The sequence below is a fragment of the Sphingobium sp. B10D7B genome, assembly GCF_025961955.1.
In the GTDB taxonomy this organism is placed as follows: Bacteria; Pseudomonadota; Alphaproteobacteria; order Sphingomonadales; family Sphingomonadaceae; genus Sphingobium.
Map to the genome: position 1 here is coordinate 1810520 of NZ_JAOQOQ010000001.1, position 56709 is coordinate 1867228.

The 56709-nt window shown below is 64.2% G+C and carries 54 protein-coding genes (2 of these 54 only partly in view); 30 read left to right on the forward strand and 24 right to left on the reverse strand.

From position 1 onward, the window contains the following. The 3 genes in view from fdhF to fdhD are tightly spaced (at most 5 nt apart) and all read left to right on the forward strand, a layout consistent with a single transcriptional unit that may run on beyond the window. Positions 1 to 871 carry the 3' portion of a formate dehydrogenase subunit alpha gene (gene fdhF / locus M2331_RS08615; protein ID WP_181559899.1) on the forward strand. The gene continues 1985 nt to the left of window position 1, outside the view, so only the last 871 of its 2856 coding nucleotides appear in the window; its start codon lies off the left edge, out of view; it ends in the stop codon at positions 869 to 871. A gap of 5 nt (positions 872 to 876) precedes the next feature. Next, positions 877 to 1152, forward strand: coding sequence for a formate dehydrogenase subunit delta (locus M2331_RS08620; RefSeq protein WP_264573033.1), 276 nt, complete (start codon positions 877 to 879; stop codon positions 1150 to 1152). Then, positions 1118 to 1912, forward strand: a complete 795-nt coding sequence (fdhD, locus tag M2331_RS08625) for a formate dehydrogenase accessory sulfurtransferase FdhD (RefSeq protein WP_181559900.1) — start codon at positions 1118 to 1120, stop codon at positions 1910 to 1912. The genes M2331_RS08620 and fdhD overlap by 35 nt, the downstream gene beginning before the upstream one ends. Before the next feature lie 84 nt (positions 1913 to 1996). On the opposite strand, the gene M2331_RS08630 is transcribed toward fdhD, so the two are convergent. Beyond that, the gene (locus tag M2331_RS08630; protein WP_264585222.1) at positions 1997 to 3298 is read right to left on the reverse strand and encodes an MFS transporter; all 1302 of its coding nucleotides are present in this window, start codon (positions 3296 to 3298) and stop codon (positions 1997 to 1999) included. 97 nt (positions 3299 to 3395) lie between these two features. Then, positions 3396 to 3938, reverse strand: coding sequence for a MarR family winged helix-turn-helix transcriptional regulator (locus M2331_RS08635; RefSeq protein WP_181559902.1), 543 nt, complete (start codon positions 3936 to 3938; stop codon positions 3396 to 3398). A 67-nt stretch (positions 3939 to 4005) separates the two neighbouring features. On the opposite strand from M2331_RS08635, the gene M2331_RS08640 reads away from it, so the two are divergent. From M2331_RS08640 to M2331_RS08650, 3 genes are all read left to right on the forward strand, one after another. Continuing rightward, positions 4006 to 5484, forward strand: a complete 1479-nt coding sequence (locus M2331_RS08640; RefSeq protein WP_181559903.1) for a carotenoid oxygenase family protein — start codon at positions 4006 to 4008, stop codon at positions 5482 to 5484. A gap of 93 nt (positions 5485 to 5577) precedes the next feature. Next, positions 5578 to 6039 (forward strand): DUF3237 domain-containing protein, encoded by a 462-nt coding sequence (locus M2331_RS08645; RefSeq protein WP_181559904.1) that lies wholly within the window; start codon positions 5578 to 5580, stop codon positions 6037 to 6039. Between the two features lie 61 nt (positions 6040 to 6100). Further along, a complete protein-coding gene (locus tag M2331_RS08650; protein WP_181559905.1) occupies positions 6101 to 7099 on the forward strand; it encodes an LLM class flavin-dependent oxidoreductase in 999 nt (332 codons plus the stop codon). A gap of 52 nt (positions 7100 to 7151) precedes the next feature. On the opposite strand, the gene M2331_RS08655 is transcribed toward M2331_RS08650, so the two are convergent. The 5 genes from M2331_RS08655 to M2331_RS08675 all read right to left on the reverse strand — a co-directional run bounded on the left by M2331_RS08655 (position 7152) and on the right by M2331_RS08675 (position 14622). After that, the gene (locus tag M2331_RS08655) at positions 7152 to 8810 is read right to left on the reverse strand and encodes a GMC family oxidoreductase (protein ID WP_181559906.1); all 1659 of its coding nucleotides are present in this window, start codon (positions 8808 to 8810) and stop codon (positions 7152 to 7154) included. A gap of 121 nt (positions 8811 to 8931) precedes the next feature. After that, on the reverse strand, positions 8932 to 10545 hold the full coding sequence (locus M2331_RS08660; RefSeq protein ID WP_264592340.1) for an MFS transporter: 1614 nt from the start codon (positions 10543 to 10545) through the stop codon (positions 8932 to 8934). Next, the gene (locus tag M2331_RS08665; RefSeq protein ID WP_181559907.1) at positions 10542 to 11594 is read right to left on the reverse strand and encodes an amidohydrolase family protein; all 1053 of its coding nucleotides are present in this window, start codon (positions 11592 to 11594) and stop codon (positions 10542 to 10544) included. Before M2331_RS08665 ends, M2331_RS08660 begins: the two co-directional genes overlap by 4 nt. Positions 11595 to 11663: 69 nt before the next feature. Further along, positions 11664 to 13094 (reverse strand): NAD-dependent succinate-semialdehyde dehydrogenase, encoded by a 1431-nt coding sequence (locus tag M2331_RS08670; protein ID WP_181559908.1) that lies wholly within the window; start codon positions 13092 to 13094, stop codon positions 11664 to 11666. A 94-nt stretch (positions 13095 to 13188) separates the two neighbouring features. Next, positions 13189 to 14622: an MFS transporter gene (locus M2331_RS08675; protein WP_264573039.1), complete on the reverse strand. Its 1434-nt coding sequence runs from the start codon at positions 14620 to 14622 to the stop codon at positions 13189 to 13191. A 179-nt stretch (positions 14623 to 14801) separates the two neighbouring features. Here M2331_RS08675 and M2331_RS08680 point away from each other — a divergent pair, with 179 nt between their 5' ends. Further along, on the forward strand, positions 14802 to 15320 hold the full coding sequence (locus M2331_RS08680; RefSeq protein WP_181559909.1) for a nuclear transport factor 2 family protein: 519 nt from the start codon (positions 14802 to 14804) through the stop codon (positions 15318 to 15320). A 123-nt stretch (positions 15321 to 15443) separates the two neighbouring features. Here the strand turns inward: M2331_RS08680 and M2331_RS08685 are convergent, their stop codons facing one another. The 4 genes from M2331_RS08685 to eno form a co-directional block, all read right to left on the reverse strand. Further along, positions 15444 to 16838 (reverse strand): pyruvate dehydrogenase complex E1 component subunit beta, encoded by a 1395-nt coding sequence (locus tag M2331_RS08685; protein ID WP_181559910.1) that lies wholly within the window; start codon positions 16836 to 16838, stop codon positions 15444 to 15446. Then, on the reverse strand, positions 16838 to 17911 hold the full coding sequence (gene pdhA / locus M2331_RS08690; RefSeq protein ID WP_181559911.1) for a pyruvate dehydrogenase (acetyl-transferring) E1 component subunit alpha: 1074 nt from the start codon (positions 17909 to 17911) through the stop codon (positions 16838 to 16840). The genes M2331_RS08685 and pdhA overlap by 1 nt, the downstream gene beginning before the upstream one ends. Positions 17912 to 18030: 119 nt before the next feature. Beyond that, a complete protein-coding gene (locus M2331_RS08695) occupies positions 18031 to 18342 on the reverse strand; it encodes an FtsB family cell division protein (protein ID WP_181559912.1) in 312 nt (103 codons plus the stop codon). A 143-nt stretch (positions 18343 to 18485) separates the two neighbouring features. Then, the gene (gene eno, locus M2331_RS08700; protein ID WP_181559913.1) at positions 18486 to 19760 is read right to left on the reverse strand and encodes a phosphopyruvate hydratase; all 1275 of its coding nucleotides are present in this window, start codon (positions 19758 to 19760) and stop codon (positions 18486 to 18488) included. A 197-nt stretch (positions 19761 to 19957) separates the two neighbouring features. Between eno and M2331_RS08705 the strand changes: the two genes are divergently transcribed. The 5 genes from M2331_RS08705 to M2331_RS08725 all read left to right on the forward strand — a co-directional run bounded on the left by M2331_RS08705 (position 19958) and on the right by M2331_RS08725 (position 22012). Then, positions 19958 to 20461: a hypothetical protein gene (locus M2331_RS08705; RefSeq protein WP_181559914.1), complete on the forward strand. Its 504-nt coding sequence runs from the start codon at positions 19958 to 19960 to the stop codon at positions 20459 to 20461. A gap of 28 nt (positions 20462 to 20489) precedes the next feature. After that, positions 20490 to 20879, forward strand: a complete 390-nt coding sequence (locus M2331_RS08710; protein WP_181559915.1) for a phage holin family protein — start codon at positions 20490 to 20492, stop codon at positions 20877 to 20879. Beyond that, a complete protein-coding gene (locus M2331_RS08715) occupies positions 20876 to 21217 on the forward strand; it encodes a hypothetical protein (RefSeq protein ID WP_181559916.1) in 342 nt (113 codons plus the stop codon). Before M2331_RS08710 ends, M2331_RS08715 begins: the two co-directional genes overlap by 4 nt. 7 nt (positions 21218 to 21224) lie before the next feature. Continuing rightward, positions 21225 to 21671, forward strand: a complete 447-nt coding sequence (locus M2331_RS08720; RefSeq protein WP_181559917.1) for a DUF883 family protein — start codon at positions 21225 to 21227, stop codon at positions 21669 to 21671. A 104-nt stretch (positions 21672 to 21775) separates the two neighbouring features. Further along, positions 21776 to 22012, forward strand: coding sequence for a DUF4170 domain-containing protein (locus M2331_RS08725; RefSeq protein WP_181559918.1), 237 nt, complete (start codon positions 21776 to 21778; stop codon positions 22010 to 22012). Positions 22013 to 22057: 45 nt separating this feature from the next. Here M2331_RS08725 and M2331_RS08730 read toward each other — a convergent pair whose 3' ends face one another. From M2331_RS08730 to carA, 5 genes are all read right to left on the reverse strand, one after another. After that, positions 22058 to 22726, reverse strand: a complete 669-nt coding sequence (locus M2331_RS08730; RefSeq protein WP_181559919.1) for a rhomboid family intramembrane serine protease — start codon at positions 22724 to 22726, stop codon at positions 22058 to 22060. A 90-nt stretch (positions 22727 to 22816) separates the two neighbouring features. Beyond that, the gene (gene greA / locus M2331_RS08735) at positions 22817 to 23293 is read right to left on the reverse strand and encodes a transcription elongation factor GreA (RefSeq protein WP_181559920.1); all 477 of its coding nucleotides are present in this window, start codon (positions 23291 to 23293) and stop codon (positions 22817 to 22819) included. Positions 23294 to 23386: 93 nt separating this feature from the next. Next, positions 23387 to 26725 carry a carbamoyl-phosphate synthase large subunit gene (gene carB / locus M2331_RS08740; protein WP_181559921.1) on the reverse strand — a complete coding sequence of 1113 codons (3339 nt, stop codon included), beginning with the start codon at positions 26723 to 26725 and terminating at the stop codon, positions 23387 to 23389. Continuing rightward, the gene (locus M2331_RS08745; protein ID WP_181559922.1) at positions 26725 to 26994 is read right to left on the reverse strand and encodes a hypothetical protein; all 270 of its coding nucleotides are present in this window, start codon (positions 26992 to 26994) and stop codon (positions 26725 to 26727) included. Before M2331_RS08745 ends, carB begins: the two co-directional genes overlap by 1 nt. After that, complete coding sequence (gene carA, locus M2331_RS08750) at positions 26991 to 28148, reverse strand: glutamine-hydrolyzing carbamoyl-phosphate synthase small subunit (protein WP_181559923.1); 1158 nt, start codon at positions 28146 to 28148, stop codon at positions 26991 to 26993. Before carA ends, M2331_RS08745 begins: the two co-directional genes overlap by 4 nt. A 161-nt stretch (positions 28149 to 28309) precedes the next feature. On the opposite strand from carA, the gene M2331_RS08755 reads away from it, so the two are divergent. The 5 genes from M2331_RS08755 to M2331_RS08775 all read left to right on the forward strand — a co-directional run bounded on the left by M2331_RS08755 (position 28310) and on the right by M2331_RS08775 (position 34128). Then, positions 28310 to 28762, forward strand: coding sequence for a GatB/YqeY domain-containing protein (locus M2331_RS08755; RefSeq protein ID WP_181561436.1), 453 nt, complete (start codon positions 28310 to 28312; stop codon positions 28760 to 28762). Positions 28763 to 28829: 67 nt separating this feature from the next. Further along, entirely contained in the window at positions 28830 to 29237 is a 408-nt protein-coding gene (locus M2331_RS08760; RefSeq protein ID WP_181559924.1) for an endonuclease domain-containing protein, read from the forward strand. Continuing rightward, the gene (gene dnaG / locus M2331_RS08765; RefSeq protein ID WP_181559925.1) at positions 29234 to 31105 is read left to right on the forward strand and encodes a DNA primase; all 1872 of its coding nucleotides are present in this window, start codon (positions 29234 to 29236) and stop codon (positions 31103 to 31105) included. Before M2331_RS08760 ends, dnaG begins: the two co-directional genes overlap by 4 nt. Positions 31106 to 31152: 47 nt before the next feature. Continuing rightward, entirely contained in the window at positions 31153 to 33201 is a 2049-nt protein-coding gene (gene rpoD / locus M2331_RS08770; protein ID WP_181559926.1) for an RNA polymerase sigma factor RpoD, read from the forward strand. 246 nt (positions 33202 to 33447) lie between these two features. After that, positions 33448 to 34128 carry a DUF6975 family protein gene (locus M2331_RS08775; RefSeq protein WP_181559927.1) on the forward strand — a complete coding sequence of 227 codons (681 nt, stop codon included), beginning with the start codon at positions 33448 to 33450 and terminating at the stop codon, positions 34126 to 34128. 19 nt (positions 34129 to 34147) lie between these two features. Here M2331_RS08775 and M2331_RS08780 read toward each other — a convergent pair whose 3' ends face one another. Genes M2331_RS08780 through M2331_RS08790 form a run of 3 tightly spaced genes read right to left on the reverse strand, consistent with a single transcriptional unit; the run spans position 34148 to position 36791 of the window. Continuing rightward, positions 34148 to 35023: an EamA family transporter gene (locus tag M2331_RS08780; RefSeq protein WP_181559928.1), complete on the reverse strand. Its 876-nt coding sequence runs from the start codon at positions 35021 to 35023 to the stop codon at positions 34148 to 34150. 11 nt (positions 35024 to 35034) lie between these two features. Next, complete coding sequence (locus tag M2331_RS08785; RefSeq protein WP_181559929.1) at positions 35035 to 36240, reverse strand: exo-beta-N-acetylmuramidase NamZ domain-containing protein; 1206 nt, start codon at positions 36238 to 36240, stop codon at positions 35035 to 35037. Continuing rightward, entirely contained in the window at positions 36237 to 36791 is a 555-nt protein-coding gene (locus M2331_RS08790; protein WP_181559930.1) for a DOMON-like domain-containing protein, read from the reverse strand. The genes M2331_RS08785 and M2331_RS08790 overlap by 4 nt, the downstream gene beginning before the upstream one ends. Positions 36792 to 36854: 63 nt before the next feature. On the opposite strand from M2331_RS08790, the gene tyrS reads away from it, so the two are divergent. The 3 genes from tyrS to M2331_RS08805 all read left to right on the forward strand — a co-directional run bounded on the left by tyrS (position 36855) and on the right by M2331_RS08805 (position 38895). Further along, a complete protein-coding gene (tyrS, locus tag M2331_RS08795) occupies positions 36855 to 38084 on the forward strand; it encodes a tyrosine--tRNA ligase (RefSeq protein WP_181559931.1) in 1230 nt (409 codons plus the stop codon). A gap of 96 nt (positions 38085 to 38180) precedes the next feature. Then, on the forward strand, positions 38181 to 38507 hold the full coding sequence (locus M2331_RS08800; RefSeq protein ID WP_181559932.1) for a PilZ domain-containing protein: 327 nt from the start codon (positions 38181 to 38183) through the stop codon (positions 38505 to 38507). Between the two features lie 31 nt (positions 38508 to 38538). Then, positions 38539 to 38895, forward strand: coding sequence for a hypothetical protein (locus tag M2331_RS08805; RefSeq protein ID WP_181559933.1), 357 nt, complete (start codon positions 38539 to 38541; stop codon positions 38893 to 38895). A gap of 3 nt (positions 38896 to 38898) precedes the next feature. Here the strand turns inward: M2331_RS08805 and recG are convergent, their stop codons facing one another. Beyond that, positions 38899 to 40965: an ATP-dependent DNA helicase RecG gene (gene recG, locus M2331_RS08810; RefSeq protein WP_181559934.1), complete on the reverse strand. Its 2067-nt coding sequence runs from the start codon at positions 40963 to 40965 to the stop codon at positions 38899 to 38901. Between the two features lie 97 nt (positions 40966 to 41062). Between recG and M2331_RS08815 the strand changes: the two genes are divergently transcribed. The 3 genes from M2331_RS08815 (at position 41063) to M2331_RS08825 (ending at position 45841) form a co-directional block, all read left to right on the forward strand. Continuing rightward, entirely contained in the window at positions 41063 to 41329 is a 267-nt protein-coding gene (locus M2331_RS08815) for a succinate dehydrogenase assembly factor 2 (protein WP_181559935.1), read from the forward strand. Positions 41330 to 41518: 189 nt separating this feature from the next. Beyond that, positions 41519 to 44980 carry a transcription-repair coupling factor gene (gene mfd / locus M2331_RS08820; protein ID WP_181559936.1) on the forward strand — a complete coding sequence of 1154 codons (3462 nt, stop codon included), beginning with the start codon at positions 41519 to 41521 and terminating at the stop codon, positions 44978 to 44980. Positions 44981 to 45445: 465 nt separating this feature from the next. Continuing rightward, complete coding sequence (locus M2331_RS08825; protein WP_181559937.1) at positions 45446 to 45841, forward strand: hypothetical protein; 396 nt, start codon at positions 45446 to 45448, stop codon at positions 45839 to 45841. Positions 45842 to 45888: 47 nt separating this feature from the next. Here M2331_RS08825 and M2331_RS08830 read toward each other — a convergent pair whose 3' ends face one another. Beyond that, positions 45889 to 46377: a GFA family protein gene (locus M2331_RS08830; protein ID WP_181559938.1), complete on the reverse strand. Its 489-nt coding sequence runs from the start codon at positions 46375 to 46377 to the stop codon at positions 45889 to 45891. A gap of 194 nt (positions 46378 to 46571) precedes the next feature. Between M2331_RS08830 and M2331_RS08835 the strand changes: the two genes are divergently transcribed. Then, positions 46572 to 47468, forward strand: a complete 897-nt coding sequence (locus M2331_RS08835) for a bestrophin family protein (RefSeq protein ID WP_181559939.1) — start codon at positions 46572 to 46574, stop codon at positions 47466 to 47468. A gap of 125 nt (positions 47469 to 47593) precedes the next feature. After that, entirely contained in the window at positions 47594 to 48298 is a 705-nt protein-coding gene (lexA, locus tag M2331_RS08840) for a transcriptional repressor LexA (protein WP_181559940.1), read from the forward strand. A gap of 24 nt (positions 48299 to 48322) precedes the next feature. Here lexA and M2331_RS08845 read toward each other — a convergent pair whose 3' ends face one another. Beyond that, a complete protein-coding gene (locus M2331_RS08845) occupies positions 48323 to 50416 on the reverse strand; it encodes a ComEC/Rec2 family competence protein (RefSeq protein ID WP_264592341.1) in 2094 nt (697 codons plus the stop codon). Positions 50417 to 50508: 92 nt separating this feature from the next. On the opposite strand from M2331_RS08845, the gene gltX reads away from it, so the two are divergent. Together gltX and M2331_RS08855 are read left to right on the forward strand one after the other, a co-directional pair. Then, on the forward strand, positions 50509 to 51966 hold the full coding sequence (gene gltX, locus M2331_RS08850) for a glutamate--tRNA ligase (RefSeq protein ID WP_181559942.1): 1458 nt from the start codon (positions 50509 to 50511) through the stop codon (positions 51964 to 51966). An 18-nt stretch (positions 51967 to 51984) separates the two neighbouring features. Continuing rightward, on the forward strand, positions 51985 to 53271 hold the full coding sequence (locus M2331_RS08855; RefSeq protein ID WP_181559943.1) for a citrate synthase: 1287 nt from the start codon (positions 51985 to 51987) through the stop codon (positions 53269 to 53271). Positions 53272 to 53378: 107 nt separating this feature from the next. Here M2331_RS08855 and def read toward each other — a convergent pair whose 3' ends face one another. Beyond that, positions 53379 to 53909, reverse strand: coding sequence for a peptide deformylase (def, locus tag M2331_RS08860; protein ID WP_181559944.1), 531 nt, complete (start codon positions 53907 to 53909; stop codon positions 53379 to 53381). Positions 53910 to 54012: 103 nt separating this feature from the next. Next, entirely contained in the window at positions 54013 to 54609 is a 597-nt protein-coding gene (gene recR, locus M2331_RS08865; protein ID WP_181559945.1) for a recombination mediator RecR, read from the reverse strand. A 65-nt stretch (positions 54610 to 54674) separates the two neighbouring features. On the opposite strand from recR, the gene fmt reads away from it, so the two are divergent. The 3 genes from fmt to M2331_RS08880 all read left to right on the forward strand — a co-directional run. Continuing rightward, complete coding sequence (gene fmt / locus M2331_RS08870) at positions 54675 to 55583, forward strand: methionyl-tRNA formyltransferase (RefSeq protein WP_181561437.1); 909 nt, start codon at positions 54675 to 54677, stop codon at positions 55581 to 55583. Next, entirely contained in the window at positions 55580 to 56329 is a 750-nt protein-coding gene (gene truA, locus M2331_RS08875) for a tRNA pseudouridine(38-40) synthase TruA (RefSeq protein WP_181559946.1), read from the forward strand. The genes fmt and truA overlap by 4 nt, the downstream gene beginning before the upstream one ends. Positions 56330 to 56408: 79 nt before the next feature. Next, a protein-coding gene (locus M2331_RS08880; RefSeq protein ID WP_264573067.1) for a hemerythrin domain-containing protein crosses the window boundary here: on the forward strand, positions 56409 to 56709 show its 5' portion. 155 nt of this gene lie beyond the right edge of the window; 301 of the gene's 456 nt are visible here — the first part of the coding sequence; its start codon is at positions 56409 to 56411; its stop codon lies beyond the right edge, outside the window.

The window sequence follows — 56709 nt, forward strand, 5'->3', positions numbered from 1 at the left end:
GGAGTGCGTCATCGTGCAGGACCTGTTCCTGAACGAAACGGCGAACTACGCGCATATCTTCCTGCCCGGTTCGACCTTCCTTGAAAAGAACGGCACCTTCACCAATGCAGAGCGGCGCATCCAGCCGGTCCGCAAGGTCATGGAGCCCGCCAATGGCTATGCCGACTGGGAGATCACGCAGCTTCTCGCCAATGCCATGGATCTTGGCTGGAACTACGAGCACCCCAGCGAAATCCTCGCCGAAATCGCCCGTCTCACCCCGTCCTTCGCGGGCGTTTCCTGGGCGCGTCTGGAGCGCGAGGGATCGCTGCAGTGGCCGGTTAAGGACGAGACGCATGAAGGTTCGCCGATCATGCACGTCGAAGGCTTTGTGCGCGGCAAGGGCAAGTTCGTCGTCACGGATTATGTGCCGACCGACGAGAAGACCGGCCCGCGCTTCCCGCTGTTGCTCACCACCGGCCGCATCCTCAGCCAGTATAATGTCGGCGCGCAAACACGGCGCACCGGCAACACGGCCTGGCACCCTGAGGATCTCCTGGAAATCCATCCGACCGATGCCGAGAATCGCGGTCTCAAGGATGGCGACTGGGTAAAGCTCTCCAGCCGCACCGGCGAGACGACGCTGCGGGCGACGATCACCGAACGGGTTGCCCCGGGCGTGGTCTATACCACCTTCCATCACCCCGCCACGCAGGCCAATGTCGTGACCACCGAATATTCGGACTGGGCCACCAACTGCCCTGAGTACAAGGTGACAGCTGTCCAGATCACGCCCTCCAACGGCCCGACCGATTGGCAGGAGGATTATAACAGCTGGTCCGAGCGCTCGCGGCGGATCGTGGCCAGCCTGACGGCTGAAGCGGCGGAGTAAGCATCATGGAAGCCAGCCGCCTCATCTACATGGCGAACCAGATCGCGCGGAATTTCGAAGCGTTGGGCCACGATCAGGCGGCCCTCGCCACCGCCGACCATATCAAGATGTATTGGGATCCGCGGATGCTCGCGGGCATCAAGGCCGTCGACCCCGCCGACATGTCGCCGCTCGCCGCGCGCGCCATCGCCATGGTGGATGGGCCGGTGCCGCACATGACGCGGGCCACCGAATTCGCGAGCGCGGATGAGAACGATCCTGGCTACAACGACGCCGGCTGACCTCGTCGCCCTTCGACCGGATGGCTCCAGCCGTCCGGTCGCGCGCCCTTTTGCGCCGGAAGTGCCGGTCGCGCTGGAATATAACGGCCTTTCCTATGCCGTAATGATGGCCAGTCCGTTTGATCTGGACGACTTCATCACCGGCTTCGCACTGACTGAAGGTCTGGCTGCGCAACCGGGCGATGTCACTGGCATCGATATCGTCGAGACCGATCTCGGTTGGATCGCGCGTGCGACCATCACCTCGTTGGCGCTCGAAAAGCTTGAAGAGCGCGTGCGCACGCGCGTGGCCGAGTCGAGTTGCGGCCTGTGCGGCATCGATAATCTGGAGGCTGTTTCGCGTGCCCTCCCCCCGGTCGCCGCGCATGAGGCGCTTTCACCGGCGGCGATCTTCGCCGCGCTGGAGGGTCTGCGTGCGCATCAGCCCGGCAATCGCGCCACAGGCGGGATGCACGCCGCTGCCTTCGTGGCACCGGATGGGGCGATCCTGATGGCCCGCGAGGATGTCGGCCGGCACAATGCGCTGGACAAGCTCGTCGGCGCCATGGCCCGCGCAGGGCAGACGATGGACACCGGCTTTGTGCTTTCCACGGCGCGCTGCAGCTATGAGATCGTGGAGAAAACGGTCCGCGCCGGCGCCCACACCCTTGTGACCATCTCGGTCCCAACCAGCATGGCGGCAGCGCGGGCCGAGGCTGCGGGCCTCTCGCTCTATGCGCTGGCCCGGCCGGACGAAGTGCTCCGCGTCACGGCGGGCTGACCGTCTCGCCCCCCTGCCCTCGTCACATCAGTCAGTATCTGACGATCCGCCGCCCCGCACAGACGGGGGCGGCGGACCCATATCTCAGGCCTTGGCCTCAGCTTGCGCAATCGCATCGCCATCGCGCATCGGCAGCAACAGCAGCATGAAGATGGCGCATACCGAGCCAAGGCTCATGATGAGCGATACGGTGAGCAACTCGCCCTTGCCAAGCACGTCGAAGAGCAGCCCGGCGACGATGGGCGAGCCAGCCGCGCCAGCGCGCCCCACGCCGAGGACAAAGCCCGTACCCGTGGCCCGGGCATAAGCCGGGAAGCCCCGCGCGAAGGCGGCATAGAAGCCCACAATGGCCGCGTTGAGGAAGAACATCGACAGGAATGCCGCCACGCGCCATTCACCCAGCTCGCCATGCCCCATGCCGAACCATGCCACCGCAACCACGCCGGCAATCATCATGGCAATCGTCGGCCCCTTGATGTCCCATTTCTTGAGCAGGAAGCCGAACAGACCGCCGCCAATCGCACCGCCGATATTTGCCCATGTGAGCGTGCTGGCGGCATCCGCCTGCGAGAAGCCGGAATCCGCGACGATCTGCACTGCGAACTTGAGGATGTAGTAGAAGGTGAGCGTGTGGAACATGTAGCCGAAGGCCAACAGCCAGGTGACCTTGCGCAGGCCCGGCTTGGACAGGATGTCGGTGACCTTGGGCTGCGGTCCTTCCGTACGCAGCGGCGGCAGTGCCTCGATGGTCCGCTTGCGCAGCGCGCGGAGCGAGCGGTTGACCTTCTCGATCACGTTCGCGGGCCGGCGCGCGGCGTAGAATGCAGGCGTCTCCGGCACGAGGAAGAAGACAAGCGGGATCATGATCGCGGTCACCACGGCGCCGAACATGAACACCGCGCGCCAATCATATTCCACCAGTAGCCAGCTCTGCGCGGCAAAGCCGCCTACCACGCCGCCGATCGGGTAGCCGATGACGTAAAGCGCCATGGCGAGGCTGCGGGAGGATTTGCTGGTCGATTCCGCCGTCACGGCGTTGGTCGCCGCCAGCATCCCGCCGATGCCGAGGCCGGTGACGAAGCGCCATACCGTCAGGAGCGTCACGCCGGTCGCGGCATGGGCCAGATACATGCCGATCGCCATGACGACGAGGCAGATCAGCATCGTGTCCTTGCGGCCGATGCGGTCTGCGACACCACCGAGGATGACCGAGCCGAAGCCCATACCGACCAGCTCGGCCGAGAGGACGATGCCCAGCGCCGAGCGCGGGATGCCCCATTCCGCCGAAATGCCCGGCGCCGCAAAGGCGCTCGACAGCACGTCGAAACCGTCCAGCGCGTTCAGCAGGATCATCAAGACCACGACAATCCACTGCCGAACGGACATCGGCGACTCATTAATGATCTCAACAGGATCAGACGATGACATGGTTGGGCTTTCCTCTCCAGGCAGTGGACCGCATCGGCGACCTCACAGGCCGAATCTACTCGTGAATACGGCGCAATAACTCGATGAGCAACGTGGCTTCTTTCTTGGTGAAACGGGACTTGAGCCATTGCTCATGCTCGTCGATGCAGCGCCGCGCCTCGCTAAGGGCCGCCTGCCCGTCCGCGGTCAGCGTCAGCGTCTGCCGGCGCCGGTCCAGCGTGGACGCGCCCCGAACCAGCAGGCCGCGCGCTTCCAACCGATTGATGATCGCCATCGTCGTCGCCCGGTCCATTTGCAGGCGGCGGCCGATATCGGCCTGCGCGATGTGCGGATGGTCGCTGATCAGCCAGAGGACGGAAACCATCTTCTGGGTCAGGCCAAGCTCGGAAAAGGTCTCGGTGAAATGGCGGTAGGCCGCGCCATGGGCAAGGCGGATATGGAAGCCGATAATGTCGTCAATCGCACCGATATCGTCGTCGATCTGCGCGGGCGCAGGCGATGGCGTCGCACTTCCACCACCCTTGGCGGCCACAAGAGGACGTTGACGTGCGCGTGCTTCCAAAATCTTTACCCCCGAGAACCGGAACGGTTCGGCCATTGATTAAGCAATGGGAATTGCCCAATTGGTATGCATAGCATACAAACCTGCGCAAGAGGAGCAAGCTATGGCGCAATTCCCCAATACCCCCGCTTTCACAGGTTTCAACAGCCCGTCGCGCATCGAATGCGACATTCCGAATCTCGTGCATGAGGGCACGATTCCGCCCGAGCTGAATGGCGCCTTCTTCCGCGTGCAGCCGGACCCGCAATTCCCGCCCCGCCTGGGCGATGACATCAGCTTCAACGGCGATGGCATGATCACGCGCTTCCACATCCATGATGGCCAGTGCGACATCAAGCAGCGCTGGGCCAAGACCGCCAAGTGGAAGCTGGAGAACGAGGCCGGCAAGGCGCTCTTCGGCGCCTATCGCAATCCGCTGACGGACGATGAGTCCGTCAAGGGCGAGTATCGCTCGACCGCGAACACCAACGCCTTCGTGTTCGCCGGCAAGCTCTGGGCCATGAAGGAGGACAGCCCGTCCCTCGTCATGGAGCCGGACACGATGGAGACCATCGGGTTCGAGAAGTTCGGCGGCAAGATGACCGGACAGACCTTTACTGCGCACCCCAAGATCGACCCGCTCACCGGCAACATGGTCGCCATCGGTTATGCGGCGAGCGGCCTGTGCTCCGACGATGTGTGTCTGTATGAGGTCAGCCCTGAAGGCGAACTGGTCCGCGAACTGTGGTTCAAGGCGCCCTATTACTGCATGATGCACGACTTCGGCGTGACCAAGGATTATCTGGTCCTTCACATCGTGCCCTCGATCGGCAGCTGGGAGCGCCTGGAAAAGGGCCTGCCGCACTTCGGCTTCGACACCACCCTGCCCGTCTATCTCGGCATCATCCCGCGCCGTGATGATGTGAAGCAGGAAGACATCCGCTGGTTCAAGCGCGACAATTGCTTCGCGTCGCATGTGATGAACGCCTATCAGGAAGGCACCAAGGTCCATATCGACGTGCCGGAAGCGGCGAACAACATGTTCCCCTTCTTCCCGGACGTTCACGGCGCGCCATTCAACCCGCAGCAGGCGGCGAGCTACCTCACCCGGTGGACGGTCGACATGGCATCCAACAGCGACGAGTTCGACAGCGTCACTCGCCTCACGGAGACGTCGGGCGAATTCCCCCGCATTGATGACCGCGTCACCGGCCTGCCCTATCGCTATGGGTGGATGCTTGAGATGGACATGAAGCGTCCGGTCGAGCTCAAGGGCGGCAGCGCCGGCGGATTCCTGATGAATTGCCTGTTCCTGATCGACCACCAGACCGGCAAGGAGCAGCATTGGTGGTGCGGCCCCACCTCTTCGCTGCAGGAGCCTGCCTTCGTGCCGCGCTCCAAAGACGCGCCGGAAGGCGACGGCTGGATCGTGCAGGTCTGCAATCGCCTGGCCGACCATAAGAGCGACCTGCTAATCTTCGACGCGCTGGACATCGAGAAGGGACCGGTCGCCACGATTCATATCCCCTTCGCGCTGCGCTTTGGCCTGCACGGCAACTGGGCCAGCGCGGACCAGATCGGCCTCGAACGCGAAGCCGCCTGACCCTAGCAATCCTCCAGCCACAGCCCCGGCCCGCGCTCATGCGTGCGCGCCGGGGCTGCCGCCTCACACTTCAAGTCTCAAGGAAGCACGTTCATGATTCAGCCCGGCCTGGAATTCGTCTATGAAGCCGGCGGCGATCTCGGCGCGCCGGTGCCGCTCGGCAACACCGTCGATGGCACCCGCCGCATCATCCCCATCTTCGAGGGCGGCCGTGTCGAAGGGCCGCTGATCAAGGGCAAGCTGCTCGGCAATGCCGCCGACTTCCAGCTCACCCGGCCGGACGGCGTCACCGTCGCCGACGCCCTTTACGCGCTGCAGACCGATGACGGCGTCGTCATCCAGATCCGCAATCGTGGCCTGCGCCATGGCCCGCCCGATGTGATGGCGCGACTGGCGGCAGGCGATGAGGTCGATCCGGCGGATTATTATTTCCGCACCGTGCCGGAATTCATCGCGCCGGAAGGCAAATATGACTGGATGAACCGCAGCATCTTCGTCTGCTCGGGCGCGCGCTACAAGGCGGGCATCAAATTGTGGGTCTGGCGCGTCACCTGATCCCCAAGCGCCCCGCCCGCCACCGGTTGCGTAGCGGGGGTGCCGATCCCATCTTGGATCGATGACCAAACTCAGCTTCCTCGACCTCGTCAACGTTGTCGAAGGCGAGAGCGCCGGCGATGCGATCAAGCGCGTCGGCCCGCTCGCCGCCCATGCCGAAGCGCTCGGCTATCATCGCTACTGGATCGCCGAACATCACGGCATGGCCGGCGTGGCAGCAGCGGCCACCGCGCTCATCATCGCCGAGGCCGGGCGAGCGACCAAGACCATCCGCGTCGGCTCGGGCGGCATCATGCTGCCCAATCACTCGCCCTATATCATCGCCGAGCAGTTCGGCACGCTGGACGCGCTCTTCCCCGGCCGTGTCGATCTCGGCCTCGGGCGTGCGCCAGGCGCCGACGGGCGACTGGCCCGCGCCATCCGCCATGACACCCGGCAGGAGGCCGAGGAGTTTCCCCGCAGCGTGGTGGAACTGCGCGCCCACTTTACCGGTGAGCCGGACCTCGGCCTGCTGGCCGTGCCCGGGCGCGGTGCGCAGATCGACATGTGGATTCTGGGCTCCAGCCTGTTCGGCGCGCAGCTCGCGGCGGCACTCGGGATGCCCTACGCCTTCGCCTCACATTTCGCGCCCGATCTGCTGGATGAAGCGCTGACCATCTATCGCCGCGATTTCCGCCCGTCCGCCTCTCTGCGCGAACCCTATGCGGCGGCGGCGATGAGCGTCGTCGCTGCGGACACGGTGGCGGAGGCGGAATATGTCGCCAGCTCCATGATGCAGAACTTCGTGGCGCTGCGCACCGGCCGCCCCGGCAAGCTACCTCCGCCGTTGGAGAATTATGTCGCGAGCCTCGATCCGTCGCTCAGCGCAATGCTGGGGCATGTCATGCAATGCAGCGCCTTTGGCACCGCCGATGATGTCGCGCGCGGCCTGCGCCAGTTCGTTCAGCGGACACAGGTGGATGAGGTGATCGTCCACAGCCCCGCCTTCGATCCGCAGGCCCGCACCAAGTCGCTCGCGCTGATCGCGCAAGCCTTCCATGAAATGACCGAAGCCGCCTGACGCGCAGGCGGCTTCGTTTTCCGTTCAGCATTGATGCCGCACGCCGACCCGTTCAGGCCGGTGCCAGTTCCTTCGCGTCTTCCAGGATCATTTCCGATCCCTTCTCGCCGATCATGATCGTCGCGGCATTGGTGTTGCCGGAGACGATCTTGGGCATGATCGAGGCATCGACCACGCGCAGGCCCTGAACGCCGTGAACGCGCAGGCGCGCATCGACCACCGCCTTGGGATCGCTGCCCATGCGCGCCGTGCCGACCGCATGATACAGCGTGCCGCCGGCGACCTGCGCATAGAAGAACATCTGATCGTCCGTCTCACCGAACGGATCGGGGCCAGCCAGATATTTGGCGATTGCCGGCTGCTGCCAGATTTCGCGGATGATCTTGAGCTGCGTGACGGCCATCTGCTGGTCGATCGGGTCCTGCAGATAATTGGGCGTGATCTTGGGGGCCTGCGTGCCATCGGGCGAGCGAGCGTGGATGTGCCCGCGCGATTCCGGACGAAGCTGGCAGGGGTTGGAGGCCATGCCCGGCTCCTTCTCCAGCGCGAGCTGCTGCTTGGCGTTCAGCACTTCCAGATCCATGGACGCCGCCATGGTGTGAATCTGGATGTCCGGCGTCTCCAGCCCTTCGCGCGACCGCAGGAAGGTGCAACCATGCGCCACCGCGTAGGAAAGCAGGCCCTTACGGGTCATGCCATATTTGAGCACCTGGCCGATCAGCGGCAGGCCGCTGGCCATGGAATTGACGGACGGCGTGCCCGGCTTCAGCCGCGCCTGGCAGCCGATCATATAGTGGTCCTGCAGGTTCTCGCCGACGCCGGGCAGCTCGTGCACCAGCTTCACGCCCAGCTCCCGGACGACCCCGCCCTGCCCGATGCCGGAGATTTCCAGCAGCTTGGGGCTCTCGACCGCGCCGGCGGCGAGGATCACTTCCTTGCGCACCTTCACGCGGCGCAGGCGACCATGCTGGACGAACTCAACCCCCACCGCGCGCTTGCCCTCGAAGAGGATGCGGGTCGTCATGGCGCGCAGTTCGACCGTGAGATTGACCCGATCCATGACCGGATGGAGGAAGCCCACCGCCGTCGAGCAACGCTTGCCGTTGCGCGCGGTCATCTGGAACCAGCTCGTCCCTTCCTGATCGCCGTCGTTCAGATCATCCTTATAGGCATAGCCAGCCTCGACACAGGCATCGATGACTGCCTTGCTGATCGGGTGATGCTCGGGGAAGTCGGAGACAGCCAGCTCACCGCCCTGCGCATGGCCTTCCATGGCGCCACGGGTCTGGTCCTCGCTCTTCTTGAAATAGGGCAGCACGTCGTCCCATGCCCAGCCCTCATTGCCCATCTGGCGCCAGCCATCATAGTCGGCCGACTGGCCGCGCACATAGAGCATGCCGTTGAGGGACGACGAGCCGCCGAGCACCTTGCCCTTGGGCCATTTGTGGGGGCGCCCGCCCGAGCCCTCATCGACCTCGGTCTCGTACAGCCAGTTGACCTTGGGATCGTTCAGCGTCTTGCCGAAACCGATCGGTATATGGATCATCATGTTGGAGCGGAACTGGCTCAATTCCCGCGTCGGGCGATCATCGCCGCCAGCCTCGAGCAGGACGACTTCCGTGCCCCGATCCGCCGAGAGCCGGTTGGCGAGAACGCATCCCGCGCTGCCCGCTCCGACGATCACGTAATCGACAGTTCTCTCGTCCGTCATGCTCTTGTCATCCTCTCATTGCACCGCGCACGTCCCCCGCGCGGCTCGACTCAGTTCTTATGACACAAAGCGCCATTTCGAACAAAGTCAACAATGAGAGGATGGTGAGCAGGTCAAAGCATCAGACAGGCTCCCCTGCATCCCGGGCGCGGACCAGAATGAGGCTCTCGTCCTTGCGGATGCGGGTGAGGAGAATGACGAGCAGGATGATGATGGGAATCGCCATCCAGTTGACGCTGAGGATCGCGGTGCGCAGATCACCCGTGGCATCCGAGATCATCCCGACCAGATAAGGCCCCATGCCGAGCCCGAAAATGGTGGAGATGATGAGATAGGTACTGGCGGTGATGCCGCGCATGCGGGGCAGCACAAGTCCGTAGATCAGCGAGTAGAGCGGCGGCATCCAGCAGGTGAGGATGACGCTGTAGAGCACGAAGCGGCTGTAGAAGCCGAACGCATCCGGCGCATGATAGGTCCAGACCCCGATCAGCGGCGAGACGCCGAGCGCGAACAGGGTGAGATACACGCGCCCGGTCGCCGGCATGGACTTGTCGAACCAGTCAGCCAGAGGCCCCGAAATCATGGGGCCGATCACACCGATCACCAGCGAGAGCAGGCCGAAGGTGACGCCTGTTTCTGCGGGTGATGTGCCATAGGTCTGCATGATGAAGGCGGGCGTGAAGCCCATGATGCCGTAATTGATCACCGTCTGCAGCGCGCCGACCGCAATCGCGATCATCAGCGCGGGCGAGCGCACCGTCACCTGATAGGTCGGCGGATCGGCAAGCGCCAACCGTTGCAACAGGTTGAAGATCACGATGATGCCAAAGCCCATCACGCCCCATTGCAGGATGTGGGGATTGAGCGGCACACCACCGAAACGGAGCGCAGGGCGCGGCGAGAAGGCCGAAGCCAGATGCACGAACAGCGTCATCAGGCCGACCACGAGCACCATGACGCCGATATTGGCGGTCCAGTGGCGGGCACTGGCCTTGCTGGCGGCGAGGCTCAGCAAATTGGTGCCGGGCGTCACTGCACCGAGCAGCGCGAGGCTCGAGCGGAACGGTGCCGGATCGGGCCGGGACGCGATGCCGTCCATCGCGCCGCGCTGAGGTTCCTTGAGGTGCCATAGCAGCAGGGCCAGGACGAGGCCCGGAATGGAGGCAACCAGAAAGGCGAACTGCCAGCCTGCCAGCCGCAGCGGCGCTTGCCCCGCCGGATACAGCGTCTCCCACCATTGGGCCGCGACACCGCCGACGACATTTGACATGCCGAGGCCCACCGCGATGGACGCCGCGATAGTGCCCATCACCAGGCCACGCCGATGCTTGGGGAAATAATCGAACAGCAAGGATGTGCCGGCGGGAGACGTTGCCCCCTCGCCGATACCCACGCCCAGCCGGGAAATCGCCAGCATCGCAAAGCCGCTCGCAAAGGCAGCGAGGCCGCTCGAAAAGGACCAGAAGGCGATGGCGATGGCCAGGATGCGCGTGCGAATCCAGCCGTCCGACAGGCGACCGAGCGGCAGGGAGAACAGCGCATAGAACAGCGCGAACACCGTTCCGTACAGCAGCCCCAGCTCGGCATCGCCAATCTGCAGGTCCGCCTTGATGCGGGGCGCGAGAATGGCAAGGATGTTGCGATCCAGCAGCGACATGGCGTTGGTGAGAGCCACCAACGCCAGCGCATACCAGGCGGTGCCGGTCACCCGGCCCGACACCGGCGGGGTCGTCACAGGTCGAAGACCCGCTCGGCATTGGTCTGCATCAGCTTCTTCTTGGCTTCTGCAGAAATGTCGAGATTGTCGTGCGTGCGCACCTCGTCAGCGACATATTCATAGGGATAATCCATCGCGTACATCACCCGGTCCTCACCGAGCTGATCGATGCACAGCTTGATCGCCAGCGGACAGGCCATGCCGCTCGTCGTCACGCAGACATTGTTGCGCATGTAGTGGAACAGGTCGTGGTTGAGCGGCTTGAGGCGCTCATAGCGCTTCGAGCGGACGCCAGCCTGATGCATGTAGTTCATGCGGAACAGCCAGTAGGGGATCGCCTCGCCGCCATGGCCGACGCACACGGTCAGGTTGGGATAGCGGTCAAACACACCCGTCGTCAGGATACGCAGCAGATGGTAGCCGGTCTCGACACCGAAGCCGAAGATCGCGCCATCGAGGCCAGCCTCGACCATGCCGGCGATCATCGCATCCGGCGGTGACTGCGGGTGGATGTACAGCGGCAGATTATTGTCGGCGCAGGCCTTCAAGATCGGGTCGAACTGCTCTTCATCGAGATAGTGACCCTTGGTGTGGCTGTTGACCATCACGCCCTTGAAGCCCAGCTCGTTCTTGCCGCGTGCGATTTCCTCGACGGACCACTGCACGTCCTGCGGGACGATGGAGACCATGCCGACATAGCGCGACGGGTGGCGTTCGCAAGCGGCCTTCAGAACGTCGTTGGCATTGCGGACCAGCGTCTTGGCTTCATCGGTCTCGAATGCCTGTCCACCGGGCGATGTCAGAGAGAGAATGGCGACGTCGATTCCGGTCTCGTCCATCGCCTGGATGCGCAGATCGTCAAGATCGAGCAGCCGATCGCGAATGAACTGGGTCCGCTCGGAAGGCGAGGTGCCGTAGAAACCCCAGAGCGACGTGGTCGCCTTGTCGGCCCGGCCCTCTTTGACCAGCTTCAGAAAGGCGTCGAGCTGTTCGGCCGTCGCGAAAGCCTCTTCGGTCGCGATGCGAAGATAGCCGCGATCGCCGCCGGTGTTGAGCGCGTGAGTCATGTTACTCTCCTGAGAAATGGGGAAAGAAAGCCCCGGCGCCTGCACGGGCACCGGGGCTTGTATTCTGGATCAGCCTTCGTGGACGACCTTGGTCACGAGGCAGGCGTGGAGGCCCTCGGGGCCATCCTCATGGCCGTGGCCCGACCACTTGACGCCGCCGAACGGCGAGTCCGCACCGCCGATGGCAACGCTGTTGACGCCGAGCATGCCGGTCTCGACCTCCCGCGCCACGCGGCGCTGCAGCTTGACGTCGTCCGTCCAGCTATAGGCGGCCAGGCCATAAGGCAGGCGATTGGCTTCCGCGATCATATCGTCCACCTTGCCGAACGGATTGATGAGCGCGACCGGGCCGAACGGCTCCTCGTTCATGATCTCGGCATCGAGCGGAATCTCGCTGAGCACGGACGGGGCATAGAAGAAGCCCTGATTGCCGATGCGCTCGCCACCCGCGTTGAGCTTGGCGCCGCTGCTGACAGCACCGCCGATGAGGCGCTCCATGGCGTCCGGGCGACGCTCATTGGCCATCGGGCCCATTTGGATGCCATCCTCAAGGCCGTTGCCGACCTTGAGCGCCTTGGCACGGCTCGCGAACCCGTCACGGAACCGCTCGTAGACATTTTCCTGCACGATGAAGCGGGTCGGCGAGACGCAGACCTGGCCGGCGTTGCGATATTTGTGACCGACCATGACATCCAGCACGCGATCCACGTCGACATCATCGAACACCAGCACCGGGCCGTGACCACCGAGTTCCATGGTGGTGCGCTTCAGGTCTTCGGCCGCCAGCTTGGCGAGATGCTTGCCGATCACGGTCGAGCCGGTGAAGCTGAGCTTGCGGATGATCGGCGAGGCGAGCAGGTGGCGCGACACCTCATCGGGCACGCCGAACACGGCCTGCGCGACGTCCTTGGGCAGGCCGGCATCGAGCAGGCACTGCAGCACGCCGAGCGCGGACGCCGGGGTCTCTTCGGCAGACTTCATGATCACCGAGCAGCCCGCCGCAATCGGCGCGCCCAGCTTGCGGCCAGGATTGCCGAGCGGGAAGTTCCAGGGCGAGAAGGCCGCAACCGGGCCGACCGGCTCATAAGTCACCGTCGAGCGCATGCCGGCCGGGCGAACCAGCGCGCGGCCATAGAGGCGCGAAACCTCACCCGCGTAGAAATTGAACAGGCCGGCGACCATCATCACTTCGATGCGGGATTCAGGCAGGGTCTTGCCCTGCTCCATCGTGGCGATGCGAGCCAGCGTCTCCTGCCGCTCCATGAGCAGACGCGCTGCGCCGGAGAGCACGGCAGCGCGCTCCTGCGCCGTCGAGTTGCGCCAGCGATTGAACCCACGCTGCGCGGTTTCCAACGCGCGGTCGAGATCCGCGGTGGTGGCCAGCGGCAGCTCGCCAAGGGTCTCGCCCGTCGCAGGATTGACGATGGTCTGCGTTCGGCGATCACCGCCGGTCACGGCCTCGCCATCGATGATCATGTGCAGGGCAGGATAATTGGTCATAGCCATCCTCTCGGGACTCTCAGCGAAACAGAGTGACGCCGGACCAAAGCCCGGCGTCGCGCAATATCCCCTGTGAGAACTCAATGATGAGTCGTCAACTCCCCGCAGGCATTGCTTTGCTCACAGCCGCAGCTTCTGCTGCCTCCAGGCGCTCGATTTCCTCGCGATAGGGCTTGCACGCGCGCCACATGCTGATCGTGGCGAGCGGAAGCAGTACGAGCGCGGTGATGAAGATCGCCTGCCACAGCCGCGCTTCGTCCCGCACGACATATTGCGCCACGACGCCGATCACGAGGCTGCCCATCGCGCCGAAGAAGGTGAACATGAACAGGTACAGCGCCGTCACCTGTCCGCGCATGGCCTGCGGCGCGACGCGCTGCACGGCGGCATTCTGCGCCGGCGCGCCAGCGAGACCGAAGAGCGTCGCCACGGCCATCGCGCCCATGGCGAGGTGCCCGGTCGGCATCAGCGGCGCGGCCAGCGTGCAGATGGTGACCGCGGTGAAGCAGATCGCCGCCGTGCGAACGTTCGCATCCTTATACTTGCGGCCGAACCACGAAACCATCAGGCCGCCGAGCACGAGGCCGGCGAGCTGCGCGACCAGAAGCATGGGCGCGAGCACCGCGCCGATCTGCGCCTCGTCCATGCCATAGGTCCGCACGAGGAAAGGCACGCGCCAGAAGCCGATGCCCTGGCTTTCCGTCGCGCTGAGCGCCAGCGCGATGAACAGCGGGTAATAGACCATGCCTTTCGCCTGAATGCCGCGAATGGCGTCGAAGCCCATGAACGTGGCGATCTTGCGGCCGAAGCTGGCCTTCTGCGGCACTGCGATCGGGTCGGCGACCGCGGCACGGCGCGCAGGCTCCTTCACCAGCAGGAACAGCAGCGCCGCCGGGAAGGACAGCAGGCCGAGGCCGATCAAGATCCACTGCCAGTTGAAGATGCGCAGGCCCCACACATAGCTGGTATCCCAATGCGATACCGCGCCGATCATCATCCCGCCGAACAGCACGCCAAGCGTGGTGCCGCCGATGAAGCCGAACTGCAGCAGCGCGAAGGCAATCGGGATTTTCTTCGGCCGGAACATGTCGACGATGAGAGAATAGGAGCCGGGGCCATGGGCCGATCCGCCCGCGCCCAACAGCATCCGCGCCGCGATGAACTGGCCGAAGCCCTGCGCCAGACCGCTCAGCATGGTGACACCGCCCGTCACCGCCGCGCTGATCGCGAGGATCATCTTGCGCGGATAGATATCCACGAGCCGGGCCAGCGGAATGCCGACGAACACGTAGAAGATGATGCTCGCGGGACCGCCCAATATGCCAAGCTGCGTATCGGACAGGCCGAAATCGACCTTGATCCGCTCCGCCAGCATACCGAACACGGTGGCATCAAAAAAGCTCAGGAAGGTGGCGATGATGATGACAGTCAGCGCGAAATAAGCCCGCGGGCTGGAGGGCCATTGCTGCGACGCGGCCCCAGCATCGTCGCCCGGCACGGAGTGTGCCGCCTGAGGTGCCATTGCCATGTCGTGAATTCCTCTCTGCTCGCCCTGGCGCCGCACCGGTTCCATTTCCTGCGGCTCGTTATCCTGCCAGTTTCAACCGCTGAGATTGATTCTGTCCAGCTTTAATTGCACAGGCGAGGCCCCTCGTCTAACCTCTGCCGAGCCTGCGCCATGGCACAGGCAGAGGAGAGGACATCATTATGCCGAACGAAACCGGACGCCCGACAGCGGCGCAGGAGGATTATGCCGCCGATCGCGCCGCGATCATGCAGCTCGAAGCCGAGTATCTCATGGCGCTCGATTGGGGCGATGCCGAAAGCTACGCCGCCCTGTTCGCGCCCGAAGGCGTGCTGGAATGGGCAGGCGGCACCGCCGTCGGGCCGGAGGAAATCTACAAGGAAATCGGCGTCTACAAGGAAGCCATCAAGCAATATTATGGCGACGATGGCTCAGGCCAGCCTGTCACACTGCGCCACTTCATCACCAATCAGGCCATCTATGTGCATGGCGATACGGCCAAGGGCGTGATCTACTGGTTCGAGGTAGCCAATAACGGCACGGGACACACCCCGCATATCGGCAGCTACGGCCATTATGAAGACAGGATGCGCAAGGTGGATGGCGCCTGGAAGTTCGTTAGCCGCAAGATCTTCAACGAGCAATTGCCGGGCCGTCGCGCCGGTGCCGAAAATCCGGGACGCGCCGCGCGCCTTCCCTGAGTTAAGACAGAGAATGGAGGGACAAAGGCTTGTGCTCCTGCGAAGGCAGGAGCCCAGGGCAGCCAAGACCTCTCGCGCCATCAAAGGTCGCGGGGCGCCCATATATGAGCGCCCCACCCTATCTCAATCGCGATAGCAAACCTTGCGGGCAGCCTTCACGACCCGCGCCGCATCGATCAGCGCCGCCTTTTCGAGATTGGCCGCATAAGGCAGCGGCACATCCTCATTGGTCACGCGCAGCACCGGCGCATCGAGATCGTCGAAGCCCTGCTCCATGCAGACTGCCGCAATTTCGCTCGCGATGGAGCAGACCGGCCAACCTTCCTCGACCACCACGAGGCGGTTGGTCTTCTTGAGGCTTTCCAGCACCGTCGCGGTATCGAGCGGGCGTAGCGTGCGCAGATCGATCACCTCGGCATCGATGCCATCGGCGGCGAGCGTTTCGGCTGCCTCGAACGCCACGCCGACGCCGATGGAATAGCTCACCAGCGTCACATCCTTACCGGGGCGGACGATGCGTGCCTTGCCGATCGGCAGGACATGATCCTCAAGCTGCGGCACCTCGAAGCTGCGCCCGTAGACCAGCTCATTCTCAAGGAACACCACCGGATCTTCGCTGCGGATCGCGGCCTTGAGCAGACCCTTGGCATCCGAGCTGTCATAAGGCGCGATGACGATCAGGCCCGGCACGGCTGCATACCAAGGGCCGTAATTCTGGCTGTGCTGCGCGCCAACCCGGCTCGCCGCCCCATTGGGGCCGCGGAACACGATCGGGCACCGCATCTGACCGCCGGACATATAATTAGTCTTGGCGGCCGAGTTGATGATCTGGTCCATCGCCTGCATGGCGAAGTTGAAGGTCATGAACTCGACAATTGGCTTGAGACCGCCCATCGCAGCGCCGGCACCGATGCCGGCAAAGCCATGCTCGGTGATCGGCGTGTCGATCACGCGCTTGGGGCCGAACTCGTCGAGCAGGCCTTGGGTCACCTTGTAGGCGCCCTGATATTCGGCGACTTCCTCGCCCATCAGGAATACGCGCGGATCGCGCCGCATTTCCTCGGCCATGGCATCGCGCAGCGCTTCGCGGACAGTCGTCTTGACCATCTGCGTGCCTTCGGGGATCGCCGGATCCGTCACCGCGCTCGCCTTGCTGCCGGAGAGATTGGCGGTGCCGCTCTCGGCCTTCTTGGGGGCCTCGGCCTCGTCCGCAGCCTTGGGCGCGGCCTGCGCTTCGGCCTTGGGGGCTTGCGCAGCCGGTGCGGGCGCTTCTTCGCCTTCGCCGGAGAGCATCGCGATCACGGTGCCGACCTTCACATTGTCGGTGCCCTCGGCGATCAGGATCTTCTCGATGGTGCCTTCATCGACAGCCTCGAATTCCATCGTCGCCTTGTCGGTCTCGATCTCGGCCATGATGTCGCCGGCCTTGACCTCATCGCCTTCCTTGACGAGCCACTTGGCCAGCGTCCCCTCTTCCATCGTCGGCGAGAGGGCCGGCATCTTGATCTCGAGACCCATCAATACTGCTCCACCAGCACATCGGTATAAAGTTCGGCCATGTCAGGCTCGGGCGAGGTTTCCGCGAAGTCGGCCGCCTCGCTCACATCCTTGCGGATCTTCGTATCGATGGCCTTCAAATCCTCTTCCTTCACGCCGGCATCGGCGAGAATCTTCTTGAGGCCCTCGATCGGATCGGACGTGTCGCGCATGTGCTGCACTTCGTCGCGCGAGCGATATTTCGCCGGATCGGACATCGAGTGACCGCGATAGCGATAGGTCTTCATTTCCAGCAGGATCGGCCCCTTGCCGGACCGGACATATTCCAGCGCCGCCTCGGTGGCGCCGCGCACGGCCAGCACGTCCATGCCATCGACCTGGATGCCCGGAATGCGGAAGCTCTCGCCGCGACGATAGAGCTGGTCCTCGGCCGAGGAGCGCGCCACGGAAGTGCCCATGGCGTACTGGTTGTTCTCGATCACGTAGATGATCGGGAGCTTCCATAGCTCCGCCATGTTGAAGCTCTCATAGACTTGGCCCTGATTGGCCGCGCCGTCGCCGAAGTACGCGACGCACACGCCGCCATCCTCGTTATATTTGTGGCCGAACGCCAGACCGGTGCCGAGGCTGACCTGCGCGCCGACGATGCCATGGCCGCCGAAGAACTTATGCTCCACGCTGAACATATGCATCGAGCCGCCCTTGCCGCGCGAAATGCCGGCTTCGCGGCCCGTCAGCTCGGCCATGATGATCTTGGGGTCGATGCCGTAAGCGAGCATGTGGCCATGATCGCGATAACCGGTGATCACGCTGTCCTTGCCGGGCGTCAGCGCCGACTGGATGCCGACCGCAACCGCTTCCTGACCGATATAGAGGTGGCAGAAGCCGCCAATCAGGCCGAGACCGTAAAGCTGCCCCGCCCGCTCCTCGAAGCGGCGGATGAGCAGCATCTGACGGTAGAATTCGAGCAGCTCTTCCTGGCTCGCGTCATAGGGATTGGGCTCACCGGGGCGCTCCCGGTTATGGTCCGCAGACGGCGCCGTGGCAGTGGATGCAGGGGCATTTTGCGCGCGTCTGGAAGCTGGCTTCGCCAATGTTTCAGGTCCTTCTCGCGTGGCTGTTACAGCCAGCTATAGGCACGGCACCGGCAGGAGCGCAATGTCCAGATAGGTTAAATGGGTGGCGAAATCTGGTTAGTCGACCGCACCCTTAGTCATTTCATCGGAACGACGACTTCATCGGGGTGCGTGACGCCGAGCTGCTTGCGGACCAGCTCGTCGACCATATCCGGATCGGCATGGCGCGGATCGAGCAGCTTCACCCGATTCTCCAGCGCGGCCTTCTGCTTGTGCAGCGCCGACAACTCGGCCTGCCGCTGCTTGAGCTGCCGGCTGTAATCGGACCAGGCGAGAATGCCGTTCGGGCCAATGATGGCATAGCCGATGAAGAGCAGGAGCAGGAAAATGGCAATGGCCGGCGTGAACGCCGAACCAAGAAGAAACCTCAATTTTGCCAGATGCGCCATGGGCCCTTGGAATCACGCCGACCGTTGCAATGCAAGCCCAAAATGAACGAATGCGACAAATTGCATTAACTTTGTAGACAAGCCGTCGGCCCGGGGGGATGCACAACGGATCGTTCGCCTCCACCCGGACCGTTAAAAACGCCTCAGCGGAAAATCGACGTTCCCGCATAATAAGCGCGGTCGCCCAGCTCTTCCTCGATACGGATGAGCTGGTTGTACTTGGCGAGCCGGTCGGAGCGCGCCAGCGAGCCCGTCTTGATCTGACCGCAGTTGGTCGCCACCGCCAGATCGGCAATGGTCGCGTCCTCGGTCTCGCCCGAGCGGTGCGACATCACATTGGTGTAGCGCGCCCGGTGCGCCATATCGACGGCAGCCAGCGTCTCGGTCAGCGAGCCGATCTGGTTGACCTTGACCAGCATGGAGTTGGCCAGCCCCTTCTCGATGCCCATGGCGAGGCGCTTGGGGTTGGTGACGAAAAGATCGTCGCCCACCAGCTGGCACTTGTCGCCGATCTTGTCGGTCAGGATCTTCCAGCCCTCGAAATCGTCCTCGCTCATGCCGTCCTCGATCGACTTGATCGGATAGCGCGCGACGAGGTCCGCGAGATAGTCGGCCATTTCGGCCGGGGAGAGCGTCTTGCCCTCGCCGGAGATCACATAGCTGCCATTCTTGAAAAACTCGGTCGCTGCGCAATCGAGCGCCAGCACGACATTCTCGCCCGGCTTGTACCCGGCCTTCTCGATGCTCTGCATGATGAAGTCGAGCGCTTCGACCGTTGAAGCGATGTTGGGCGCAAACCCACCCTCGTCGCCCACGCCGGTCGCGAGACCCTTGTCGTGCAGACCCTTCTTGAGCGTGTGGAAGATTTCCGAGCCGATCTGCACGGCGTGGGCGATGCTCTCCGCGCCCACCGGCATGATCATGAACTCTTGGAAGTCGATCGGGTTGTCGGCATGTTCGCCGCCATTGATGATGTTCATCATCGGCACCGGCAGCACATGGGCAGAGACGCCGCCGACATAGCGATACAGCGGCAGGCCGCGCGCGTCGGCAGCCGCCTTGGCTGTCGCGAGGCTCACGCCGAGAATGGCGTTGGCGCCGAGCCGCGCCTTGTTCTCCGTGCCGTCCAGCTCGCTCATTGCGGCGTCGACATCGCCCTGATCCTCGGCATCCATGCCGGTGATCGCTTCGGCAATCTCGCCATTGACCGCATCGACGGCCTGGAGAACGCCCTTGCCGAGATAGACGGACTTGTCGCCATCGCGCTTCTCGACCGCTTCATAAGCGCCGGTGGATGCGCCCGAGGGAACGGCGGCGCGGCCGAAGCTGCCGTCTTCCAGCAACACGTCGACTTCCACCGTCGGGTTGCCGCGGCTGTCCAGGATCTGGCGGGCGTGAATGTCGAGAATTGCGGTCATGGCTGTGCCTTCCCCTTCCGTCTGGCAAATTATCGGCGCGGATTAGCGAGCGCACTCCCTCATGGCAATGGCGGGCGGCTCGGCTTATCTTGCTGTTTCTGTGCAATGGCGGGAACATTTGCCGCCGCAGGTCTGTTAAAGAGGGCGAGCCTTGCTATAACAGGCAAGCCTGTTCTGTATCAAAAGAGGAACCCGCCATGGCCGAGACCAATAGCACTGGAACGACCCGCAAGAGCACGTCGAAGGCGACGTCGGCGCGCAAGGCTGCATCTGATGCGACGAGCGCGAAGTCGGCTGCGCTGTCCACGGCAGCAGAGGCGCGGGGCGCGGAGACCGGATCGAGCACCGACTGGCGCGAGCAGGCCGGCGAATTTGCCGAGCAGGCTAAGGCCACCGCACGCGGTGCCGCCACGACGGCTAAGAACACGACAGGCGATGCCCTTCATGGCCTCTCGAAGCTGATCGCCGAGACCGCCGAGACCGTCGATTCCAAGCTCGGCCCGCAGTATGGCGATTATGCCCGCAAGGCTGCGGAAACCGTCGCCGGCGCGGCGGACTCGCTGGACGCCAAGGATATCGACCAGCTCACCGAGGAAGCGCGCAACTTCGTGCGCAAGAGCCCTGCGGTGGCGATCGGTGCGGCGGCTGTGGTTGGCTTTGTGCTCATGCGCATGATGCGGGGCTCATCGAGTGACAGCTGAAGCTGGAAAGGCCGGCCGGCATTGATCGATGAGTGACCCTGACACCATGCACACTGCGGCGAGCACCCCGCCGGACCCTGAAGACGCGCTTGAAAAGGAGACCATTGGCGAGAGCTTTTCGCGGCTGATTGCATCGGGCCGCGAACTCGCCGAGGCGGAACTGACGTGGGCGAAGCTCAAAGCGGCATTGATCGCCGCTGCGGCCCGCCGCGCGGCGCTTTTCGGCGTCCTCGCCTTTCTGTTCGTCAGCCTGGCGCTGGTTGCGCTGGTCGCGGCGGCGGTGATCGCGCTCGCGCCATCTGTCGGTTGGCTTGGCGCGGCTCTGATCGTAGCCGGAGTCCTCCTGCTGCTCGCTCTACTCTGCGGCCTGATGGTCAAGCGTGCCCTCTCCCCCCTCAGCAAGGCAGACCGGCCATGAGCAGCGCGCCCTCCCCCCTCGAACTGGCCGAGGCCCGCCAGCGCGCGGATGGCGCAAGAGAGCGCTTCCGCTCCGCATTGGACGGGGTTCGCGAACGGTTAGGCCCGGCGCACCTGAAGGACGACGCCGTCGAGGCGGTTCAGCAGAAAGTTTCGCAGGCCAAACAGGCCGCGCGGGGGACGCTGCGTCGCCATCCCGTCCTGACGACGCTGGGCGCGACCGGTGCGGTCGGTCTTCTCTTCTGGCGCCCTGTGCGATTCATCTTGCTCTACGTGATGCGTGGTGCTTGGCTCGTCTGGTTGAATCGCGCTCTGTGGAGCCAGAAAGAGGACAGTTGATCAGACGATGACCGCCCCGAAGACGAAGAAAGGCCGCCCAACGGCTTCTACGCTTGATCAGGTCAAGGACAAGGTCGGGAGCACGCTTGCCACGGTGCGCGAGCGGGGCGAGGACGTGGTCGCTGACACGCGGGAAAAGGCCTATCGCGCGGCCAATGAAACCAACCGGATGTTTCAGGAACATCCCATCGCGGCAGTGGCCGCCGCGGCCGCAGCCGGGGCCGTCATCGCCATTTTCCTGCCCAAGCTCGCCATCGGATCAGCTGCGGGCAAGGCCGGACGGGCGGCGCAGCAGGCCGTGCGAAACTCCGGCGCGCGCCAAGCGGCGCAGACCATGTTCGCCAATCTTGCAAAGACGGAAAAGGCCGCGCTTCAAACGGCGGCGGTCGAAGCCGCCCGCCTGATCGGCAAGCGCATCAAGAAGCCGCGTTCGGACAAGAAATCGGACGCCTAGGATCGCAAGGCCAGTGTTGCCATTCTTGGCAGAACCGGCCGAGGCTGCTAGCAAATCGACAACGCCCAGGCGCCTCTTGCCGGGCATAAATCCGGAGCACTTTCTTGAGCCTCATGCACCTCGTAATGGGCGGTCGCGTCAAAGACCCGCAGAAACTCGAATTCGAAGATCTGAACGCCATCGACATCGTCGGCATCTTCCCGAACTACGCCAGTGCCGAAGCGGCGTGGCGGGGCGCGGCGCAGCGGACCGTGGACGACGCCGAAATGCGCTATGTGATCGTCCATCTGCATCGCTTGCTCGATCCGAGCGCGGATGATGCCGAGGATCACGCTCACTGACAGACTGGTTCGGGTGGCGGTGCTAGACCAGCGCTGCCACGCCCGTCAGGACGCCCGGAACCGTCGGGCCAGCAAGGGGCGCGCGAGCAGCAGGCCGGCGATGAAGCCGCCGATGTGGGCGCCCACAGCGATCCCGCCGAAGAAACTGTCGAACCCGCCGGCCAGCGCGATTAGCAATTGCAGGATGGTCCACGCCGCGCCAAGCCAGACCATGCGCACGATATAGGCCGGGACAGGCCCGATCGCCTTTACGCCGCGCTGGCTGTAGATGAACGCATAGGTTCCGAGCACGGCGGAAATCGCGCCGCTTGCGCCGATCATCGGCACCCAGCCCTCCCCTTGCGCATAAAAGAAACTCGAAAGCCATTGCCCGAGCGCTGCGGCATAGGCGCCAACGACGTAGATCACCACGAGCCGGCTTGGACCGAGCAGATTTTCAACGAAGCGGCCGCAGAAGATCAGCATCAGCACATTGAAGGCCAGATGCATCCACCCGCCATGCAGCAGCGTAGCGGTGAGCGGCGTGATCCATAGCGGCAGCCACGGCACGTTGAAGGTCAGCGCTTCGGACGACGAGAGCAACGTGACGCGCTCGGAAATGAACCCGGCAATCAGCGCCGCTCGCCCCATCTCCCCGGCAAGATACAACGGCAGGAAGACGATAACGATGATCGCCGCCAGAATGTTGGTCGCCGGACCTTTGGGAAGCTGCATCGCGATGTCAGCCGGCTGCGGCGCGAACCGACAGCGTGAACGCTGCCGGTGCGGCAACCAGAAAAGACATAATCATGGCGCGACTGCGGATCAGATGAATTCGATCTTGTTGACCAGATAGAACTTGTCGCCGGACGGCACCGTCACCTCGACATCCTCGCCGACCTGACGGCCGATGAGGGCGCGGCCAAGCGGGCTGTTATAGCTGATCATGCCCAGCTTCGCGTCAGCCTCGGCCTGGCCGACGATCTGATAGCGCACCGGCTTGTCATCCTCGTCCAGCAAGGTGACCGTGGCGCCGAAGATGATCTTGTCACCAGACAGCGTCGTGGGATCGATAACCTGCGCGCGGGAGAGCTTGTCTTCCAGATCGGCGATGGTCGCCTCGACCTGGCCCTGACGCTCTTTTGCGGCATGATATTCGGCGTTTTCCGAAAGATCGCCATGGGCGCGTGCCTCCTCGATCGCATCCACGATCTTGGGACGCTCGGCCTTGAGCGCGCGGAGCTGGTCGGTCAGCTTGTCATAACCGACTTGCAGCATCGGCATCTTCTCAACGGTCGCCATCTCGACTCCCTATTTCCAGCGCAACAATGCGCGAACTCCCTAGTCCGCCGGGGATCCGGTCGGCCCGCAACTGATTTCTTGTGTTCTGGAAGATCAGTCGTGCGACGCCTGATAATAGGATTGCAGCGACTTCACTTCAAGAGGACGCGCACGCAAAGCCTCAATTGCGTCCACGGCGGCCAGACTTGCCGCCGCGGTCGTGAAGCTCGGCACCTTGCCGCGCAACGCGCTCGTGCGGATCGCCTTGCTGTCCTTGAGCGACTGCCAGCCTTCCGTGGTGTTGAAGATCAGGTCCACTTCGCCATCTGCAATGCGGTCCACAATATGCGGACGGCCCTGCGCGACCTTGTTCACCTTCTCCACCGGCAGGCCGTTCTCTGCGAGGAAATCGGCCGTTCCACCCGTTGCGACGATCTTGAAACCGAGATCGGCAATCTTGCGGGCCCCGGGCAGGATCACGCTCTTGTCGCTATCCTTAACGGAGATGAAGACCGTCCCCTGCTTGGGCAGCACCGTGCCCGCGCCGATCTGCGCCTTGGCGAAAGCAGTCGCGAAATCGCTGTCGATGCCCATGACCTCGCCGGTCGACTTCATCTCCGGGGAAAGGACCGGATCGACGCCGGGGAAGCGATTGAACGGGAACACGGCTTCCTTGACCGCAATATGGCGAATCGCATTGCGGTCGATCTTCGGCAGGCTCGCGAGCTTCTCGCCGGCCATCACCCGCGCGGCGATCTTGGCGATCGGCGTGCCGATGGCCTTCGCCACGAACGGCACCGTGCGCGACGCGCGCGGATTGACCTCGATGAGGTAGACCAGCCCATCCTTGACCGCGAACTGGATGTTCATGAGGCCCCGCACGGAGAGCGCGCGGGCCAGCACATCGGCCTGCCGCTCGATCTCGGCGATGAGATAATCGGGCAGGCTGTAAGGCGGCAGCGAGCAAGCGCTATCACCGGAGTGGACGCCGGCTTCCTCGATATGCTGGAGCACGCCGGCGACGACGACATCCTCACCATCGCACAGCGCATCGACGTCAACCTCAACGGCATCGCGCAGATACTGGTCGATCAGCACCGGCGAGTCGCCCGAGACCTGCACCGCCGTGGCGATATATTCCTCGAGCTGAGCCTGGCCGTCGACGATCTCCATCGCCCGGCCACCCAGCACGTAGCTCGGGCGCATCAGCACCGGATAGCCGATGCGATTGGCCACCGCGATGGCTTCTTCCCGGCTGCGGGCGATGCCATTGGCCGGCTGTAGCAGGCCCAGTTTCTCGATCAGCGCCGCGAACCGCTCGCGATCTTCGGCAAGGTCGATGGCATCCGGCGAGGTGCCGAGGATGGGAATGCCGGCCTCTTCCAGTGCCTGCGCCAGCTTGAGCGGGGTCTGCCCGCCGAACTGCACGATCACGCCAACAAGCTCGCCCTTCGACTTCTCGACATGCAGGATCTCCAGCACATCTTCCGCCGTCAGCGGCTCGAAATATAGCCGGTCGGACGTATCATAATCGGTGCTCACCGTCTCCGGATTGCAGTTGATCATGATCGTCTCATAGCCCGCATCTTCCAGCGCGAAGCAGGCGTGGCAGCAGCAGTAATCGAACTCGATGCCCTGGCCGATGCGGTTGGGTCCGCCGCCCAGGATCACGACCTTGCGCCGGTCGCTCGGCTGGCTCTCGTCCTCCGGCTCGCCGAAGCTCGGCGCCTCATAGGTCGAGTACATATAAGGCGTCTTAGCTTCGAACTCGGCCGCGCAGGTGTCGATCCGCTTGAAAACCGGACGCACGCCGAGCTTGTGGCGCAGCGCGCGCACTTCCTTCTCGGTCACGCCGCCAGTCATCGCCACAACGGCATCGCGGACGAGGCCCGAGCCGCGCTTGATCGCGTTGTCCATGCCGCCGGGAATGTTGGCCGACTGCAGCGCCAGCCAGGCAAGGCGCTTGTCCGAGAAGCCCATGGACTTGAGCTTGCGCATGGCCTCCGCATCGCGCGGCAGGCCATTGGCGAGCACGCCCTTCTCGGCCTCGACGATCTCGGCAAGGCGCTGCAGGAACCAGGGGTCGAACTTGGCGACGGCGTGGATTTCATCCACGCTCAGCCCTTCACGCAGCGCCTGCGCCGCAATCAGCAGCCGGTCCGGAGTCGGCTGACCCAGCGCCGCAACGATCTGCTCCTTGGGCGCCCCGACCAGATGATCGACCTGATTGAAACCGGCGAGACCCGTCTCGAGCCCGCGCAGGGCCTTCTGCATGGATTCATGAATATTGCGGCCAATTGCCATCACTTCGCCCACGGACTTCATGGCGGTTCCGAGCAGCGGCTCAGCGCCCTTGAACTTCTCGAAGGCAAAGCGCGGGATCTTCGTCACGACATAATCGATGGTCGGCTCGAAGCTCGCCGGCGTGACGCCGGTGATGTCATTGGTGATCTCGTCCAGCGTGTAGCCGACCGCCAGCTTGGCCGCGACCTTGGCGATCGGGAAGCCAGTGGCCTTGGATGCCAGCGCCGAGGACCGCGACACGCGCGGGTTCATCTCGATGACGATCAGCCGCCCATCCTTGGGATTGACTGCAAACTGTACGTTGGAACCACCTGTTTCCACACCAATTTCGCGCAGCACCGCAATGCTGGCGTTGCGCATGATCTGATATTCCTTGTCGGTCAGCGTCAGCGCCGGCGCGACAGTGATGGAGTCGCCCGTGTGGACGCCCATCGGATCAACATTCTCGATCGAGCAGATGATGATGCAGTTGTCCGCGCGGTCGCGAACCACTTCCATTTCATATTCCTTCCAGCCGAGCAGCGATTCCTCGATCAGCACTTCGGTGGTCGGCGACGCATCGAGACCGGTGGTCACGATGCGCACGAACTCTTCCTTGTTATACGCGACGCCGCCGCCGGTGCCGCCCATTGTGAAGCTGGGGCGGATGATCGCCGGCAGGCCGGTGAACTCCAGCGCGGCCATGGCTTCGTCCATGGTGTGCGCAATGCGCGAGCGGGCGCTTTCAAGGCCGATCTTGTCCATCGCGTCACGGAATTTCAGCCGGTCCTCGGCCTTGTCGATCGCCTCGGCATCGGCGCCGATCATCTGCACGCCGTATTTCTCCAGCGTGCCATCGTTGAACAGCGCCAGAGCCGTGTTGAGCGCGGTCTGCCCGCCCATCGTCGGCAGGATCGCGTCAGGACGCTCCTTCTCGATGATCTTGGCGACGATCTCCGGCGTGATCGGCTCGATATAGGTTGCATCGGCCATTTCCGGATCGGTCATGATCGTCGCGGGATTGGAGTTGACCAGAATGATCCGGTAGCCCTCTTCCTTCAGCGCCTTGCAGGCCTGCGTGCCCGAATAATCGAACTCGCACGCCTGGCCGATGATGATCGGGCCAGCGCCGACAATGAGGATCGAGGAGATGTCTGTTCTTTTTGGCATTATTTGTTCCGAGCCTCGTTCCCGGTGGAACCGATTTGAAGATCCTTGCGCGATCGCACCTTGTCGAGCGCGCATTGAAGGGCATTGGTCTCGCTGACCGATGGCAGGGCCTCGCGTCGCAGCATGTCAAAGCTCACCCGATCCGTGCCATGAGCCACCAGCCGGACGACCTGGTCGGCGCGGCAGGTGGCGACCATATGATCGAGCTGACGCTGCAACTGGCCCTGATCGCCTGCCGCGCCCGCCGCAAGGAGCGCGAGCGCAATCACGCCAGCCCCTCCACGAACCGCTGGAACAGGTAGAAGCTGTCCTGCGGACCCGGCGAGGCTTCGGGATGATATTGCACGGCGAAGGCCGGCTTGTCCGTGAAGGCGATGCCGCAGTTGGAGCCGTCGAACAGGCTCACATGGGTCTCGACGACATTGGCCGGCAGCGTGGCCGTATCGACCGCAAAGCCGTGGTTCATCGAGGTGATTTCCACCACGCCGTCTTCCAACCGCTTGACCGGGTGATTGGCGCCGCGATGGCCCTGATGCATCTTGGTGGTCTTCGCACCGGCGGCCAGCGCCAGCAGCTGATGACCAAGGCAGATGCCGAAGATCGGGACATTCTCGTCGAGCAGCTTGCGGATCACCGGCACGGCATAGTCCGCTGTCGCCGCAGGATCGCCCGGGCCGTTTGAGAGGAACACGCCAGCGGGGTTGAGCGCCTTGATCTGATCGTAGGAGGCCGTGGCCGGCAGCACCGTGACCTTCGCGCCGGCCTTAACGAGGTTGCGGAAGATATTGTCTTTCGCGCCAAAATCCATGGCGACGACATGGGGCCGCTCGCCCGCTTCCATCGCCTCATAGCCAAAGCCAAGGCGCCAGGCGCCGCCGGTCCACTCCCGCTGTGCGCCGGTCACCTCGATAGCGAGGTCCATGCCCTCCAGGCCCGGCCAGGTCTTCGCCTTCTCGTGCAGCGCCGCGAGATCGAACTGGCCCTGCGGATTATGGGCGATCACCGCATTGGGCGCGCCCTTCTCGCGGATCAGGCGGGTCAGGGCACGCGTATCAACACCGGCGAGACCGATCCGGCCATTCACCTTCAGCCAGGCATCAAAGGGCTGGACGTTGCGGAAGTTGGACGGCGCGGTCACATCCTCACGCACGATGCACCCAAGCGCCCAGGGCTGCTGGCACTCGACGTCATCGGCATTGGTGCCGACATTGCCGATATGCGGGAAGGTGAAGGTGATGATCTGCCCGGCAAAGCTCGGGTCGGTCATGATCTCCTGATAGCCGGTCATCGCGGTGTGGAAGCACAGCTCGCCAACCGCGTCTCTCTCGGCACCGAATCCGCGCGCGAAGACGACGGTGCCATCGGCTAGAACCAATACCCCCGTCGCTCCTTTGGGCACGGTCGGGTATTTGGCGTTCGCCATGGCTGTCTGATCCTTCGCTTTTTGCTTTCTGGCAGGCGCCCCAAGCGCCCGGCTAAACGGCCGGCTCACTATGGGTTCACACATGCACGGTCAATCTATTAAAAATTCCGCATCGCCGCTATATCTGATCCTTTCCCGCACGGTGACTCGGAGATTACGTGATGATTCGCGACGGCATCAAGGCTGCCCAGATTGAAGCGATGAAGGCCGGCGACAAGCCCCGGCTGGCCGCTGTGCGCCTGATCCTGGCCAAGCTGAAGGACCGCGACATCGAACTGCGCACCGCCACCATCACGCCCGATGACGACGTGATTGTCGTCGATGTGCTGCAGAAGATGGTCAAGCAGCGCCGCGAATCGATCACCATGTACGAACAGGGCGGCCGCGCCGAGCTCGCCGCGCAGGAGCAGGCCGAGCTTGAGGTGATCGAAGGCTTCCTGCCCAAGCAGATGAGCGAGGACGAAACCCGCGCCGCGATCGAGGCCATCAAGGCCGAAGTGGGTGCGTCGTCCGTGAAGGACATGGGCAAGGTGATGGCCGTGCTCAAGGACCGCCACGGGACTGTGCTGGACATGAGCAAGGCCAGCGGTCTGGTGAAGGCGGCGCTGGGGTGATTGGGGGGATCGGCCCCTCTATTGCACTCTTCTCCCCTCCCGCGTGCGGGAGGGGTCGGGGGAGGGCATGATTTGGCCCAACCGCGCCAACACCGATCGTGCACGCGAACTTCGCAATAATGCGACAGATGCCGAGCGCAGGCTTTGGACCGCCATCAGCAATCGCAAAGTCGCCGGCACTCGGTTCAACCGGCAGGTGTGCATCGGTCCTTATGTCTGCGATTTCGTTGCCCGCACGCCACGCCTGATCGTCGAGGTGGACGGGGGCCAGCATGACGAAGACGGCGAGATGGATCAAGCGCGGACCGCATGGCTTGAGGCGCAAGGTTATCAGGTGCTGCGCTTTTGGAATCATGATGTGCTGGGCAATGTCGAAGGGATCGCGCTAGAGATCGAGAGAGCGCTTGCCGCCCTCCCCCAACCCCTCCCGCTAGCGGGAGGGGAGCGATCCGTTACAAAGGGGCGCATGAAATGAGCCTCACCCCGCAATGGCTGGACGAACTCCGCGCCCGCACCACCCTCTCCACGCTCATCGGCAAGACGATCAAGGTCCAGAAGGCCGGGCGCGAATATAAGGCGTGCTGCCCTTTCCACAACGAGAAGACGCCCAGCTTCACGATCAACGACGAGAAGGGCTTCTACCATTGCTTCGGCTGCGGGGCGCATGGTGACGCGATCCGTTGGATGACGGATCAGCGCGGCCTGCCCTTCCTGGATGCGGTCAAGGAGCTTGCCGCCGCCGCCGGGATGGAGGTGCCCGCGCCCGATCCGCGCGCCGCCAAGCGGGCCGAGCAGGCGAAATCGCTGCATGACGTGACCGCCGCGGCGCAGAACTGGTTTGAGGATCAGCTTGGCGGGCTCGATGGCGCCGAGGCGCGCGCCTATCTGCATAAGCGCGCGCTTACGGACGCGACCCGCCGCGCGTTTGGGCTGGGTTTCGCGCCGGATAGTCGCGGCAAGCTCAAGACCGCGCTACGCGACTTCCCCGAGGACATGCTGGTCGAGGCCGGCATGCTCATCCGGCCGGAAGACAGCGAGCGAGACAGTTACGATCGTTTTCGCGGGCGTTTGATGATCCCCATCCGCGACCAGCGCGGGCGCGTGATCGCCTTTGGCGGACGGATTCTGGGCCAGGGTGAGCCCAAATATCTCAACTCGCCCGAGACGCCGCTGTTCGACAAGGGTCGCACGCTCTTCAACCTCGACAAGGCGGCGCCTGCCGCGCGCAAAGCGGGCCGCATCATCGTCGTCGAGGGCTACATGGACGTGATCGCCATTGCCCAGGCTGGCATTGCCGAGGCTGTGGCCCCCCTGGGCACAGCGCTAACGGAAGCGCAGATCGAGAAATTGTGGAGCATGGTGGAGACGCCGATCCTGTGCTTCGATGGCGATAGTGCCGGGCAGCGTGCGGCGATCCGTGCCGCCCACCGCGCTTTGCCGCTGCTGCGCCCCGGTCACAGCCTTGCTTTTGCGACGCTGCCGGCCGGGCAGGATCCTGATGATCTGTTGCGGGCCGAGGGGCTTCAAGCCTTCGAGGCTGTGCTCGCAAGCTCGATCCCGCTGGCGGACCTCATGTGGAGCAGCGAGCATGATGCCGCGCCGCTGGCCACGCCGGAAGAACGCGCTGGCCTCAAGCAGCGTCTCAATGCGCTCGCCGCCACAATCGCCGATAGCGACATCCGGGCGCTCTATTCTCGCCTGTTCAAGGAGCGTTACGACGCGCTGTTCTTCGCGCCGCGCGCCGCGTCCAACGCCCGCTTCGAGGGGCGATCGGCCAGTCGCGGGGGCGGCACGATGAAGGGTGGCCGCTGGATCGCCCCGCCCCCGCCGGCTACACAGGATGCCAAGGCGATCCGCGAAACCGGCGGAGACATGCTGCTTTTACGCGCCGTTCTGGCCGGCCTCTTGCGCTTTCCGGGCGAGATCCTCGTCCACCGCGAGGCACTGGACAGCCTCTCACCCCCCGACTCCGGGCTGGCAAATTTGTTGGACGCTCTGCTCAAAGCAGCCGATCGCCAAGAAACTGTTGAAACCGAGGCGCTCCTTACCATATTGGGCAGCACTGAGCTGTATAATATGGCGAAGGGGTTGCTCCGCGCCGACGCGCTGCATTTCACCCTCACCCAGGCCGAAGCCGACGGATGGCGTGCACAGCGCGATCTGGCGGAAGCCATCGGGGTGCTGGTGGCGATGCCGCGAATCGAAGCGGAGCTGGCGGCGGCGACGAGAGCGATGGCGGAGAATCTGGACGAGGCGAGTTTCGCCCGCCAGCAAGCCCTGCGCAAGCTCAAGGAAGACCTGGCGGCACGAGCCGCCGAGCTGGCCCAACCCCTCGAAGAGTGAATAACAGGCCCGCGCGGCACCGCGCTTGGCCCGGAGCAAGGCAACGCATGGCGACGAAGATCAATGGAAACGCTGGAAACCCGGAGAGTGGCGAAGAGGGCGGCGATGCCCCCCTTCTCGATCTCAACGAAGCGTCCATCAAAAAGCTGATCGCCCGTGCCAAGAAGCGTGGCTACATCACCTATGACGAGCTGAACAGCGCCCTCCCGCAAGGCGAGATGTCCTCCGACCAGATCGAGGACATCACCTCGGCGCTTAGCGACATGGGCATCAACATCGTCGAGAACGAAGAACAGGGTGATGACGGCGAAGAGCAGCCCGAATCCGAAGTCGAGTCCATCGACAATGGTTCGGACGAGGAAGACGGCTCCGGCAATGTCGCCGAGAAGAAGCAGACGACGACCGACCGCACCGACGATCCGGTGCGCATGTACCTGCGCGAAATGGGCGCAGTGGAACTGCTCAGCCGCGAGGGCGAGATTGCCATCGCCAAGCGGATCGAGGCCGGTCGTGACACCATGATCCTCGGCCTGTGCGAAAGCCCAACGACGTTCAACGCGATCATCGGCTGGTCAACCGCGCTCAACAATGGCGAGATGCAGTTGCGCGAGATTCTCGATCTCGACGCGATGCTTTCCAAGGACCCGGCGCCGGAAAGCCTGTCGGAAGACGGCGAAGACGACGATGGCGAGATTTCCGAAAAGACCGCCGGTCCCTCGTTCAAGGACGAGGACGAGGTAAAGGATGAGCCGGAAGCCGACGGTGACGACGATGATTCCATGGTCGAACGCCGCACGGCGCGCCAGGAAGAGGACGACGAGGAGGATAACACCCTCTCGCTCGCCGCCATGGAAGAGCTGCTCAAGCCCGCCGCGCTCGAGAAGTTCGCGAACATCACCGAGCTGTATGGCAAGTTCGGCAAAATCCAGCAGGCCCGACTGGTCGCGCTCGGCAATGGCATGGAATTCCCGGCCAAGGACGAAGCGAGCTACCACAAGCTGCGCGAGGACCTGACGGCAGAAGTCGAAAGCGTCCAGTTCCACCAGCAGAAGATCGAATATCTCGTCGATCAGCTTTACGCCTTCAACCGGCGCCTGACGACGCTGGGCGGCCAGATGCTGCGCCTCGCCGAGCGCCACAAGGTCCCGCGCAAGGACTTCCTCGACCAGTATGTCGGCCAGGAGCTGGACGATGGCTGGCTGGAGAAGGTCAGCAAGCTCGACAAGAAATGGGCGGCCTTTGCGGCCAATGAGGTAGACGCTGTCGAGCGCATCCGCGCGGAAGTCTCCGAAATCGCGCAGTCGACCGGCACATCCCTGCCCGAGTTCCGTCGCATCGTGAACATGGTGCAGAAGGGCGAGCGCGAGGCGCGCATTGCGAAGAAGGAAATGGTCGAGGCCAATCTCCGGCTCGTGATCTCGATCGCCAAGAAGTACACCAATCGCGGCCTGCAATTCCTGGATCTGATCCAGGAGGGCAATATCGGCCTGATGAAAGCGGTGGATAAGTTCGAATATCGCCGCGGCTACAAGTTCAGCACCTATGCGACCTGGTGGATCCGCCAGGCGATCACCCGCTCGATCGCCGATCAGGCCCGCACCATCCGTATTCCGGTCCACATGATCGAGACGATCAACAAGCTGGTCCGCACCAGCCGCCAGTTCCTCCACGAGCAGGGCCGCGAGCCCACGCCCGAGGAAATGGCCGAGCGCCTCTCCATGCCGCTCGAGAAGGTCCGCAAGGTGATGAAGATCGCCAAGGAGCCGATCTCCCTCGAGACGCCGATCGGCGACGAGGAAGATTCGCACCTCGGCGATTTCATCGAGGACAAGAACGCGATCATTCCTGTGGATGCCGCCATCCAGGCCAACCTCAAGGAAACGGTCACCCGCGTCCTGGCGAGCCTCACCCCGCGCGAGGAGCGCGTGCTGCGCATGCGCTTCGGCATCGGCATGAACACCGATCATACGCTGGAAGAAGTCGGCCAGCAATTCTCAGTGACGCGCGAGCGCATCCGCCAGATTGAGGCAAAGGCGCTGCGCAAGCTCAAGCACCCGAGTCGCAGCCGCAAGATGCGCAGCTTCCTGGACCAGTAAGATCCGAAATCAGATCAGGCGGCGGAGGCGTTGCGCGCTTCCGCCGCCTTTTTCGTGCGCGCAATACCTGCCAGACCCAAGAACCTTAGCATGTCTACGCGACCTGCGCGGCCGAGCTAATACTCTGAAATAAAACAGGCTCGCGTTGCTTGGTTGGAGCGTTTTCAACATCTTGTTAACTTCCTGCGCGTTACATCGCCGCGGGGAAAATTGCCGGCCCGTCGGTTCGGCATTCTAAGGCTTGATATGGACCCGCGCCCGCTTGATTTCGTTGAGACCGGTCTTTCCGCCCGAGTGCTTGCGCTTGTGGAGAGCGAAGGGTCCGCGACACATTCCTACTGCGCGCCCGTGCTGGCCGGCGAGCGGATATCCTTTGCGCGGCACTCGGCCGACTTTGCGGACTTCATCCACCTTCTCGTTCTGCTCCACGGCCAGATCCCGGGCGTTGTCGATCATGCCGCTGTTCACACCGCAGAGCCGGTCGCCCGCGATTGGCTGATCCGCTCGACCAGCGCCTTTGCCGAAGAACGCGACTATATGCATCGCCTCTGCGCTGCGGCCGGGCCGGTGCCGAGCACGCCGCGTCATAGTGAGGCGACTGCGGCCATCGCCCAGCAAAGCCATGCCATTGAGATGCTTGCTCAGTCCGAACGGCGCGGTTGCGCGCTCGGCACGGCGATCACGCTGGTGCTGGAATGGCAGGCCATCCGCAAGATCCTCGACGTCGGTGCGCTCAGCCTCGGCATTGAGCCGGCCGAAACCACCCTCCCCAGCCAGTCTGACACGGTGGCTCTGCTGGACGACCTTCCCCAGGTCGAGCGCTTCTCGCGTGCCGTGCAATTCGGCGCCGATCAGTTGCTCGTGCAGCATCGCGGCATGTGGAACTTGCTCAAGGCCAGGGCTGGCGCGCGACAGAGCAGCCAGTAAGATCGAGTGAACGCCGGGCTTATGCTGGCGTGGTCTTTCTCCTGCTCATCACCGAGCCCATGCTGGCGGCCACCACCATTGCGATGCCGGCGAGTTGGATGGCGCTGAGACGTTCGCCCAGCATGAACAGCCCGGCCAGAACGGCGAAGGCCGGTTCGAGGCTGGTCAGCACCGCAAAGTTGCGGGCTGGCAACCTGGGCAACGCATAAAGCTCCAGCGACAAGGGAATGGCTGCGGACAGGATCGCCACCAGCAGCGCGAGCGGAAGCAAGGCAGGCGCGAAGAGCCCCACCCCGTTCTGCATCATGCCCACCGGTACGACGAGAAGCGCGGCCACGCAGAGCGACAAGGCCGCACCTCCAGCGCCGAAGGATGTGGCCACCCTGCGGCCGCACAGGATGTAGCCTGCCCAGCAGGCTGCAGCGATGAGCGCGAACAACAGCCCCACCGGTTCCAGCACCCCTTTGGCGCCATCGGCACCCACCAGACACCAGATGCCGAGGCCCGCCAGCGCGACCCAGAACAAGTGGACGGCACGCTTCGCCATGCAGGCGGCGAGCGTCAATGGCCCTAGAGATTGGATGGAGATTGCGATGCCCAGCGGCAGATGCGCGATGGCGAGGTAGAAAAAGAGAATAGCCCCCGCAACGCAGGTACCAAGGCCCAGCAGCGCCAGCCAGTCCGGCCGCGCAGGCCACGCCCGCCACGGCCGGACCAACACCAGCAGAATGAGCGCCGCGAACAGGATGCGCAGGGCTGACGCGCCGATCGGCCCGACCGAGGGATACAGCCCCTTGGCGAAAGCCGCCCCGAACTGGAAGCAGGCCGTCGATCCGACCACAGCCAGCACCGGCAACAGCGCCAGCCCCGCCGCCGGTTCTGAGTCACCCTTCATCCTCCCACCGCTCAGTAAAGCAGATGTGCCGCGCGGGTCTCCGCCCAGGCACGTTCGTCAGCCCCGGCAATATCATCCAAGTCTGCCGCCGTCGCGGCGCCGTCATCCACCCACTCGCGCAGCAAGGGCGATCCATTGATGACGTCGATGGGCAACTTGCCGATCTCATATTCATAAGGGAAATCGCGCCAGAGCGAATAGTCCGGGTACAGCGCGCGGATCGCCTTGAAGGCCAGTGCCTGCACCCGCCATGGGCGGAAGGCCTGATGCGCGTAAGCCGGCCCTTCGGCGTGGATATGGACGCCGGCGCACAAGGCGCCGACATGCTTGTGAAAGGTCGGCTCGAACCAGCAGTCGCGCAGGATGCATCCTGCCAGCCAGTGCGACGCCAGCGCCTGCATCTTGCCGATCACCTTGCGCGCGTCGATATCGGGCGCGCCGAACAGCTCCAGCGGGCGCGTCGTCCCCCGCCCTTCCGATAGCGTCGCGCCTTCCAGCATCACCGTCCCGGCATAACAGCGGGCCATGTTGAGATTGGGCGCGTTGGGGCTGGGATTGACCCAGATGCGCTCAGTGGGCCAGCCGAAGCCCGGCGGCGCGTCAGGCGCATAACCCTGCATGGCGATCACGCGATAACCCACGTTCAGGCCGAAATGCGCAATGAACCACTGCCCCAGTTCGCCCATGGTGAGGCCATGGCGCATGGGCATCGGCCCGGCACCGACGAAGCTCTCCCAGCCCGGCCGGAGGGTTAGCCCCTCGATAGGCCGCCCGGCGGGATTGGGCCGGTCCAGCACCCACACGCTCTTGCCGGCCTTTTCCGCCGCCTCGAGCAGATAGAGCAAAGTCGTCACGAAGGTGTAGATGCGGCAGCCTAGATCCTGCAGGTCGACGAGGAATATGTCGGCCGAGTCCATCATCTGCGCCGTCGGCCGGCGGACCTCGCCATAAAGGCTGAACACCGGGATGCCGTGAGCAGGATCGATGAAATCCGGCGATTCCATCATATTGTCCTGCTTGTCGCCCCGCAGGCCATGCTGCGGCCCCATGGCGGCGGTCAGCCGGATGTCGCCACAGGCCGCCAGTGCATCGAGCGCGTGGGTGAGGTCCGCGGTGACGGAAGCGGGATGCGCCAGCAGACAGACGCGCTGGCCGGCAAGCGGCGCACGCAGCGCAGGGTCGGCCAGCAGGCGATCGAGACCAGTCAGAAAGCTCATGCCCGGTCCACTGGCGGAAGCCGCAGCGCGAAGCAATCCCGGTGGTGAAAGTCTGGCCGTCCGGGTGGATGCGCCAGCGCCCAATAGCTCAGAGAGCCGTTCGCCTCCTCAATGACCGCGCTGGCGCCGATCGGCCCTGATCGATCCCACACCAGCGCGTCTTCGGGAAGGCGGATGGACAGCGACAGCCGCTCGGCATCTGCCGCCTGCAGGATACGCGGCGCGGGGATCTCGAAGGGCCTCATACCGGTGCGATAATGGTCGAAATGATAGGCCGCGAAGGCGCCGGAAGGCGAGAAATTATACTCGGCATAGGCATCATCGTCCTGCGCCACGAACAGCTCGAAGCAGGTGGTGCGCCATAGCTCATCGGTATGAATGCCTGGCGCGGCCTTGGGCAGACGCAGATCGACAATCCGACTCATCGCCACGAAGCCAATCTCCCAACCATGATCGTCGGTCAGCTCAATCTGCATGCCCAGCGCCGCCAGTGCATCGCAGGGCGTATCCGGATGGCAGACCAGAGCGGCGCGGGCCAAAATACTACTCATCCTTCCCATCCCATGCTAAGCGCCCCCGCGTTTCAATAACCCCGCGCTTCCCAAAGGGCGATCATGACAAGCTACAAGTCCGACCTGCTGAACCTGCTCGAAGAGCGGGGCTATATCCACCAGATTACTGACGCAAGCGCGCTGGATGCGCTCGCCGCCAGGCAGGTCGTTCCGGGCTATATCGGCTTTGATCCCACCGCGCCCTCGCTGCACGTGGGCTCGATGGTGCAGATCATGCTGCTGCGTCGCATGCAGCAGACCGGCCACAAGCCCATCGTGCTGATGGGTGGTGGGACCGGCAAGGTCGGCGACCCCAGCTTCAAGGATGAAGCGCGCAAGCTGATGACCGTCGAGACGATCAACAGCAACATCGCTTCCATCAAGACGGTGTTCGAGAACTTCCTGACCTTCGGCGATGGTCCGACCGACGCGATCATGGCCGACAACGCCGAGTGGCTGGACGCGCTCGAATATCTGCCGTTCCTGCGGGATTACGGCCAGCACTTCTCGGTCAACCGGATGCTCAGCTTCGATTCGGTCAAGCTGCGGCTGGATCGCGAGCAGTCGCTGAGCTTCCTGGAGTTCAATTACATGATCCTCCAGGCCTATGACTTCCTCGAGCTTTCCCGTCGGGCAGGTTGCCGGCTGCAAATGGGCGGATCGGACCAGTGGGGCAATATCGTCAACGGTATCGAGCTCTCGCGCCGGGTGGATGGCACGGAAGTCTACGGCGTCACCACGCCGCTCATCACCACGGCCGATGGCGGCAAGATGGGCAAGACGATGGCGGGCGCCGTCTGGCTGAACGAGGCGATGCTGCCGCATTTCGACTATTGGCAGTTCTGGCGGAACACGGATGATCGCGATGTCGGGCGGTTCCTGCGCCTGTTCACCGATGTGCCGATGGACGAAATCCGGCGGCTCGAAGCGCTGCAAGGCGCGGAGATCAACGAGGCCAAGAAGATCCTCGCCAATGAGGCAACGGCGCTTTGCCGTGGCCGGGCCGCTGCGGATGGCGCTGCCGAAACCGCCCGCCTCACCTTCGAGCAAGGCGCGGCGGCGGCTGCGGATTTGCCGACCGTCCACGTCTCGGAAGGCAGCATCGCCCTGGTCACGGCCCTCACCCAGGCCGGGCTGGCCGCCTCCAATGGCGAGGCGCGCCGCAAGATTGCCGAAGGCGCCGTCCGCGTCGACGACGAGCCGGTGCGCGATGAAAAGCATCTGATCGCGATTGGCGGGACGCCGGTGAAGCTCAGCCTCGGCAAGAAGCGGCACGCGCTGCTCAGCCGCTAAGCTGCCGGAGCGGGGCGTTCGCGCCTCGATTACGCCGAGTTTATCAGATGTTTACCGGTCCCTGACAGGATCAGACTCCGACTGGGAGTCTGATCCATGACGTTTGCCTTCTCGATGGACGAGCCGCGCCGCTACGAACGGGACGCCGTGGAAAGCCCCGTGCAGATCTGGGGGGGCACCCTCCCGCCATCGCCGGCCGTGCTCATCAACATTTCGCCGAGCGGCTGCATGATCCGCTGCGATCAACTGGTGTCGATCGGCGAAAGCCTCACCATCGATGTGCCGCAGATCGGCATGTTGCGGGGGCGCGCGATCTGGGCGAACAGTGCGCGCCTCGGTGTCGAATTCGAGTCAGCGATCGCGGACAAGGAGTATGACATCATGCTCCTGCGGCTGAAGGGCCCCGATCATCCCGGCCGCTGACCCTCGCGCCAGCCGCGCTGGAGCCTGAACGATGGGCGACGAAGCATGGAGCCGGGCTGTCCGATCCGAGCTGAGTCACAGCCGGCGCCGCGTCGTTTCACGCGACGCCATCTCCTTCCAGACCCATGTATCCCGGCCGCGCGGCACGGACCCCATCGAGGTCGAGCTGATCGACTTTTCGGTCTGGGGATTTCAAGCCCGCTGCGGTTTCGCACGCTTCGAGCGCGGCGAACCGGTCGCCCTTCGCTTGCCGCTCATCACCACGCAGGATGCGCAAATCCGCTGGAGCCTGCGGGGATGCTTTGGCGCGCAATTCCTCCAGCCTATCGATGCGCGGGCCTATCTCGATATTCTGGCACGCATCACCCGGCCACAGACCGACGGCTGACGCTCAGCCGCTGGCGAGCAGACTGATCGCCGCATCGCGCTCGAACAGATAAAGGCACAGCCGCGCGGCCTGTCCGCGCGGGGAGGCCAGCCCGCCATCGCGGTCCATGAGCAGACGGGCATCGTCATGCGCGGCATCCAGCAGCGATTGGATCTGTTCCGGGCTGGCCAGCCGAAAGCGCTGCTCGCCCGATTGGCGCGTACCGAGGATTTCGCCAGCCCCGCGCAATTTCAGATCTTCCTCTGCGATGCGGAAGCCATCATTGGTCTCCCGCATCAGGGCGAGACGCGAGCGCGCTGTCTCGGAGAGGTTGCTCCCGTGCAGCAACATGCAGAAACTGCGCTGATCGCCGCGCCCCACGCGCCCGCGCAACTGGTGCAGCTGCGCAAGGCCGAAGCGCTCCGCCGCTTCCACGATCATCAGCGTGGCATTGGGCACGTCCACGCCGACCTCAATCACCGTCGTCGCCACCAGCAGCTTGAGCTGCCCGCGCGAGAAGGCCTCCATGACCGCATCCTTCTCCGGGCCGGGCATTTGCCCGTGGACCATGCCGACGACATCCGCGCCGAACCGCGCCTTGAGCATCGCAGTGCGCGCTTCCGCTGCCGGCTCGTCGCCATCCTCGCTCTGCTCCACCAGCGGGCACACCCAATAGGCCTGACGCCCCGCCGCAATATGGCGGCCGAGTGCGGAGACGATATCCTCCAGCCGATCGTCCCCGATGACCCGCGTGTCGATGCTCTGGCGGCCGGGCGGCATCTCATCGAGCCTTGAGACGTCCATATCGCCATATTGCGCGAGGCAGAGCGTGCGGGGAATGGGCGTGGCGGTCATCACCAGCAGATGCGGCGTCCGTTCCGCCTTGGCCGTCAGCATCAGCCGCTGCGACACGCCGAAGCGATGCTGCTCGTCAATGACCGCAAGGCCGAGGTTGCGATAGGTGACGGCCTCCTGAAAGATCGCATGGGTGCCCACGAGGATGTGGATGCTGCCATCGGCCAGCCCCATCAGCGTCGATTCGCGCGCCTTACCCTTGTCCCGCCCGGTCAGGATCGCGACGTTCACCGGCAGGCCGGCCAGCATCGTCTGAAGGCTGGCGAAATGCTGGCGGGCGAGAATTTCCGTCGGCGCCAGAAAGGTCGCCTGCGCACCGGCTTCCACCGCATTGAGCAGTGCCATCAGCGCCACCAGCGTCTTACCCGAGCCCACATCGCCCTGCAGCAGCCGGAGCATCGGCACAGCCTGCGCCATGTCCCCCTCGATCTCGGCAAACGCACGGCGCTGGGCGCCGGTGGGGGCGAATGGCAGGCGCAAGGCGTCGCGCAAATGTCCGTCTCCGGCCAGCGGAAGCCCGCGCCGGCGGCGTGTCGAGGCCCGCAGCAGCATCAGCGCAAGCTGGCTTGCGAACACCTCGTCATAGGCCAGGCGCTCGCGCGCGGGCTTTGCGCCGGGCGTCTCGTGCGTGGCCTTGAGCGCTTCCTGCCAGCTCGGCCAGCCCTTGTGGGCGCGCAGCCCCGGTTCGATCCACTCATCCAGAGCCGGCCCGCGCTCGACCGATTGCGCGACAAGATCGCGCAGCCGGCCATTGGTGATGCCGTCCGAAAGACCGTAGACGGGCTCGCAATCGGCAATCTGACCCGCCTCTTCCACCGGCACGACATGATCGGGGTGGACGATCTGCAAGTCGTCCCCGAACTGATCGAGCCGACCGGAAACAAAGCGCGGCTCGCCGAGCGGGAAGAGCTTGCGCGGCCATCCGCTGTTCTTACCGAAATAGACGATGCTCACCGGGTCGCCGGCCATATCCACGGCGCGGATGCGAAACGGCGCCCGTGCCGTGCCCGAGGCGCGATAGTCCTGCGCCGTCAGCACAAGCGCAACCATCCGCCCCGTCTCGGCTTCCGCAAGCCGCCGCACGCGCTGCCGCTCGATCCAGCTCACCGGCAGATGGAAGGCGAGATCGACCACGCGCGTGAGGCCCAGGCGCTCCAGCGGCTTGGCCGAAGCGCTTCCCACGCCCTTGAGCGCCGTGCTTTCCGTGAACAGCGGATTGAGAATGTCGGGCCGCATCGCTATCTGCCCTAGTCGAAGCTGGAGGGCCGGAAAAGTGCCCGCCGGCCAATCATGACAAAACGCGCACCCGAGCGCCGCGCGAAAAGGACCGGACATGATCGACGAGACCCGCCTGCGCCGCCTCAAATTCCGCGCCTGGCACCGGGGCACGAAGGAAGCTGATCTGATGATCGGCGGCTTCTTCGATGCCCACGCCGCGAGCTTCACGCAGAAACAAGCCGATCTGTTCGAGGCGCTGCTCGAGGAAGAGGATGTCGACATCATGGCCTGGGCCATCGGCACTCTTCCCTGCCCCGCGCATTACGAAGGCGCGATGATGGAAGCGATGCGCAGGCTTGATTATGTTCCGATTGCGAAGTGAGCCCTCCCCTTTCTTGACCCTCCCAACCTCCGTTCGGTTCGAGCGTAGTCGAGAACCAGCGGGCCAACGCCAATCCCAAAGCGCTACCCGTGTCTCGACTTCAGCCTCTGGCTGAAGTTTATCCTGAGCGCCCGCCCTGCGGGCAGTCGAAGGGCTCGACACGAACGGAAGGCAGAGGCGAACACACTAATGACCGACATATCCCGCATCCTCTCGGCCAAGGCGCCGCTCACGCTCTCCGGCGTGCCCGCGGGTTTCCTGCCCGTGCTGCTCGCCGACCTCGCCCGCGCGGCGAAGGAGCGCGCCTGCTTCATCGCCGCCGATGGCCAGATGGCCGATGCGATTGCGCAGACCGTTCGCTATTTCGCGCCCGAGCTGGAGGTGGTGAGCATTCCCGCCTGGGACTGCCTGCCTTACGACCGCGCCTCCCCTTCATTGCGCGCCGCGTCCGAGCGGCTGGCGGGCCTGCACGCCCTGCAGGGCACGCCCAAAGGGCCGCAGTTGGTCATCACCACCGTCAACGCGGTCACGCAGAAGACGCTGACGCCTTTCCGCATCCGCCAGATGGTTGCGCGCCTGGCTCCGAACGAGCGGATCGCCATCGACCGGCTGGTCAGCCTGCTTCAATCCAACGGCTATGTCCGCACGGATACGGTGCATGATGCCGGCGAATATGCCGTGCGCGGTGGCATCGTCGATCTCTATCCCTCCGGCGAACCCGGCCCGTTGCGGCTCGATTTCTTCGGCGACGAGATCGAGACGCTGCGCCGGTTCGATCCCGCGACCCAGCGCACCACCGGGGCGGTCGATGGCTTCATGCTCTTGCCCGCCTCCGAGGCGCTGCTCGATGAGGAGAGCATTAAGCGCTTCCGCAGCCGCTACCGCGAGATGTTCGGCGCGACCGCCACGGGCGATCCGCTGTATCAGGCGGTGAGCGACGGGCGGCGTCTGGCCGGCATGGAGCATTGGCTGCCGCTGTTCGAGGACCGGCTCGTCCCGCTCGCCGAGCATCTGCCGGAGGGAACGCTGTGGATTCGCGAGGCCGGCACTGCTGGCGCGGCCGAGGCCCGCTTCGAGGCGATCCGGGATTATCACGCCAATCGCACGACCGCCGCGGCGGCCTCGCCGGGCAGCTATCGCCCGCTGCAGCCGGATCAGCTCTATCTGACTGCCGATCAGTGGGCGCAAGATATCGAGGCGCTGCCGATCCACCTCACCTCCAGCTTCCACGAGCCCGAGAGCGCCCATGTGCTCGATTTCGGCGTGGACAGCGCCCGCGACTTCGCGCCGGAGCGGGCGCAGGGCGGCAATGTCTATGAGGCGGTGGCCAAGCATCTGGAGCAAAGCCAGCGCAAGGGCCGCAAGCGCATCATCGCCAGCTACTCCATCGGCGCGCGCGAGCGACTGAAGGGCTTGCTTGAAGACCACGGCGTGCGGGGGGTCACACTGGTCGATAGCTGGCAGGAAGCGCTCGGCGCGCCCGCGGGCCGCGTGGCGCTGGCCGTGCTGCCGCTCGATCACGGCTTTGCCAATACCGAACTGGAAGTGCTGACCGAGCAGGACATGCTCGGCGATCGTCTGGTGAGGCGTCAGAAGCGGCGCAAGAGCGCGGACGCTTTCCTTGCCGAACTTGCTACCCTCACGCCGGGCGATCTCGTCGTCCATGTCGATCATGGCATCGGGCGCTATGAGGGCCTGACCTCGATCCCGGTCGGCAAATCGCCGCATGATTGCGTGGCGCTCGCTTATGCCGGCGGCGACAAGCTCTACGTGCCGGTCGAGAATCTCGACGTGCTCTCGCGCTACGGTTCGGGTGAGGATGCGGTCGCGCTGGACAAGCTCGGCGGCGAGGCCTGGCAACGCCGCAAGGCGCGGATGAAGGAGCGCATCCGGGAGATCGCCGGAGAGCTGCTTGCCACTGCTGCGCAACGGGCCCTGCGGGCTGCGCCTGCCTATGAGGCGGAGAGCGCCGGCTATCCCGCCTTCGTCGACCGCTTCCCCTATGAGGAAACGGAAGATCAGGATCGCGCGATCAGCGATGTGCTTGACGATCTGGCCGCCGGCAAGCCGATGGACCGGCTGGTTTGCGGCGATGTCGGCTTCGGCAAGACGGAGGTCGCGCTGCGCGCCGCCTTCGTTGCGGCGATGGCCGGCGCGCAGGTTGCGTTGATCTGCCCCACGACCCTGCTCGCGCGCCAGCATCACCTCAATTTCGAGGAGCGGTTCCGCGGCTTCCCGCTCAAGGTCGGGCGCCTCTCCCGCCTTGTCGGCACCACCGAGACCAAGGCGACCAAGGACGGCCTGGCCGACGGCACCATCGACATCGTCATCGGCACCCATGCCCTGCTGACCAAGGGGCTGGAGTTCAAGCGGCTCGGGCTGGTGATCGTGGATGAAGAGCAGCGCTTTGGCGTGGTCCACAAAGAGCGCCTCAAGCAGCTCAAGGCGGACGTCCACGTCCTCACCCTCACCGCAACGCCGATTCCGCGCACCCTGCAAATGGCGATGAGCGGCCTGCGCGAGCTGTCCGTCATCCAGACGCCGCCCGTGGATCGCCTCGCCGTGCGCACCTATGTCATGCCCTGGGACGATGTGGTGCTGCGCGAGGCGCTGCTGCGCGAGCATTATCGCGGCGGCCAGACCTATTTCGTCGTGCCGCGTATCTCTGACATGCCGGACATGGAGGATTTCCTCCGCGAGAAGGTGCCCGAAGTGCGCGCCATTTCCGCGCATGGTCAGATGTCGGCCAGCGAGGTGGAGGAGCGCATGTCCGCCTTCTACGAGCGCAAATATGATGTGCTGCTCTCGACGACCATCGTCGAATCCGGCCTCGATATCCCGAGCGCCAACACCATCATCATCCACCGCGCAGACCGCTTCGGCCTCGCGCAGCTCTACCAGCTGCGCGGCCGCGTGGGTCGATCCAAGACGCGCGCCTATGCCTATATGACGACTCCCGCCGATCGGCTGACGACGGAGACGGCCGAAAAGCGGCTCAAAGTCCTGTCCGATCTCGATACGCTGGGCGCCGGCTTCCAGCTTGCGAGCCATGATCTCGACATTCGCGGTGCGGGCAATCTCGTCGGTGACGAGCAGAGCGGCCACATCAAGGAGGTTGGCTTCGAGCTTTACCAGTCGATGCTGGAAGAGGCGATCATGGAAGCCAAGGCCGGCGGTGCCGCGCTCGCCCCGGCACCGGACAAGTCCTCGCCGCAGATCAATGTCGAGGCGCCGATCATGATCCCGGAGGATTATGTGCCGGATCTCGACCTGCGCATGGGCCTCTATCGCCGCATCAACGAGCTGGAGGACAAGGGCGCCATCGAGGCCTTCGCCGCCGAGCTGATCGACCGCTTCGGCCCGCTACCGGACCCTACCCAGAATCTGTTGACCCTAATCGACGTGAAGCTCAATTGCCGCAAGGCCGGCATCGCCAAGATCGACATCGGCCCGCGCGGCGCGCTGGTGAGCTTCCAGAACGACCAGTGCCGCAATCTCCCGGGCCTGATCGGCTACGTCCAGAAACTCGGCGCTATCGCCAAGCTGCGGCCCGACAGCAAACTCGTCATCCAGCGCGCTTGGGGTGATCCCAAGGCACGGCTGAACGGGGCGCTTAAGTTGAGCCAAGGGTTGGCGAAGAGTATTGGGTGAAGGGTGGATTACAGCGGAAGTGCGCGATGTGGGTATGTATTGGCATGGCGCTAGAGGGTTGGAAGCACAGAGCCGGCTGGGCAGCTTTGCTCGATCCTGAAGAGCCATTACGGCTCCTATCGATAGAAAAAAGCTATGGATACCGGCTTTCTTCAACCTTCCTCGTTCGTGCTGAGTAGGGTCTGAGGAGCGCCGCAGACGCGTATCGAAGACCCGTATCGAAGCATCGCAGCGCACGGGTAAGTCCTTCGATACGCCGCTTCGACAGGCTCAACAGCTACTCAGTGCGAACGCAGCGGCGCCACAACGGAGTCGAGTCCGTTCAGTCGGCTTTTAAAGCCATAACCGCTTTGGAGCGGTGAAGAAGGACCCGTGAACGGCAAGTTTGGCCTGGAAGCAGACCTTCTGATTCCGGACGATTGGCCGTACCTTGCGGACGTTTATCCCCAAAGGTAATATTGTGTGATGCGTGAGCCAGATTTTCAGATCGATGGGTGGTCTCTTGAGGACGGGGAAACCTATCATGCCGCAGCGCCAAAGACCTTTTGGATACCTGACCGCCAAAAACGAGAAAACCTTGAGCCCGGAGACCTAGCCAAGCTGATCTTTCGGATTAGCGTCGAAGATGCTGATGAGAATGTCGCGGTGGAGCGGATGTGGGTTCTCGTCAGAGAGCGCACAGCGGACGGGTATCTTGGCGTACTTGACAACGAACCAAGCTCCATTGCCGAAAATGATGAGTTTTGGCTGGGCACCGAGCTGCCCTTTTCGGCGAAGCACATAATCAACATTGAAGAGAAAGACGAGAACACCGTTGCGCTCTCCAGCCAGGAGCCGCGCAGGCGTTGGCCAGCACGTTAACTTGGGCCGTCCGCCTTTAGAGCGCGGCCGTATAAGGGGACGTCGTCCTATTCAATCCATAGCCCATGCGCCCGGTGCCAGTCTTCCAGCCCCTCGTCTGGATAGCCGTCGAAGCACTGGTCGTTCCGCCCGATCTGCGGTTCGACCCAATTCGCCTTTGATCCGAGCATCATGTGCACGAGCGACGGCGCCTTGGGCAAATCGCTGTCGATCGCGGAAGCGAAAGGGTGGAGCAGGTCAGGATACTCCGGGCTGAACACCCAGAGCGCGCTCGCGCAGGACGGGCAGAAGTGCCGCTCGCCGGTGCTGACCTGGCAGCTGCCTTCACCATCGTCCAGCGTAGCGTGATAGATGGCGGTCTCGCCTTGCACCTTGAGCGTGCGCTTGTCGGCGTGGAGATTGATGGCATAGCCGCCACCGCCGGCGGTCTTGCGGCAGATCGAGCAATAACAGCGCAGGAATGGCACCGGCGCGTGGCTGTCGACGGACAAGCGCACGGCGCCGCATCGACAGGAACCTTCGAGCTTGAGGGGCATGGCACGGTCCTCTTGTGGTGATCGTCTCTCGAGCTGAACCGCTCTTATCTCCGCCGGTTCCCTCAGCGCCCATTGCGCGCTTCCCCTTGCGGCCACTTAATCCTTGATCTGCGCGCGCATCCTCCGCATGGCGAGCGCGCCCGGTGCCCGGCCCATGTCCGGTGGCCGCGTGCCCTGGCAGGAGATGTCCGCCCGTGATCGTTCGCAACCGCCTTGGCTTGCTCGAAGTGCTGTTCGCCTATCGCGGCACGATCATGCCGCATATCCAGCATCGGCTGGCGGGCATCGCCGTGGCCAGCGTGGCGGCCATTCTCGCGGCGCGCGCCTGGCCCGGGCTGTTCGCGCAGATCAGCGGCATTCCATTCGCGCTGATCGGCCTGTCGCTCTCCATCTTCATGAGCTTCCGCAACAGCGCCTGTTATGATCGCTGGTGGGAGGGTCGCAAGCAATGGGGCGCGCTGATCATCGCGAGCCGCTCCTTCGCGCGACTCACCTCCTCGCTGCCTGAGGAGGAACGCACCCCGCTGCTCCGCGGCATCTGCGGCTTCACCAACGGTCTTGCTGCCCGCCTGCGCCAGCATGACGAGGCGGCCGCGATCGGCAGGTGGGTAAAGGATGGGCCTTGGCGCACCTCCCCGAACCCTACCGACACCGTGCTCTACGAGATGGGCGCGCACTGCTTGCGCCTCTCCGCAGATGAAAAGATCAATCCCATCCACCACTCGCTCATCGAGGGGCAGCTCAAGGCGCTCAGCGATGTGCAGGCGGCCTGCGAGCGGATCGCCAGCACGCCGGTACCGTTCACCTATTCGCTCATTCTCCACCGCACGACCTACGTCTTCTGCCTGTTGCTGCCTTTCGCCCTGGCTGGTTCGCTGGGCTGGTGGGCCCTCATTCCGGTGCTGGTGGCGAGCTACACCTTCTTCGGGCTGGACGCCTTGGGCGATCAGCTGGAAGACCCGTTCGGCTATGATCCCAACGATTTGCCGCTCGATGCTATGACGCGGACGGTGGAACGCGAAATGCTCGCCCGCCTCGGCGCGACTGATCTCCCCGCGCCCATCGCGCCCGATCAGCACATCCTGACCTGATCGCTCGCTAGCGCAAGGCTGGAGCGCCCGCCCACCGAAACGCGAGATATTCGGCCGATCCGTGTTGACGTGGCTCGATTCGTTTCCTAAACGTTCTCCGTCCGTTCCATATTGGGGAACCACTCATGTTGACCGCCAAGCAACAGCAACTGCTCAGCTACATCAAGCAGCATCTCGATCAGGGTGGCGTCTCGCCCAGTTTCGAGGAGATGAAGGAGGCGCTGGACCTCAAGTCGAAGTCCGGCATCCACCGGCTGATCAGCGCGCTGGAAGAGCGCGGCTTCATCCGCAGGCTGCCCAATCGCGCGCGGGCGCTCGAAATCCTCAAACTGCCGGATGGTATGCCCGTGGCAGAGCGGACGGAAGAGCCGGCGGCGGCCACCAACGTGACCCCGCTGCGCAAGGCGCCCACCGCGCCGGCGCGGACGATCCCTATCGCCGCCAATGACGTGATCGAAATTCCGCTGCATGGGCGCATCGCTGCCGGTCTTCCCATCGAGGCGATGGAGAGCGACACCATGCTGCCGGTCCCGGCCGCGTTGCTGGGCGCCGGCGATCATTACGCGCTGGAAGTCTCCGGTGACTCGATGATCGAAGCAGGGATTTTCGACGGTGACTTCGCGCTGATCCAACGGACCGAGACGGCGCGCGATGGCCAGATCGTCGTTGCCCTCATCGACGAGAATGAAGCGACGCTCAAATATTTCCATCATGACGGCCGCAAGGTGAGGCTCGACCCCGCCAATCGCGATCATGAGCCGCAAACCTATGAGGCGCGGCAGGTGCGCATTCAGGGTCGGCTCGCAGGGCTATTGCGGCGCTATAACTGAGACGGGCGGTTTGGGACGCTGGCTCTAGCGCGAGCCGGTGCCCGCTATCCAGGGATGGCGACTGCGCGGGTCGTGGCCCGGCACGATCTCCCGGCTGTCCAGCAGGACCAGTGCGCCCCCCATGGCACTCAGTGCGGGCCGATCCAGCTTTGCCCAGCGCGGCACACATCCGGGCGGCAGGCGTCGGTCAGCAATCACAAGATCAGCCTGTGCGCAGGCGGCCACCAACTCGGGATAGGGAACCAGCAGGCGCGAGCGACTGATCAGCAGGTGAACCGGCGGCTGGCCGGTACGGCCCGGCAATGTCATCGCGCACATGTCCCGCGTGCATCGCGTGTCCGGCGCCTGCGTCAGGGACGCAAACTCACCGTCATAGGCGCTGGCCTCGGCCAAAGTGGTACGAACATAATCCCCGCTCCGGTCCCGCAACAGCGCCATCCGCCCGTCGCCCAGACGCACCGCCACATGATGACCATCGGCGGTGACCAGCACATCGGCGGACGGTGCCAGAAATGTCAGGAAAAAGCCGAGCGCCGCCAGAGGCAGGCCCCACCATCGCAGCGCCGTGTGCCAAAGCATCAGCCACAAGAGGCCGATCATGGCGAGCGCAAAGGCCAGTCCGCTGGAGACGGGCAGCGACAGCGTGGCAAAGGGCTGACTGGCGACACTATGCGCGATCCACAGAAGGAACTTGAGCGCCACGCCGACCACCCACCACACGGGCGCCCCCAGCCCCACAGCGTCGAGCACCAGCGCGAGCACCTCAGCCGGCATCACCACGAAGCTTGTGAGTGGAATGGCGATCATATTGGCCGCCGCGCCAAGCAGGCCCGAGCGATGAAAATGAGCGAAGGCAATCGGCGTCAGCACCAGCTCCACCAGCAAACCTGTCGCCAGCAAGGCGCCGAGGCTGCGGGTCCAGCGCTTTATCCGCCCTTCATCGCGTCGCTCGAACAGCCGCCGTGCGGGGGGATATTCGTAAAGCGCCACAATCGCGGTCACGGCAACGAAGCTCATCTGGAAGCTGGGGCCGATGACAGCCTCGGGCCAAAAGATCATCACGATCAGCGCGCCGGTCGCGATCAAGCGCAGCCCGATGGCCTCACGGCCCAGAGCCATGCCCGCGATTACCAGCAGAGCGGCAATGCACGAGCGGATCGTCGGCACCTGCGCCCCGGTGAACACAGTGTAGCCGATGCCCGCCGCGCCGCCCACGCAGGCGGCGATCATCAGCACCGGCCAGCGCAGCGCAAGGGTCGGCGAAAGCGCAAGCAGACTGACCATGATGAGAATCACGCCGCCGATCAGCGCGGAGACGTGCAAGCCACTGATCGAGAGCAGATGGGCAAGCCCGCTGCGCCGCATCGCGTCCGCATCCGCCTCACTGATCCAGTTCTGATTGCCCGTGGCGAGCGTGATCGCGATCGTCCCTTCCGGTCCCGGCAACCGCGCGGCGATGTGGTGGGCGAGAGTCGCGCGCGCATCCCCGCCAGCGGTTGCCGCATCGAGGCGCTGCACTTTGCCGAGTGCCCGCCCGGTAGCGCCGAGGCCGGAAAAATAGGCCGTCCGCGCAAAATCATAAGCGCCCGGCAGGGCAGCCGGTGCAGGCGGCATTAGCCGCGCTCGGACGGCAATGCGGTCCCCTGCGGCAATCTCCTCTGCCATCTGATCGGGCGCCGCGTTGATGCGGACCCGCGCCGGCAGATCGGGCCGGGATAGCGGCGCGACCTCCAGCCGCACCAGTCCCCGTGCAGCCAGGGGCGTCGCCGAGAGGACGCGCGCCTCCATCTCCACCACCGCGGCGCGTGCGAGCGGTGGCTGCGCCACGAGCAGCGCTTTAGCCCAGATCAGCAGACAGCCCGCCGCCAGCAGCACCGCGCCGACGGCCAGCGCAGCAGGCAAGCGTCCTCCGCGCCCCACGGCGCCAAACGCGGCGGCGGCGCCCAGCCAGAAGGCGATCCACGCCATCCACTGCGGCGGCGCAGGCAGAGTGAACCAAGCGATAATCCCGGCGCCCAGCAGGATCGGCACCCACAGTGGCAGTTGCGCCCGCTCGGCCTCCAGCACCGATTCCGCTCGCGCATGAAGCCGTCCCAACCAGACACTGCTGCGGCGCAACAACGGTATTTGTCGAGCCGGAAAAGGCGTGCTAGGGGCATTCTCGTTCACTAGGAAACCCACCCGCGACATAAGGGAAAAGCAGGCATAGCGTGGCAGAAGGACGGAAACAAACAGGCACGGTCGTCACCCGCTTTGCCCCCTCGCCTACGGGATATCTCCACATTGGCGGCGCACGCACGGCGCTGTTCAACTATCTTTTCGCCCGTCACCACGGCGGCAAGTTCCTACTGCGCGTCGAGGATACCGACCGCGCCCGCTCGACCGAATCCGCGATCGAGGCGATCTTCGACGGCTTGAGCTGGCTGGGCCTTGCAGGCGATGACGAACCGGTCTTCCAGTTCGCGCGTGCGGCACGCCATGCCGAGGTCGCCAACGCCCTGCTCGACGCCGGCCATGCCTATAAATGCTTCGCGACTCCCGAAGAGCTGGCAGCCCTGCGCGAGCAGCAACGCGCCGCGCGTCAGCCGATGCGCTACGACGGGCGCTGGCGCGACCGCGATCCCTCCGAAGGCGGCGATGCCCCCTATGTCATTCGCCTGAAGGCGGCCCGCGAGGGCGAAACCGTCATCGAAGATGCCGTGCAGGGCCGCGTGGTCGTGCAGAATGCCGAGCTGGACGACATGATCCTGCTCCGCTCGGACGGCACGCCCACCTATATGCTGGCCGTCGTCGTGGACGATCATGACATGGGCGTCACTCATGTGATCCGTGGCGATGACCATCTCAACAACGCCTTCCGCCAGCTCGGCATCATCCGCGCGATGGACTGGCCCGAGCCGGTCTATGCGCACATCCCGCTGATTCACGGGCAGGATGGTGCCAAGTTATCCAAGCGGCATGGCGCCATGGGCGTCGATGCCTATCGTGACGAGCTGGGCATGCTGCCCGAGGCGGTGAACAACTATCTGCTGCGACTCGGCTGGGGCCATGGCGATGATGAGATCATCAGCCGCGAGCAGGCCGTCGAGTGGTTCGATCTGCCGGGCGTGGGTCGCTCGCCGTCGCGATTCGACCTCAAGAAGCTCGAGAATCTGAATGGCCATTACATTCGCGAGGCCGATGACGGTCGCCTCGCTCTGCTCGTCGCCGAGCGGATGGAGGCTCTGGATGACGATGCCGCGGCCCAGGCCCGGCTGCACCAGCTTGCGGCGATCATGCCCGCGCTCAAGCCCCGCGCCAAGACGTTGCTGGAGCTGACCGACGGCGCCGCGTTCCTGTTTGCCAAACGGCCGCTCGCGGTCGAAGAGGCTGCCGCCAAGCTGCTCGACGAGAATGCCCGAGCTCTGCTCGGCACGGTGGTCGAGCAGCTGCGGGCGCTGCCCGACTGGTCGCTTGAGGCGCTTGAGGCGGCCATCCGCGCGATCGCGGAAGAGGCTGGCCTTGGCCTTGGAAAGATTGCACAGCCACTGCGCGTTGCTTTAACGGGACGGACGACGTCGCCCGGTATCTTCGACGTGCTACTCCATCTTGGTCGGGACGAAACCTTGGGCCGCCTGCAGGATCAGGCCGGACTCCTCCAGGCTTCCGGGTCCGGGCCGCAAATTTGAGCAATAAGGGGTGAAGGAATGAGCGACAGCACAGTCAAAATGACCGTCGAGGGCAAGGATCTCGACTGTAAGGTCGTCGAAGGTTCCGTCGGCCCCAAGGTCATCGACATTCGCAAGCTCTATGCCCAGACGGGCATGTTCACATATGATCCCGGCTTCACCTCGACGGCGAGCTGCGACTCGGCACTGACCTATATCGATGGTGATGAGGGCGTGCTCCTTCACCGCGGCTATCCCATCGATCAGCTCGCCGAGCAGTCGAGCTTCATGGAAGTAGCCTATCTGCTGCTGCGCGGCTCGCTCCCCTCCAAGGACGAGTTTGAGCTGTTCGAGCGGACGATCACGCGCCACACGATGGTGCACGAGCAGCTCTCCACCTTCTTCCGCGGGTTCCGTCGCGATGCGCACCCCATGGCGATCATGTGCGGCGTGGTCGGCGCGCTGTCCGCCTTCTACCACGACTCCACGGACATCACCGATCCGCACCAGCGGATGATCGCGAGCCACCGTCTCATCGCCAAGATGCCGACGCTCGCGGCCATGGCCTACAAATATTCGGTCGGTCAGCCCTTCGTCTATCCGAGCAACGACCTGAGCTACACCGGCAACTTCCTGCGCATGACCTTTTCGGTCCCGGCCGAGGAGTATGTGGTCGACCCCGTCGTCGAAGCGGCGATGGACAAGATCTTCATCCTGCATGCCGATCACGAGCAGAACGCCTCCACCTCGACCGTGCGTCTGGCCGGTTCCTCGGGCGCCAATCCGTTTGCATGCATTGCGGCGGGCATCGCCTGCCTGTGGGGCCCGGCGCATGGCGGCGCCAACGAAGCGGCGCTCAACATGCTCCGCGAGATCGGAACCGTGGATCGCATCCCGTCCTACATCGCCCGCGCCAAGAACAAGGACGATCCGTTCCGCCTGATGGGCTTCGGCCACCGCGTGTACAAGAACTACGATCCGCGCGCGAAGGTGATGCAGGCGACCGCCAAGGAAGTGCTGGACAAGCTGGGCGTCAGCGACCCCATCTTCGACGTCGCCCGCGAGCTGGAGCAGATCGCGCTGCACGACGAATATTTCATCGAGAAGAAGCTCTACCCGAATGTGGACTTCTACTCGGGCGTGATCCTGTCGGCGATCGGCTTCCCGACGGACATGTTCACGGTGCTCTTCGCCCTCGCCCGCACCGTCGGCTGGGTCGCGCAGTGGAACGAGATGATCTCGGACCCGGAGCAGAAGATCGGCCGTCCCCGTCAGCTCTACACCGGCCCGACGCAGCGCGATTATGTCCCGATGGACAAGCGCTGAGCCTCGGCTGGCTTATTCACGGATTAGAAAAAGGGGCGCCCGAAGCGCCCCTTTTTTCTTGCCGGTCAAATTCGAAGACCAAGCCGCGCCGCAATGGGCGCGGAAGCTCAGGCGGCTTTGCGGGTCTTGGCCAGCTTCTTGAGCAGCATGTCGCGCTTCAGGCGAGACAGATGGTCGATGAACAGAATGCCTTCAAGATGGTCCATCTCGTGCTGCAGGCAGGTCGCGAGCAGACCTTCCAGCTCTTCCTCATGAATCCGCCCCTGCCGATCCATCCAGCTGGCGCGGATACGCGCGGGCCGCTCGACCTCGGCATATTGGTCCGGCACAGAGAGGCAGCCCTCATTGTAGACCGAGCTTTCCGGGGAACCGTCGAGGATCTGCGGATTGATGAACACCAGCGGATTCTTGACCGGCGGCGCGTCTTCCGCGTCGGACTCGGGCTCCTGCAGATCGATCACCAGCACCCGCTTGGGCACGCCGACCTGGATGGCCGCCAGCCCGATGCCCGGCGCATCATACATCGTGTCGAACATGTCATCGATCAGCGTCTGCAAATCATCGTCGATCGCCTCGACGGGCGTCGAAATCGTCCGCAGAATCGGGTCCGGGGTCTCAAGGATCGGTCTAATGGCCATGCTGTCCAGATATGAAAGCCAAGGCGCGAGATCAAGCCGTTGTTAACGCTTTGTTCCGATCAGGCTGATCGAACGCGGCAGGATCTGCCCGCGTATCCGCCCCTCAACCAATCGGCCGCCGCGCCCGCAGCGCCTGCGCCAGCGTGCCCTCATCAAGATAATCGAGTTCGCCCCCGACGGGCACGCCATGAGCCAGTTGTGTCAGCCGCACCGGATAGGCCTCCAGCCGCTCCGCGATGTAATGGGCCGTCGTCTGCCCCTCCAGCGTGGCGTTCATCGCCAGCACGACTTCATCGATGCCGCCATCGGCGACGCGTTGGACAAGGCTGGCGATCGAAAGGTCTTCGGGCCGCACGCCATCCAGCGCGGAGAGCCGCCCGCCCAGCACATGGAACCGTCCCGGGAACAGGCGCGACTTTTCCAGCGCCCAGAGATCCGCCACATCCTCCACCACGCACAAAGTGCGGGCATCGCGGCGGGGATCGGCGCAAATGGCGCAGGGATCGATGGTATCGACATTGCCGCAGACCGAACAATGAACCATCCGCTCGCTCACGTTTTCCAGCGCGCGCAGCAGCGGCACCATCGCCGCATCGCGCCGCTGCAGCAGGTGTAGCACCGCCCGCCGCGCCGAACGGGGGCCAAGGCCGGGCAGCCGGGCAAGCGCCTGCGTGAGCGCGTCGATCTCTGGCGAGGACATGACTGCCAAATAAGGGCTTGCGCTGCGATGATACAAGCGTTTCAGAGGGCCGCATGAAAGAGCCTTTGCGGATCGTCTTCATGGGAACGCCGGATTTCGCGGTGCCGACGCTCGATGCGCTGACCGCGGCCGGCCATTCCGTGGTGGCGGTGTATACGCAGCCACCACGTCCGGCAGGTCGCGGCAAGGCGCCTCGCCCGAGCCCGGTGCAAGCCAGAGCGGAGGCGCTGGTCCTGCCGGTGCGAACGCCGCTCTCCCTGAATGACGCGGCGGAACAAGACATCTTCGACGCTTTCCAGGCGGACGTCGCCGTGGTCGCCGCCTACGGGCTGATCCTGCCGATCCCGGTCCTCCACGCCCCGCGGCTCGGCAGCCTCAACGTCCACGCCTCCCTGCTCCCCCGCTGGCGCGGCGCGGCACCGATCCAGCGCGCGATCCTCGCAGGCGATGAGCGCACCGGCGTCACAATCATGGCGATGGCCAAGGGTCTCGACACCGGGCCGATGCTGGCAAAGGTCAGCACGCCCGTGGACGACAAAACCGCCGGCGCGCTGACCGACGAGCTGGCGCATGCCGGGGCCGCGTTGATGGTCAAGGTGCTCGGTCAGATCGGGGCCTATCCGCCGATGATCCAGCCCGAGGATGGGGTGACCTATGCGGCCAAGATCGACAAGGCGGAGAGCCACCTCGATTTCACCGCCGGGCCGGTCGCAGCCGAACGGCAGGTTCGCGCCTTCAACCCCGCCCCGGGCGCATGGTTCGCGCACAAGCGCGAGCGCTACAAGGTTCTGGCTGCCTCTGTCGATTCTCGGCCCGGCCCCGCAGGAACCGTGCTCGACGAGGGTCTGCTGATCGGGTGCGGCGAGCAGGGCTCGCTGCGCCCCACCCTCATCCAGCGCGCCGGCAAGGGCGCCATGGCCACCGCCGATCTGCTGCGCGGCACTGCCATTCCGGCCGGCACCCTCTTGGAATGACCCGCTTCGCTTTCACGGTCGAATATGACGGGCGACCCTATATGGGCTGGCAGCGCCAGGCCCATGGCCCGAGCGTGCAGCAATGCATCGAGGAAGCGCTGGGCCGCATCGCCGGCGGCGCGCCGATCGTCCATTGCGCCGGGCGGACTGATGCAGGCGTTCACGCCCTCGCCATGCGGGCGCATGTCGACCTGGACAAGGCGATCACGCCTTTTCGCCTGATGGAAGCGCTCAATGCCCATCTGCGGCCCGAGCCGATCGCCATTCTGACGTGCGAAATCGTGCCGGAGGATTGGCACGCCCGCTTCTCCTGCGTCGCGCGCGCCTATGAGTATCGCATCCTTAACCGCCGCGCGCCGCTCACCTTCGAGCGCGGGCTTGTCTGGCGTGTGCCGCAGGTGCTGGACGCCGAGCGGATGCACGAGGCCGCACAGGCCCTGGTCGGCCGACATGATTTCACCACCTTCCGCTCCGCGCAATGTCAGGCGGACAGCCCCCACCGCACCCTCGCTCGGCTTGATGTCGTGCGCGTCGGCGAGCGCATCACCGTTCACGCCAAGGCCCGCAGCTTCCTTCATCATCAGGTCCGCTCGATGGTGGGCTGCCTTGCCTTGGTCGGCACGGGCACATGGTCACCCGACGACCTCAAGGCGGCGCTGGACGCGCGCAATCGCGCCGCGCTGGGGCACAACGCCCCGCCGGACGGCCTTTATTTCATTGCGGCGGACTATCCCCTAACCGCCTGACAACACATTGTTAAAGCTCCCGGGCGCAGATTGGACGCTCAGATGGACATGCGAGCGGTGTCGCGAGGCAGGCTAAGACATGGAATTGGGGTATCTTCAGGCTGAACATATGGCGCTGCTCGAGCTGTGCCAGCAAGTCACGAGCCCGGCGACGCAGCGATCCGGCGCAGAGGTTGGCGAACTGATCGCGCTGCGCAGCAAGTTGAACCGCATCTTGATCCGCCATCTGGCCAAGGAGGATAAGCACGTCTATCCGGCCCTGCGCGCAAGCGGCAACGGCAGGATCGCCACGCTCGCCTCGCAATATCACGCGGAGACCGGCCATCTGGGGGATCTATGGGCCGATCTGATGAAGGCCTGGCCGGACTGTCGGATTTTCC

Bases quoted from the DNA above. Each gene is read 5' to 3' on its own strand.
- M2331_RS08710 (WP_181559915.1), top strand. From the start codon at position 20,490: ATGAGTGACCCTGACACCATGCACACTGCGGCGAGCACCCCGCCGGAC.
- recR (WP_181559945.1), bottom strand. From the start codon at position 54,609: ATGTCCTCGCCAGAGATCGACGCGCTCACGCAGGCGCTTGCCCGGCTG.
- dnaG (WP_181559925.1), top strand. From the start codon at position 29,234: ATGAGCCTCACCCCGCAATGGCTGGACGAACTCCGCGCCCGCACCACC.
- M2331_RS08705 (WP_181559914.1), top strand. From the start codon at position 19,958: ATGGCCGAGACCAATAGCACTGGAACGACCCGCAAGAGCACGTCGAAG.
- M2331_RS08855 (WP_181559943.1), top strand. From the start codon at position 51,985: ATGAGCGACAGCACAGTCAAAATGACCGTCGAGGGCAAGGATCTCGAC.
- rpoD (WP_181559926.1), top strand. From the start codon at position 31,153: ATGGCGACGAAGATCAATGGAAACGCTGGAAACCCGGAGAGTGGCGAA.
- def (WP_181559944.1), bottom strand. From the start codon at position 53,909: ATGGCCATTAGACCGATCCTTGAGACCCCGGACCCGATTCTGCGGACG.
- M2331_RS08775 (WP_181559927.1), top strand. From the start codon at position 33,448: ATGGACCCGCGCCCGCTTGATTTCGTTGAGACCGGTCTTTCCGCCCGA.
- truA (WP_181559946.1), top strand. From the start codon at position 55,580: ATGACCCGCTTCGCTTTCACGGTCGAATATGACGGGCGACCCTATATG.
- M2331_RS08830 (WP_181559938.1), bottom strand. From the start codon at position 46,377: ATGCCCCTCAAGCTCGAAGGTTCCTGTCGATGCGGCGCCGTGCGCTTG.
- M2331_RS08640 (WP_181559903.1), top strand. From the start codon at position 4,006: ATGGCGCAATTCCCCAATACCCCCGCTTTCACAGGTTTCAACAGCCCG.
- M2331_RS08685 (WP_181559910.1), bottom strand. From the start codon at position 16,838: ATGGGTCTCGAGATCAAGATGCCGGCCCTCTCGCCGACGATGGAAGAG.
- M2331_RS08635 (WP_181559902.1), bottom strand. From the start codon at position 3,938: ATGGCCGAACCGTTCCGGTTCTCGGGGGTAAAGATTTTGGAAGCACGC.
- M2331_RS08645 (WP_181559904.1), top strand. From the start codon at position 5,578: ATGATTCAGCCCGGCCTGGAATTCGTCTATGAAGCCGGCGGCGATCTC.
- M2331_RS08760 (WP_181559924.1), top strand. From the start codon at position 28,830: ATGATTTGGCCCAACCGCGCCAACACCGATCGTGCACGCGAACTTCGC.
- carA (WP_181559923.1), bottom strand. From the start codon at position 28,148: ATGGCGAACGCCAAATACCCGACCGTGCCCAAAGGAGCGACGGGGGTA.
- fdhD (WP_181559900.1), top strand. From the start codon at position 1,118: ATGAGAACGATCCTGGCTACAACGACGCCGGCTGACCTCGTCGCCCTT.
- recG (WP_181559934.1), bottom strand. From the start codon at position 40,965: ATGCGGCCCGACATTCTCAATCCGCTGTTCACGGAAAGCACGGCGCTC.
- M2331_RS08670 (WP_181559908.1), bottom strand. From the start codon at position 13,094: ATGACCAATTATCCTGCCCTGCACATGATCATCGATGGCGAGGCCGTG.
- lexA (WP_181559940.1), top strand. From the start codon at position 47,594: ATGTTGACCGCCAAGCAACAGCAACTGCTCAGCTACATCAAGCAGCAT.
- M2331_RS08790 (WP_181559930.1), bottom strand. From the start codon at position 36,791: ATGAGTAGTATTTTGGCCCGCGCCGCTCTGGTCTGCCATCCGGATACG.
- M2331_RS08630 (WP_264585222.1), bottom strand. From the start codon at position 3,298: ATGTCCGTTCGGCAGTGGATTGTCGTGGTCTTGATGATCCTGCTGAAC.
- M2331_RS08675 (WP_264573039.1), bottom strand. From the start codon at position 14,622: ATGGCAATGGCACCTCAGGCGGCACACTCCGTGCCGGGCGACGATGCT.
- M2331_RS08805 (WP_181559933.1), top strand. From the start codon at position 38,539: ATGGGCGACGAAGCATGGAGCCGGGCTGTCCGATCCGAGCTGAGTCAC.
- M2331_RS08815 (WP_181559935.1), top strand. From the start codon at position 41,063: ATGATCGACGAGACCCGCCTGCGCCGCCTCAAATTCCGCGCCTGGCAC.
- M2331_RS08650 (WP_181559905.1), top strand. From the start codon at position 6,101: ATGACCAAACTCAGCTTCCTCGACCTCGTCAACGTTGTCGAAGGCGAG.
- M2331_RS08715 (WP_181559916.1), top strand. From the start codon at position 20,876: ATGAGCAGCGCGCCCTCCCCCCTCGAACTGGCCGAGGCCCGCCAGCGC.
- M2331_RS08780 (WP_181559928.1), bottom strand. From the start codon at position 35,023: ATGAAGGGTGACTCAGAACCGGCGGCGGGGCTGGCGCTGTTGCCGGTG.
- mfd (WP_181559936.1), top strand. From the start codon at position 41,519: ATGACCGACATATCCCGCATCCTCTCGGCCAAGGCGCCGCTCACGCTC.
- M2331_RS08695 (WP_181559912.1), bottom strand. From the start codon at position 18,342: ATGGCGCATCTGGCAAAATTGAGGTTTCTTCTTGGTTCGGCGTTCACG.
- M2331_RS08825 (WP_181559937.1), top strand. From the start codon at position 45,446: ATGCGTGAGCCAGATTTTCAGATCGATGGGTGGTCTCTTGAGGACGGG.
- M2331_RS08620 (WP_264573033.1), top strand. From the start codon at position 877: ATGGAAGCCAGCCGCCTCATCTACATGGCGAACCAGATCGCGCGGAAT.
- tyrS (WP_181559931.1), top strand. From the start codon at position 36,855: ATGACAAGCTACAAGTCCGACCTGCTGAACCTGCTCGAAGAGCGGGGC.
- M2331_RS08655 (WP_181559906.1), bottom strand. From the start codon at position 8,810: ATGACGGACGAGAGAACTGTCGATTACGTGATCGTCGGAGCGGGCAGC.
- carB (WP_181559921.1), bottom strand. From the start codon at position 26,725: ATGCCAAAAAGAACAGACATCTCCTCGATCCTCATTGTCGGCGCTGGC.
- M2331_RS08665 (WP_181559907.1), bottom strand. From the start codon at position 11,594: ATGACTCACGCGCTCAACACCGGCGGCGATCGCGGCTATCTTCGCATC.
- M2331_RS08680 (WP_181559909.1), top strand. From the start codon at position 14,802: ATGCCGAACGAAACCGGACGCCCGACAGCGGCGCAGGAGGATTATGCC.
- M2331_RS08785 (WP_181559929.1), bottom strand. From the start codon at position 36,240: ATGAGCTTTCTGACTGGTCTCGATCGCCTGCTGGCCGACCCTGCGCTG.
- eno (WP_181559913.1), bottom strand. From the start codon at position 19,760: ATGACCGCAATTCTCGACATTCACGCCCGCCAGATCCTGGACAGCCGC.
- M2331_RS08720 (WP_181559917.1), top strand. From the start codon at position 21,225: ATGACCGCCCCGAAGACGAAGAAAGGCCGCCCAACGGCTTCTACGCTT.
- M2331_RS08800 (WP_181559932.1), top strand. From the start codon at position 38,181: ATGACGTTTGCCTTCTCGATGGACGAGCCGCGCCGCTACGAACGGGAC.
- greA (WP_181559920.1), bottom strand. From the start codon at position 23,293: ATGGCGACCGTTGAGAAGATGCCGATGCTGCAAGTCGGTTATGACAAG.
- M2331_RS08730 (WP_181559919.1), bottom strand. From the start codon at position 22,726: ATGCAGCTTCCCAAAGGTCCGGCGACCAACATTCTGGCGGCGATCATC.
- M2331_RS08755 (WP_181561436.1), top strand. From the start codon at position 28,310: ATGATTCGCGACGGCATCAAGGCTGCCCAGATTGAAGCGATGAAGGCC.